The following is a 57,671-nucleotide window of genomic DNA, read 5'->3' on the forward strand; positions in this document are numbered from 1 at the left end:
GAGCCGTAGCCGACGCGAGAAAGCCGTCGGCCTGGCCAAGTTCGCCTGGGATCGCGATATCAGTAGCGCAGAGTTGCTCGAGATGCCCGACGATCGACTGCGCAAACTCGCACGTGCGGCCGGCGCCAATCCGCCGAGCACGCGGGAGACCTGGACCATCGCGGCCGGACTGCTCGACGAGAAAGCTGTGTGGGCAGCCGCTAACCCTGACCGTCCCGAAGCTCGGCGTGAGCATCCGGACGAGAAGATCATGTGGGTGAAGAAGCCGATCGAGCCCTGGCTGTGACAGCCGAGTTCAGCACAGCTGTGACAGCCGAATTGAGCGCAGTTGTGACAGCCGAATTGAGCGGAGCTGTGAAGCGGTGATCGGGCAGGTTGATGAGGTGGTCGTCGACTGCTCGTCTCCTATCGCACTGGCGAAATTCTGGGCCGGAATCCTCGGCGGACAACCAGTGGAGCGAAACACCGCGTGGGCGTTTGTCGACCCTCCAGGATGGACCCGCCTCGCGTTCCAGCGCGTACCGGAATCCAAGCTGACGAAGAATCGTCTACACATCGACGTCAGCGTGGATGACGTCGTCGCTGCAACCGAGGCCGCCGAGCGCCTCGGCGCAACTCGGGTCGGTACTGTCCAGCAGGACCCGGCCGGTACCTTTCAGGTGCTGCTGGATCCAGAGGGAAACGAGTGGTGCGTCGTCCGAAGTATCGGAAGGTGATTCACACTCCCGCTACGGTTTCGCGAGCCCAACGGTAGTCGGCCTTCCCACTGGGTGAGCGGAGGATCCTGGGTACCAGCACGATCGACCGGGGGATCTTGTACCCGGCGACGTGGGTGCGGCAGTGCTCCGACAATGATTCCGTCGCAACATCTTCGAACCCCGGCCGAACCTGCACGACAGCGGCGACCTTCTCACCGAATCGTGCGTCGGGCGCGCCCGCTACCAAGGCGTCGAAAACTGCCGGGTGAGTTTTGAGTGCCTGCTCCACTTCTTCGGGGTAGACCTTCTCTCCGCCGGAGTTGATGCACATCGAACCGCGCCCGAGCAGCACGATGGTTCCGTCGACTTCCATCGTGCCCATGTCCCCGAGTACCGCCAGCCGCACCCCGTCGACGACAGGAAAAGTTGCAGCAGTCTTGGCGGGGTCGTCGAAGTAGGCCACGGGGACATGGCCGGCCCTGGCGATGAACCCGGTTGTGCCCGAGCCTGGTTCGATGCGACGAAATTCGTCGTCGACAAGAATCATGTTGGGGTTGGATCGAATTCGCTTTGAACCGTCCTCACCGAATTCGACGACGCCGTCGTTGCCGGATTCCGAAGCACCGAAGGCATCCTTGATCACCAGTCCCGGTAATCGGGTTGTCAGTTCTGCCTTCAGGTTCGGGGAGAACAATGCGCCACCCGACCCGATCAGTTTGAGAGTCGAAAGGTCGTAGCGCCCTTCGCTTGCAGCGATGGCGTCGGCGATCGGCCGAGCAATCGCGTCGCCGACGACCGTGATTCCGGTGATCTTCTCGGCCTCGACCAGTCGCAACACTTCCATCGGATCGAAGCTGCGGGTCAGCACTCGGGGCGCTCCCATGAGGAAAGCCGTGAGCAGCGAATAGATCGCGGCTCCATGCATGAGCGGCGGGATGAGTAGCAGCACAGTCGGATTGATGTTCGCCACCGCCGCATCCACAACCTCTTCGAGACTCCGACGCGGCGGCCCGCTGAGGTTCGCTCCGGACAGCGCGGCGAAGAAGAAGTCCTCGTGCCGCCACACCACGCCCTTGGGCATTCCGGTTGTACCGCCGGTGTAGATGATGAAATGGTCGTCGTTGCTTCGCGGGCCGAAGTCGCGGGTATCAGTCTGCGCGGCAAGGGCGTTCTCATAGTCGTCGCCGACGATCAGCACGTGGGATATCTCCGGACACTGCGGAACCACGGCCAATGCCGTCGGCGCGAATTCCTCTTCGACGAGTAGTGCCACCATTTGAGAGTTGATGTAGATGTACAGGAGTTCTGCATCGGTATAGCGGAAGTTGACGTTGATCGGCACCGCTCTGATCTTCAAGCAAGCCAGGAGCGCTTCGACGTACTCGACGCAGTTACGCATGTGAATACCGACGTGCTGCCCCGGCTCGACGCCGACGGACTGCAGATGATGTGCGAGTCGGTTCGATCGCAGTTCGAGTTCGGCGTAGCTCAACCGCGAATCTTCCAGCATCAAGGGAACCCGATCGGGGATCGCATCGGCAACGGCCTCGAACAGATCGGCAATGTTCAGGGTCATCGAAATCCTCACTACACGCGTCTTCGCTTACCAGTAAAGGTCTTTCGCGAAGCTAACACGTTGGTCGCACCCTGTAGTCCGAATTGCGTAGCGGTCCCGCTGAGCGAGATCTGACGCGCTGCTCACCTGGCATCAACGGTGCGGATACCTCTCTGACCAAGCCCGATAGCCGGAAGGTAGGGTAGCCTAATGCATTCACGCACCACTCTCCGGAGCCGCACGTCGGTCCGGGTCGCCATGCTTGCCCTGGCGACTGTTTTTGCCGCTACGGCCTGCGGTTCTTCCGACGCCGGCGGCAACGCAAACGGCAACACCGATGTCGCAACCGGCGGCAAGCTGTTCAGCACCGCCGACACGGAAACCGCGAAGCTCGGCAGCGATGCTGCGCCCGGCGAGTTCCCACGCACCATCACCCATGCTCTGGGCGAGACCACCCTCGAGGCCAAGCCGACCCGCGTCGTCGTCCTCGACAGTGGCGAACTCGACGAGGTCCTCTCGCTCGGGATCACCCCGGTCGGCATCGCCAGCCCGGAAAGTGCCGCCGGTCAGCCGTCGTACCTGGCTGACAAATTGGTCGGCGTCCCCGATGTCGGCACGACCAACAACCTCAACCTCGAGGCGATCACCGCACTGCAGCCCGACCTGATCCTCGGCAGCAAGTTGCGCCAGGACAAGCTTTACCCGCAGCTCGCGGCAATCGCGCCGACGGTCTTCAGCATCCGCCCCGGCTTCCCGTGGAAGGAGAACTTCCTCCTTGCCGGTGACGCACTCGGCGAGGAGACCAAGGCCGAGCAGGTTCTCAACGACTACCAGACGCACGCGGATCAGGTCCGTGAGTCGATCGACGGTTCGCCGACCATCTCGCTGGTTCGCTTCATGTCCGGGAAGCTGCGCCTGTACGGCAACCTGTCGTTCATCGGCGTCATCTTGAAGGATGTCGGCCTGCCACGCCCGGCGATCCAGGACATCAACGAGTTGGCCGTCGAGGTCAGCCCGGAAACGATCACCGAGGCAGAGGGTGACCGAATCTTCTACTCCAGCTACGGAAATCCCGCAGACACCGGTCAGACCACCGTTGTTGCCGGCCCGCTGTGGGCAAGCATGGACGCAGTCAAGGAAGGCCGCGCCACCGAGGTGAGTGACGAGACCTGGTTCCTGGGCCTCGGCCCGACAGGCGCAGGCCTGGTTCTCGACGACCTGCAGGCCAAGCTCGGCAAGTAGCCGTCACCGACACAAAAAGCCGCCCGACTCTCCGGAGTCGGGCGGCTTTTTTGTTCAGCGGTTGTCTTGCTCGAGGTGTTCGTTCATCGTCGAGTGCAGGTCGACGAGAAATTCCTCGAATCGACTGAGCAGTTCGGGCGGGTATTTCTCCATCATGGCGTCGAGTCGCACGGCAAGTGGGCCGAAGAACTCGTCCGCGAGGTCCTGCACATGCGCACTGCTGTGCAGCGTGACCACGCGACGGTCTGCATTCTCACGGGTCCGGACGATATGTCCCGCCTTCTCCAGGCGGTTGAGCAACGCGGTGGTTGCGCCCGACGTCAGCGAGATCCGCTCTCCGAGGCGGGCGGGCGAGAGCGGCGCCCCCTTCTCCTCGGCAGCGGTGATTTCCATCAAGGCAGTCGCGTCGGTGGAATGCAGGCCGAGCCACGACGCGAATCGATGACTGAATTCGGTGAACGTCCCACCGTACGCGCGGAATTCGTCCATCAGCCGCTCCCGCTCCACGGAGATGTCGCGCGGTGCTTCCACCCCGTGATCCCACCTTTCCTGTGCCAGACGGCGGCCGGTCGAGCCCAGCGCGCACGTTGACAACTTACCGCCTCAAATATACCTTCACTGTAAAGTTACTTCACAATGGAGGTTTATTCGTGAACATCTCACCCACCACTCGCAAGTGGTTGGGCCTGATCGCCATCGCACTCGGCGTGGCACTGATCGTCGTCGACACCACTATCGTCAACGTCATAGTTCCCTCGATCATCGAAGATCTCGGGATCAACTCCGTTCAGGCTCAATGGATCCAAGAGTCCTACGCAATCGTGTTCGCGGCGCTCCTGCTATTGGTCGGCAGAGTTGCGGACCTGGTCGGCGCCCGTCGCATCTTCATCGCCGGTGTCGTCGTGTTCGGCGCAACGAGCCTACTGGCCGGACTGGCACCGAACGGCGGCCTGCTCATCCTGGCGCGATTCCTGCAGGGCGCCGGCGCGGCCATGATCCTGCCCACCTCACTGTCACTTCTGAACGCGATGTTCACCGGCAAAGCCCGCGGCCAGGCCTTCGCAGTCTGGGGTTCCACCATCGGTGCAGCCTCCGCTCTCGGCCCATTGCTCGGCGGCTGGCTTGCCGAACATGCCTCATGGCGTTGGGCATTCGGCATCAATATTCCGCTTGCTGCGCTCATTCTGATCGGCGCAGTGCTGTTCATCGCGCCCTCACCCCGCACCGCTGGACGCATCGACGCCACCGGAGCGGCACTGTCCATCGCCGGCCTGGGCCTGCTCGCCTTCGGCCTCGTCGAGGGACGTACGTATGGGTGGCTGACGACGAAGGAACCCTTCGATCTGTTCGGCCTGTCATGGTCCAGCGGACCGTCGCCGGTTCTGGTGGCATTGGTTCTCGCCGTTCTGTCGCTCGGTGCGTTCGCCTACCGCCAAACCATGCTCACCCGCAGCGACGATCCGTCGCGGGCGCTGATGGACGTACGGCTGTTCTCCATCTCGTCGTTCCGCAACGGCAACATCGCGACGCTGATCATCGGACTCGGTGAGTTCGGAATCGTTGCGGTGCTTCCTCTCTGGCTTCAGTTCACGCTCGGGTACAGCGCACTCCAGGCAGGGCTCGCGCTGGTTCCCATTGCCATCGGCAGCTTCGTCGCCAGTGGTGCGAGCTTCGGAATGGCGTCGAAGGTCTCGCCGTTGGGCTTGGTCCGTATCGGTTTGGCCCTCGAAGCGCTCGGTCTCGCCGGTCTCGGATTCATCGCGGCGACAGACAGCCCCTGGTGGACTATCGCCGCAGTGCTCTTCTTCTACGGCATCGGTGTCGGTTTTGCGACTGCGCAGGTGACCAACGTCGTGCTCGAGGAGATTCCCGAGCAGAGCGCCGGTCAAGGCTCCGGCATTCAGAGTGCGTTCCGCCAACTCGGATCCGCACTGGGCATCGCTGTCCTCACCACGGTGTTCTTCAGCACTCTCAATTCCACGCTGAACAACGACCTCACCGAATCCGGTGTCGACCAAGCTCAGGCTGATCAGTTGACGCGTGCTGTCACCGACAGCGCGGGCGCCGCCATCGACTCGCTGGCCGGGTCACCGAGCACCGCTTTCGTCGCCGACGCTGCACAGTCTGCAATGACTCACGGGATCACACTCGGCGGATACCTTGCGGCCGGATTTGTCGTGGTCGGCCTGATCGCCACCGCGCTCATCCCGAACAAGCCTGCCCCGTCGACCGAGGAGGAAACAAAGGCAGCAGCCGACGCCTGACGGCCGGATCGGTGCAGTACGGTGCCGGTATGCGATTGCCCTGGTCACGGTCAGCACAGTCACGTCGGTCAGCACGGTCACGTCAGCCTGCAACGGTGCTCAGCGCGGCCGACATCGTGGCCGTCCGTGAGCAAGCACGCGAATTGGTAGTCCCCGGTTTCGCGACGTTCGACGAAATCTGCGAAGCCGCCCGAGACTGTGTCGAGGGCGGTTTCGAGAACGATGAACTCGGCAGACAGATCGACGCAGTAGTGCGTGAGGTCTGGGACCAAAGGCTCGGGGAGCAGACCCAGTGGACGGGTCCCGGCGACTTCGAGCGCGTATCCGCCGCCTTCGCAGAACTCGAGCGCAACGGCATCGTGGCCCGCATGAACTTCACCTGCTGCATGCAGTGCGGCACTACCGAAATCGACGACGAACGCACGCCGTCCGAACCGGACGAGAACGGGTATCCCTTTGCTCAGTGGGCGTACACGTTCTTCCACATGCAAGATGCGGAGCGTCTCGGCGACGAGCCGTCCGATCTCTACTTGTCCTACAGTGCGTTTCGTCCGGCCCACGATCTCGATCCCGCGCTGGTCTCCGCCGCGTTCGGCGGCGACGAAACCGCCAAGGCACAGATGATCGCGCACACCGATCAGACCGTCGGGCGCCAGGTAGCCGACGCACTCCGAGCCCAGGGACTGAGCGTCGACTGGAACGGTGACAACAATCAGCGCATCCGCATCTCCGACGTGCGCTGGCGCAAACCACTACCGCAGTAGGAGATTCAGCTGGGCGGCAAGACGCGGTCGATGAACGTATTGCTGAAGACGCGGTGCGGGTCGTGTTCGTCCAGAGTGGCGAGAGCGAAGTCCCAGTTCCCGTCGCCACCGGCACGGAAGGTGGCAGGCACTGTGCTGGTGAGGAATTCGTCGTCCTGGTACGCAGCTTGATCGGTGAATGCCCATCCCTTGGACCACTCCGGACGGAAAGTCGCGTAATCGCCGGAGTAGTTCGCGACCATCCACCGTTCCATCTCGCGAAGGAACGCGGGCAATCCCGCGGTGCCGGGAATCGAGACCACGTTCATCCAGATCGCCGTATCCCAGTCCTGACGATCCGCCCGGGGCCGCACCGCTGACAGATCCGGCACGCCGGCGCTGTCGACAAGGACTTCGCCACTGTCATCGACACCACAGAGACGCACTTCGAACGGCATGTTGACGGGATACTGCCCCCGCGACGCGTAGTGCGTCATTCGCTCGTTCAACCAACTCGTCATCTCGTGGACGACTCGGCCGATGTTGGACCGCTTGGTGATCACCGCGCCGCCGCCCGCTACTACGCGCAACGTCGTGTGCCGCAGGTAGAACAGAACATCTTTTGACCAGCCCCACAGATCGTCGGTGTCGGTCAGCGCCAATCCTGCTGCTACAGCTCCGAACTGAGAGGCGCCGAACAGCGGTGTCGCAGCTTGAAGGCCCTGCGCCACCATCCCCAACGGGGTGGTGACTTCTTCGGGAATCGCGTCGGAGAAGAAGTAGTTGTACGGCCCGCTCACCTCTCGGGACTCCGGTGGTTTGACCGGGGTCGGCGTCCAGACCTTGAGCCACGGTGTTTGCGTGAACGGGAACCAGATCGCCTCCACCCGTCCGGATTTCTCGACAAAACTCTCGTAGGTACGCCCTGGCGAACCGGGAGCAGCAAAGAGTTCTTGCCACGGAATGTCGGTGAAACTCTGGCACCGCAGCCGATAATTCTCCCCGGCTTGCAGCGTCACGGAGGTGACGAAGGTTCGGCCCAGGTGAGTCAGGAAAGCCGTGATCTCGTCATCTGATCGGTGAAAAGTCTTCAGCCCGTATCGATTGCGGCCTTCGTCCCACGCCACCACCGTGATCTCGGTGATCAGATTGCTCAGCGAACCATACGATTGACCAGGGGTGATCGTCTCCCCCACCGCCGGATAGGTTGCCCCGTGAGCGCCGATCGCCAGCGCGCCGGCGATGGACAGCTCACCGATCGCCGGAGCGTTGGCCCAGCCGAGCCCCTCGCGCTCGAGCGCTGTCAGAATCGCTTCGATACTGGCGCCGGCGCCCGCCGTGACTGTTGCGGGCGTGCCGTGCTGCACCACAACCGAATTCAAGTTCGCCATCGTATCGACCAGCAGAACTCGATCCGAAGGCGCGCCGGGCACCACCGTCAACGGACTCCACCCGTGCATCGTTCCCTTCGCACGCACTGTGTACCCGTTGTCGAACGCCCAGTTGGCGAGGGTGACGACGTCGTCGCTGTGACGCGCCGTCGCCGTCCACACACTCTCGAGCATGATTTCTCGCGACCAGTTCGCGTATGCCTGCTGTGACAACGGAATGTCCGACGGAAATCCGGGCGGTGGCGCGATGGTCGATGCCGAGCCCCAGGGAACAGCTCCCGCCGGTGCCCAGGAAATACCCGCGAGAGCAGCTGCGCCGACACTCGCTGCGAGAAATCCGCGCCGGCTCACACCGTTTTCTCTCGAGCTGTGCTCCGCCTTGCGCTCTGCTTGATGCACCACTGCTCACTCCGTCAGCCGACTCGGTTCATGTCAGGGACGAACGTAGAACAAATACGATTACGATGCCAGTGGTTCCGTAATAAAAGATTTAGATGCTCACTGCACCATCGGAGCGAAGACGGCGTAGATCGCTTCCGGGGCGCCGTCGAAAGCACTGATGATCAACCAGGCAGTCAGGACCGTCAGCGCCGGCCCGATCAGAATCTTCTCGAGGTTCCCACCTGCGCGGATGGACAGAAATGACGGCAGCCGTTGTTCCCACCACCGCTTGCCGCCGAGCGGAATCAGGGGCGCGAGAAACGGCACCCCTTCCTTGGTGATCGCATCGCCGAGACAGTGTGTGGCGCAGCCCAGTGCCACTGCAACACCTAGCCCGGTGGATCCGGCCTCACTCGGATACCACTGCCAGGTGAGGGCCGAGAGCACCAACGCAACGGCGGAGACGGCGAGCCACCCCTTCTCCTTGGCCAATTCACCCGCCAATCCTCGGATCGCCAGCCCGAGGCAGAAGAACAGCGTGATGATGATGGCGGGCTTCCCGAACTGAACAACCAGCGCCGAGACCCCGGCCCCAAGACCGGCGGCAAACAGCGCGGTGTGCGTGAGCGTCCGATGCCCACCACGACGCTTGCCGTCCTTCTTGCCTTTGGTGATGCGGTAGAAGGTCACCGAAATTGCGTCGATACCTTTGGCCAGCGCTTTGCTGAGCGGACCGAATGATCGGGAAACCGTCGACTGACCGGTATCGAGGTCGGGAAGCAAGGCGGCTCCCGCGCACACACCGGCAAAGGTCAAGGTTTCAGCGGTGGATGTGGGCCCTCCCCAATCGAGAGGCAACAACTCTGCAACCACCAACCCCACAGCAGCACCGGACATCGCGTGGGTGGGGCCCATGACCATGAAACACAACACCTTTCGAAACGCGCCCCGCATCAGGCCGTACCGGACCCTCTGCAAGACACCACACACATGACGCCGTCGGCGACGGCCCCGGCATGCTCGCCGAGACCGCCCCGAACGTAGCAAGTGCTACCGACAGGGTTGACCAACCTCCGGACCCGGTTGAGTACGGCCGTACCGTTCCAGGTCAAAGCGGTTCATGCGGAGCTTTTTTCGCTCGTCAGCCCGCAGCAACCGCGCATGACAGGGCAACGCCTTCCTCCAGCGGAGCGACGCCTGCCATGTTGAGCACCTCTGCCGGAACACCCTCGATCGCCGGAGCCCATTCGACGGTCGGCAACGCCGGCACCCCTTCACGCGCAATGAATGTCGCGGCGTCGCCAGGGACTTCGATCGTGATTGCGGCTGTGCCCGCCTCCTCGGCGCGCACAACCTTGCCCTCGTCGATGAGCTTCTGCAGCTCCTCGTCGGAAATCGGCGTCGCGGCACCACACGCTACTTCCGGTGCCACACCTGCCTCTGACGGAGCGGTCGCGATCGATCGCACCGCCACCGGCGACCCGTCGGAAATCGGGTTGGAAGCCCAGGCGATTCCCGGCGCCACGGCCATACCGAGGACCGCCACCGACGCCACCACCACACCGGTCCGGCTGGCCCGCTTGCCGTTCACTTTCAATCGCGTCATCGTTGTTCTCCTTGATCGAACGTTCTCGAATTCTCGGCGCGGTCGCATCCGAGAAACCCGAGGTTATGAAGCCAACACTGCAGATCTGTTGTCGGTTTCTTAGGAGTTGATGAGAATGCGGCGGCCCTCGCTCCGAGCGAGGCCCCAGGTCGCAATCCGATGGCACCATGGCTGGAGTGAGTACACGCGAGCGCATCCTGATCGTTGACGACGACGCGAAGGTTCTGAATTCGCTCGAACGTGGACTCCGATTGTCGGGCTTCGACACGGCAACTGCCGTCGACGGACGATCGGCCTTGTCATCGGTGAACAAGCAATGCCCGGCCGCACTCGTTCTCGACGTCAACATGCCCGGCCTCGACGGCGTCGGAGTGGTAACCGCCCTGCGCGCGATCGGCAACGAGGTTCCGATCTGCGTACTCAGCGCCCGAAGTTCCGTGGGTGACCGCATCGCGGGGCTGGAGGCGGGCGCCGACGACTACCTCACCAAGCCCTTCGAATTGGCCGAGCTCGTCGCCAGACTGCGCGCATTGCTACGACGCACGACGCGAGCCACTCCGTCGGTCGACCATCCGATCACGGTGGGACCGCTGACGGTCGATCTCCGTGGCCATCGAGCACACATCGACGGTAGGCGAATCGAACTCACCAAAAGAGAATTCGACCTGTTGTCGGTACTCGCCGAGCATGCCGGTGTCGTACTCAGTCGCGCACAACTCCTGCGACTCGTCTGGGGTTACGACTTCGCTGCCGACACCAATGTCGTCGACGTCTTCGTCACCTACCTACGCAAGAAACTCGAAGTCGACGGGGCGCCCCGCGTGATCCACACGGTGCGCGGAGTGGGCTTCGTCCTGAGGGCCGAACGATGAAGCGGCCGCTGTCACTTCAGACCCGGGTAGCCATCGCGTCGGGCCTGGCCGCCGGAATCGTGATTGCCGCGATCGGAATTGCGTTCGCGGTCTTCCTGCGCGTCAACGGATCCGAACAACTCGAACGCACTCTCGATTCCGTCACCCTGGGCGTCGCAGCGAGTGCGCCGAGCCCCCTGTTCATCGAAACACCAACTGCAACAACAGAACCATTCGTGATCAGCCCTGGATTCAACGCCACGACCGTCAGCGCCTTGGCTACCACCGATGTTCGCAGTCGGGATGTTCTCGTGCCCGGCGACAGCGGCGCCGCATTGGCCGTCAGCATCCCCGAAGATCCACTGACCCAGGCAATCCGTGAACAGCAGTTCCAAGTGGCCGCTGCGGCAGTGGTCGCCATCCTTGCCGCGGCCGGGCTAGGCTGGTTCCTCACAGGCCGAGCCGTCCGGCCCCTACAGCAATTGACCGAGACCACCAGTTCGATCGGCAACAACCTCGACGTCGAAGGACTCTCGCGCCGGGCACCGTCGGTGCGCGGAACGCGCGAAGCCGAAGAACTGTCGGAGGCAATCCACAGCATGCTCAGTCGCATCGAAACCGATAGAAGCCGCACCGAAGAGGCGTTGGAGTCGGCACGCGATTTCGCTCGCGTCTCCGCCCACGAACTACGCACACCTCTCACGTCGATGCGTACCGATCTCGAAGTTCTCGCAACACTGGATCTCACGGAAAGCCAACGCCGCGAACTGTCCAGCGAGTTGTTGGAGGCGCAGCGCCAGATCGAGCGCACCCTGACCGATCTCGAGACGCTCGCCCTGGGTGAAGTGGCCGATCCGGAGGATTGTGCCGACGTCGATCTCGTGGAGGTTGCCGATCGCGCCGTCGCTGACGCCGGCCGTTTGCACCCTCAGGTCGACGTTCGTTTGAAAGCACCGGAAGAACTTTCGGTTCAGGCCTTTCCCGCGGGCATCCGTCTGGTGTTGACCAACGCCGTCACCAACTCCGTTCGGCACGGCAATGCCGACGAAGTCGAGATCACCGTCCGATCAGGGGCTGCCACCGGTTCGGCGACGGTATTCGTCGACGACAACGGCACCGTGATCGCGCCGTCGGAACGCGAAGCGATGTTCGAACGATTTGTTCGTGGTACCGGCACCGGCGACGCCGGAAGCGGTTTGGGGTTGGCCCTCGTCGCGCAGCAGGCGCGACTGCACGGCGGTAGCGCGCGACTCGACGCGAGCCCCCTCGGCGGAACTCGATTGATTTTCTCGATCAACCCAATTCGACGTGCAGAGCCTCGAGCAGTGGCTTGGCTGCCTCGTCGAAGAATCGGTCTTGGGTATCTCCACCGATCTGTACCAGCGCCACATCGGTGAACCCGGCATCGGTGTACGCCTTGACTGCCTCCACGATGACATCGAGATCAGGACCACACGGAATACTTTCCGCCACATCCTCTTTGCGCACGAACTGAGTCGCACCTGCGAAACTCGCCGGTGTGGGTAGTTCGGAGTTCACAGACCACCCTCCACCGAACCACCGGAACTGCTGATGAGCGCGAGCGATCGCCGTGTCGCGATCAGGATCCCACGAGATCGGAATCTGACCGATGGTCCGGCCTGCTGGCGCCAACCCGTACGCCCGGCCGTGAACATGCTTCCACTGGTGCACCAGATCCGAATCCGGTTGCACGGCAATCAGGTCATCGGCCATCGGACCGAAACGCTCGACGGACTTGTCGCCGGACATGGCCAGCGCCAGGGGAACCGGGTTCTCCGGGAGATCCCAGATCCGCGCGGACTGAACGTCGAAGTACTCCCCCTTCCAGCTCACCAGATCTCCGGCAAGCAGTGCACGAATAATGCTCACTGCTTCCTGCAGCATGTCGTGCCGGGTGTCGACGGACGGCCACCCCTCACCGACCACATGCTCGTTCAGGCTCTCGCCACTTCCCAATCCCAGTGTGAAGCGCCCGTCCGCGAGGATCTGGATCGTCGCGACTTTCTGCGCGACCACGGCAGGGTGGTACCTGACGGTCGGACAAGTCACATACGTCATCAACCCGACTCGCTCGGTGGCATGGGCAACTGCTCCCAGCACCGACCAGGCGTAAGGCGCATGCCCCTGCTCGGTCAGCCACGGCGAGTAATGATCACTCATCACTTCGAAGTCGAAGCCGACTTCTTCGGCCCGAACTGCATGGCGGACCAGTTCTTTCGGGCCGGCCTGTTCGGTCATCAAGGTATAGCCGAATCGTGCCATCACTGATCAACTCCCGGTATCTTGGCCTGAAACGAGTTCGGAAATCACACTGCCGTCGAGGTGGTCGAGAAGGTCGCGGGCGTCGTCGTACACCTCCGCCGCACCCGCGCCGTCGAGTTCGTCGGTCGACATGCCGCCGCTGCGCACTCCCACAGCGACAACGCCTGCCGATGTCGCCGCCTTCATGTCCCAGACGGCGTCTCCGACCATGACCGCATCGCCCGCGTCGACACCTGCCTTCGCGAGCGCGATTTCGATCAGGTCCGGATCAGGCTTGGCCTCGTCGACGGATTCCGAAGAGGTCGCGGCGTAGATCATTTCGTCGATGTCGAGCGTCTGGCGCAACAACTCCAGTTCGTCGTCGGGCGCCGAGGTAGCGAGCACGACGTGCAGTCCGAGCGAGTGAACTCGGCGGATCAACTCTCGCGCTCCCGGCAGTACTCGGAGACGGTCAGCCGACTGCCGGTAGTACTTGGTGTGAAGTTCCTTGGCCCGAGGCCCGCACCCGTCGATGTCTTCGCCGAGCAACGTCTCCAGTAGTTGGTCTCCGTCCATGCCGATGCAGCGGTGCACCCGCCACGCGTCAACCGGGCGACCCACCTCGAAGAAGGCTCGCGACCACGCTTCTACATGCAGATAGTTGGAATCGACGAGCGTTCCGTCGATGTCGAAGAGAACTGCACCTGTTGCCATGGGAATTGACTGCCCAACACCTCGGTTCGCGAAACTTGTGCCCCGAGCATTCTCCGCTCGAGAAGCGGATCATGGAGAGTGCGGACAGCAGAAGTGCACGTCGAACAGGGGTGTCGTCATGGAGTCAGTGGTTGTGTTCCTTCTCGCATGCTTCGTCTACTGGTTCGCACTGCTGTAGTTGGGCAGACAAAAACGGACCGCTGCCGGGAAGTGATTTCCCTTGCAGCGGTCCGCATTCGGTAAACCTAGGCGATGCTCATGTCAGCGGGTCACTGACCTGCGCGTACACCTTCTTCGACGCGCTTGCCCAAATCTGCGTCGACGTTCTTCCAGTACTCGAAGACACGCAGTAGAACTTCTTCGCTGACGCCGGCAAGGGCGTGGCCGACGATGTTGCTCACCAGGCGCTCACGAGCTGCGTCGTCGAGAACTTCACGGACCAGCGTTCCGGCCTGCGTGAAGTCGCCGTCCTCGGCGTGCTCGATGTATCCGGCGCGCACTGCCTTGCCGTCGAACGACCACAGGCCTTCGTCACCGGCAACAGACGGATCGGCGTGAGGTCCGCCGTACGAGTTGGGTGCGTACACCGGCGTCGACGGGGAATTGAAGCTGTACCGCATGGCGCCCTCCTTGGAGTAGGAGTTCACCTCGTTCTTCGGGGCGTTGACCGGCAGGTCGGCGTAGTTGGTGCCGATGCGGTAACGATGTGCGTCGGCGTAGGAGAAGACGCGGCCCAGAAGCATCTTGTCCGGGCTGAATCCGATGCCGGGCACCACGTTCGACGGCTCGAAGGATGCCTGCTCGATCTGCGCGAAGAAGTTCTCCGGGTTACGGTTCAGCGTCCACTTACCGACCTCGATCAGCGGGTAGTCCTTCTGGGACCAGACCTTGGTGAGGTCGAACGGGTTGAAGCGGTAGCCTTCGGCCTCGTCGACCGGCATGATCTGAACCTTGAGGGTCCAGCTCGGGAAATTACCGGCCTCGATGGCGTTGTACAGATCCGCGCGGTGGTAGTCGGGATCGCTACCGGCGAGGCTGTCTGCTTCTGCCTGTGTCAGGAACTCGATGCCCTGATCGGTCTTGAAGTGGTACTTCACCCAGAAGCGTTCACCCGCAGCGTTGACCCACTGGTAGGTGTGCGATCCGAAGCCGTCCATGTTGCGCCAGGTCTTCGGGATACCGCGGTCACCCATCAACCAGGTCACCTGGTGAGCCGTTTCGGGACGCAGAGTCCAGAAGTCCCACTGCATGTCGTGGTCACGAAGACCGGAGCCTGGCAGTCGCTTCTGCGAACGGATGAAGTCGGGGAACTTGATGGCGTCCTTGATGAAGAACACCGGGGTGTTGTTGCCGACGAGGTCGTAGTTTCCCTCTTCGGTGTAGAACTTCATCGCGAAACCGCGCGGATCGCGCCAGGTGTCCGGGCTGCCCTGCTCACCGGCGACGGTGGAGAAGCGGACGAGCGACTCGGTCTTCTTACCCGGCTGCAGGAACGCGGCCTTCGTGTACTTGCTGACGTCGTGTGTGATGACGAGTTCACCGAAAGCGCCGCCGCCCTTGGCGTGGACGATGCGCTCCGGGACACGCTCGCGGTTGAACTGCGCGAGCTTCTCGATCAGGTAGTGGTCGTGAAGGAGCACCGGCCCCTGAATACCCGCGGTCAGCGATTCGTCATCACTTGCGACCGCGATACCGAAATTGTTGGTGGTGGGCTTGGTCATGGCGAAGCCTCCTAGCGTTGTGGGCTGGGCGTCAGAGGAGCGGGGCTGCATCCGAGCCGAACGCATGGGCTGCATGCGAAGGGGCTGGCTCGGAGGTTCTGGACGCATCAATTCGATTCTGCGAGACCGTGTCCGACGCGGTGTCGGATTCGGCAGAATTCTTCAGGCAATCTTCGCAACGGCCCCAGAACACGACCTCGGCTTCGTCGATTTCGAAGCCGTGATTATCGGAAGGTTCGAGGCAGGGAGCTTGGCCGACAACACAATCGACGTCGACGACCTTGCCGCAGCCGCGACAGACGAGGTGATGGTGGTTGTCACCAGTTCTCGTCTCGAACCGTGCGGGTGAACCCGCCGGCTCGATGCGTCGCAGCAATCCTGCGTTCACGCATGCCTTGAGCACGTCGTAAACGGCCTGTGTGGATACCGATCCGAGCTGCTGCCGCACGAGTGCTGCAACAGAATCGGCGTCTGAATGCGGTTGGGCTGTAACCGCATCCAGCACGGCGAGGCGCGGAGCAGTGATCCTCAACCCGACGGCGCGAAGTTGCGCTCGGGGGTCGAAGTCATGCTCTCCGTCTCGCATGTTTCCCAGTATGCCGCTTTTCTGGAATTAGTCAAGAAAAGGATTGCCTAAGTTGAATCGAGACCGGCGTCACATACCCGGGACGGGAACAAATGCGGGGCGACCACCGTTGAACACCCTGTCGGCGTCCGAACAAGCCCCGGGCCCCACCCCTTTTGTCGCTGCGAGCGACCACCCGCCGAGAGGCGCCTGTGGGACGTCGACACCTAACTTATTTACACAACACGAGCAAGGCCGCCCAATCACCGACTGGGCGGCCTTGCTCGTTCTTTCGCAGGTCACCCCCCCGCTATCGGCGCTTGGCTGCTCCCGTAGTCATTTTTCCGCCCAGAATCACGGCGCCGTGATGAGTGCCCGATGCCAACCAGTTCGGCAGTGTCGGCCCCTCTGCCTCGACGCTCACGCGCGCATATCGGAACGACCCCGTCAGCCTGGCCGACGCGATCGCCAGACCTCCACCGGATTCCGGCTGCGCAAATCCCAACGCCCCGGCAATCGGCAGACGCGGCCCGAGCATCCGCGTGTCCGAACGCACCCGCCATCCGTCGCCGGTTGCAGTGAATTTTTGCTGCACATCTCCGTCGAACTCGGCCAGAACCTTGGGCAATTGCCAGTGGACTCGCCCGCCGTGCACCGACGGTTCCGAATCCACCGCGATGAAAGGGACCGCCATCCGCGGCATAGGCCCGATCCGTTTCCCTGGCGCATGCAAGACCGGACTGGCGAGGATCTCGCGATACGGGCCGACCGGCGAATCGAGGTAGTCCACCATCATGGCCACCGTCACCGGAATCGTTCGATCGTCTGGCCCGAGTTCCCGCGCCGCCGGCGTACTGCGGTGCCACCACAGTGTTGCGCGAACGGAAGCAGGCCACGGCGGCGGATCGCTCACCGGCCAGTCGACGCGGTCACTTGTCGATTCAGGCACGCTCCACATCGGACACCTTCTCAGCTCGAACGGTCAGGGGAAGCCGCAAAGCACCTGGTGCATGCGTCGGCACCACCGGGTTGGACGGCAACGTCGGATCGATACGTACGTATGGTTCGCCGGTCTTCGGGCGGGCGTCTGCGGCACCTTTGTTCGGCCACATCGCGCACGCTCGTTCCGCCTGCGCAGTGATGGTCAGGGAAGGATTCACGCCGAGATTCGCGCTCACCACCGAACCGTCCATGACGTGCAGGCCAGCATGTCCGTAAGCACGGAGATACGGATCCACGACGCCACTCGCCGCGCTGTCACCGATTGCGCAGCCACCCAGAAAGTGCGCCGTCATCGGGATATTCACGATCTCGGCGATGGAACCGCCCGGGTCACCGTCGATCTTCTCGGCGACCTTGCGAATAGCTGTATGGCCCTGCGGAATCCACTGGGGAGGTGGATCACCCGGTCCCGGCCTACTGGTGAGGGAACGCCCGAATCGTTTGGTGTTCTTGGAAAGTTCGAGTGAGTTGTCGTCGGTCTGCATCACCAGCGCGATAACGGTTCGCTCGGACCAGTTCCGTACCGACAAGGACCGGAAGAACGCACCTGGGTGCCGTGCCGCGACCGCCAGAGTCTTCAGCACCCGGGGAGTTCGCCCACCGCCGTCACTCAGGACGGTCTGCAGAAGTCCTATTGCATTGCTGCCCTTGCCGTATCGCACCGGTTCGATGTGCGTGTGATCATCCGGGTGAAAGGATGATGTGATCGCTACGCCCTGCGTGAAGTTCCGTCGACGCGACTTCGACGTTGCGGCCAGTACGGCTTCGGAATTGGTACGTACGACGGTGCCCAGAGTGTCCGACAGGTCAGGCAGGGCACCGGATTCCTTCATACCGAGCAGCAGTCTCGCCGTTCCGTACGTTCCGGCGGCTACCACCACCTGATCGGCGGTGAACCGAACTTCTCGCCGGCGGACGCCGTCCGTTCGCCTCGCGAGCAGGTGATAACCACCGCTTGCGCTCGGCCGAAGGTCGGTGACGGTCGTGAACGGATGAACCCTGGCGCCCGCTTGCTCGGCGAGATGGAGGTAGTTCTTGACCAGCGTGTTCTTCGCCCCGACTCGGCACCCGGTCATGCATCCCCCGCATTCGGTGCAACCGGTGCGTTCGGGCCCTTTTCCGCCGAAGAACGGGTCCGGCACGGAAACTCCTGCCTCCCCGAAGAAAACACCGACGGGGGTGGACGTGAAGGTCTCCCCCACGCCCATCTCTTCGGCTACGTCTTTCATCACCGCATCGGCCGGAGTGAAGGACGGATTAGTGCGAACACCCAACATCCGTTTGGCCTGGTCGTAGTACGGCGCCAGTTCGTCGTGCCAGTCCGTGATGTGCGCCCACTGACGGTCTTCGAAGAACCGCTTGGGTGGCTGATACAACGTGTTGGCGTAGTTCAACGATCCGCCCCCGACGCCGGCTCCCGCCATCACGAGTACGTCCGGAAGAAGGTGGATACGCTGAACCCCATAACATCCGATCCACGGCGCCCACAGGTACTTTCGCATCTGCCAACTGGTTTCGGGCAACTCGTCGTCGGCAAACCGTCGACCGGCTTCGAGCACCCCGACACGGTAGCCCTTCTCCGTCAGGCGAAGAGCGGCGACACTGCCACCGAATCCCGATCCGATTACCACCACGTCGTAGTGCGTCGTGGTCATGCCTGGACGCTTTCGATCTTGCGAGCGGAGTAGTTCTCACGATCGAAATGCTCCAGCAGCGAACGGAATTTGAATGTGAACGTCGGCCACTGCACCGAGTTGCGCCCCTCCGGATCGATGTACCAACTCGAGCATCCGCCCTTGTTCCACACCGTGTGCTGCAACTCGTGCTGAATTCCCTTGTTGTAGTGCACCTGTACCGACTCGTTGACATCAAGAGCGTCCAGTCGCTCACGTTTCATGGTGTTCAACGCGTCGTTGACGTACTCGGCCTGGGACTCGAGCATGTACACGATCGAACTGTGTCCGAGGTTGGTGTTCGGACCGTACATGAGGAACAGATTCGGAAACCCGCTGACCGCAGTGCCCTTGTACGCATTGGGGCTACCGTTCCAATGCGCGGCCATCGTCTCGCCACGTTTTCCGGTGATCAGATGCGCCACAGGCGGTTCCGTCGGCGTGAACCCCGTGGCGAAGATGATGGTGTCGACCTTGTGCTCAACTCCGTGCCCGTCGACCACCCCGCCCTCGGTGACCGAGACGAGCCCGCTGTCGACCAGGCTCACGTCCGCGCGGTCGAGGGTGCGCAACCAGTCGTTGGACAGAAGCATGCGCTTGCAACCGATCGTGAAATCGGGAGTCAGTTTCCGGCGCAACTCCGGATCTTTCACCTGTCTGCGCAGATGGAGGCGCGCGGCCGCCTCGAAGGCCGGCAGGACCCACGTCGCATGTGACATCGCGGCACCGAGCAACTCGCGAAAACCGTAAACCGCTCCGCGAACAACTTTCTGCGTAGCGGGAATCCGCGAGTAGACGGCCTTCTGCGCCGCAGGCAGGGTGCGATCCATTCGCGGAATCACCCAGGCCGGAGTTCTCTGGAACACGGTGACATGGGCAGCAGGGTCGGCAATTTCGGGAACGAACTGGACTGCCGACGCTCCCGTTCCGATCACTGCTACGCGCTCACCACGCAGGTCGTGTTCGTGGTTCCACGTCGCCGAATGGAAAGTGGTACCGGAGAACTGGTCGAGACCGGGAAAGTCGGGAATCTTTGGAGTCGACAACGCCCCGGTCGCAGCGACCAGCGTCTTGGCCGTCAATGCCCCTCGGGATGTCCGAACACGCCACAGCGCCGCATCCTCGTCCCACACAGCAGCTTCGAGTTCGCAGTTCAGGACTACGCGATCCACGATGCCGGTGCCTGCCGCCACCTTCTTCAGATAGTCGTAGATCTCGGGCTGACGAGCGAAGGTATGACTCCAATCGGCGCTCGGCGCAAAAGAATACGAGTACAGCGCCGTCGGCACGTCACAGGCGCACCCTGGGTAGGTGTTGTCGCGCCAAGTGCCGCCGATGTCAGCTCCGCGCTCGATCAACACGACGTCCGCCGCGCGATTGTCGCGAAGCATTCTGGCTGCCAAGCCCATACCGGCGAATCCGGCACCGACGATCAGCGTTTCGACATGTTCGGGAAGCTTCACTTCTTCTCCACTCGGGATTGCCAGGCCGGCAACAGTCGCGCTCTGAGCGCGTCGTCGGCTTCGGGTGTACGGAAAAGGGCTGAGACTGCAAGACCGCGGACGAGTTCGATGGTGAGTTCGACCGACTCGGAATCGAATCGATCGCCGAACAACTCGGCGCTACCGAACTCGAGTGCCTCACTGACCTTGCGTTCGAGGGGCACCGTCGCCGCATGCAGAACAGGATCGGTTCGCGCCGCGACCCACAATTCGAGGGCGGCGTAGAACAGTGGCCCGGAGAACGCGTCCGCCAGGACCTCGAGACCTCGGCCGCGATCCACTTCAGCGGTGAGGATTTCTTCCAGTCGCTTGTCGACCAGATACTCGACGGCCGCAACGACCAGCGATTCCTTGGTCGGAAAATGATGCAGTTGCGTACCTCGCGAGACGCCTGCGCGGCGGGCGATCTCCTGGGTGCTGGTCCGGGCGTAGCCCAGTTCGACAAGCGATTCGACGGCGGCGTCGAGCAGGCGCCCACGCATCGCGGCAGTTCGTTCGGCCTGCGTACGGCTTACTTTCGCATCGGAAGTGGTCTCGGTCACAAGACAACTGTAGAGCCGAAACGTAAAACAGTCCAGGCTGACTTCAAATCTTGATACGTAACATACCGATCAGTCAGCTCTGCCTGATAACGTCCTCGCATCGAGCGGAGGGAAACAATCGCTATGCCAGAGCAAACTGCATTTCCACACCGCCGTGTCGGACTGGTGGAAGACCACGAGTCGGTGGCTATCGGCTTGTCCGTGATGCTGAAGGACGAGCCGGATATCGAGTTGGTGTGCATCGCGACCACTGTGTCCGAGATGCTCGCTCAGAACGTCAGCTTGGATCTGGCAATTCTCGACCTCCGACTGGCCGACGGTTCATCGCCCAAGAGCAACGTCGAGGAACTGCGGGCCGCGGGGCTCGAGACATTGATCTTCACCGGGGCGGAAAACCCGTTCCTCGTTCGCTCGGCTGCCCGTGCCGGTGTGCTGGGCGTCGTGCGCAAGTCCGAACCGACTGCCGTCGTGATTGATGCAATACGCGCCGCCGCGTCGGGAAGGCAGGTGGTGACGACAGAGTGGGCTGCCGCAATCGACGGGGATCCAGGTCTCGACGAGGTGGGTCTGAGCCCTCGACAACTCGAGGTCCTCGAACTTTACGCATCCGGAGAGAAGGCAGATCGCGTTGCGCGACTCACCGGTTTGGCGCCGCAGACGGTCAACGATTACCTCCAACGCATCAGGCAGAAATATGCGGCTGCCGGACGGCCGGCCCCCACAAAGACAGATCTGTACAAACGCGCGGTCGAGGACGGGGTGTTACCGATTCCGGAACGCAGGAATCTCGGTAGAAATCTGACCTTGACTAACAATGACCTTCAGTAATGAAAAAGTTCGGTAACGATTGATTTCGCTGAGGCTGCCCCTGGGAATATGGGCAGAGGAATTGATGTCTGGGAAAAATGGCCAACTTCGACTTACATTCACCTGGTAAGAAGACGGCGCTGTCGGGGAGTCTGTCATTCCGCTAGACGAAAGAAAGACGAAACTCATGACCGTCACTGTGGAAAACTGCATGACACAAGACCCTGTCGGACCGCACCTTTCGGAGCGCGAAGTCGAGGTTCTCAGGGAATGGCTACTGAGTGATTCGAAGTCACGCGTCGCTCAAAACCTCTACATAAGCGTGGGAACGGTGGGAACCCACCTGTCCCGGATTCGCGAGAAGTATGCCGACGTTGGAAGGAACGCACCGACGAAATGCGAACTACTCGTGCGAGCGATACAAGATCAGATAGTGACGATCGACGAACTCTGATCGACAAAGTTGCTTTCGACAAAACAGCCACTGCTTCTGACGAAATTCTCAGGCTCTTCGGCCGTTTCATCGGCGCAGGCTATGTCTGTTATCTGATATTGCTCGCCCCTGCCATTGCCGAAGCCACTGCGATGTCCGCGTCTTGGTGTTACCCCGCTGGCAGTGGTCGCAACTTTCGGTAGTGGACTGGTATTGGGAGCATCGACGTTTCACGCAGACACCCGGTGGGTGAAACGAGCCGCGAGTGCAAATGCGCTCCTCTACGTCGTGGTCATCCTCCTGTGGTGGCCGGCCTGGAATGGTGAGCACGTCACGGATTTCACCTTGTGGATTTCCAATTTCCCCGGCGTCGCCAGCCTTGCGGCAGCTGCGGCTTGGCGACCGGCCGCTGCCGTCGTGCACCTTTTCGTGGCGGCAACACTCGCACAGTTGACCAATCACATAATCCGGACGAGTCCCACGACGCACCTGCTTGTTCCCGACCTCGCCTTCGCCTGGACATTTTGCGCGGTATTCGTCGCAGCGGCCGTCATGGCCTTGCGCACCGGTCGCGTGCTGGATGCAACTATCGCCACCACTCATGCCGCTGCGGCAGGCGCCGCCGCGGCCGAGGCCAAGTCCGTCGAACGCGAGAGATTCGACGCACTCATCCACGACACCGTGATGTCCACCCTGCTCGCTGCTTCGAGAAACGATGCCGATCCCTCGGTCATCGCTCAGGCACGAAGGACTGTCGAGAGGCTTGACGAACTCCGCTCCGGAACCGATCACGAGACGAGTTTCGACTTCGACGGAATCCTCGCTCAGTTGCGTTCAGCCGCTTCGGAAGTAGACGAAAACATCACGTTCGAGACCGCCCTCTCAGTCGGGTCCGATCCGAGCGGATACGCGCCCGACTCGATTCGTGCGATGGCCGGTGCGATGGCCGAGGCGCTGCGCAACAGCGTCAAGCACGCCGGAAGCAGTGCACGGCGTTCGGTCACGGTCACGGCAACCACCACCCACCTCGAAGTAGTCGTCGCGGACGACGGCGTCGGCTTCGATCCGAGCTCCGTCGAGACGCATCGCCTCGGAATCACTGTCAGCATCCGCGGCAGAATGCGCCAACTCGACGGCGGATCGGCAACCATTCGATCGTCACCCGGCCGCGGCACTTCGGTGACTCTGACCCTGAGCTTGCCCGCAGCGGTGATGACATGACCAGACCGGACGGACGAGATGTCCGCGATCTCCTCGGTATGCACAGCCGTGCTGCTCGATTCATGGCTGCATGCTTCGCGCTCACCTGCGTGATCTCGGTCGCGTACACCTCCTCCGACGTCCGCGCAGTCTGGCCGATGGTCTTGGCAATTATCGTGTGCTCAACTGCGGCTTTTACACTCGTTCTGAGCCGAGGCGACCCGATGCCGCTGGGGCAGAGCGTTCTGGTGTCTCTGACTGGCGCCGTCACGAGTGGCCTTGTGTTGTCAGTGGTTCCAGTGCCCGTCAACGACATGACTCAATTGTGGATGTTCGGGATGTCTACGGCCGTTTTCACCTTCATGTGCGTTCGTGGGCGTACAGCACTCGCGTGGCTCGGGCTTGGGCTCATGGTGTTGGTGACCGCCATCTGGTCCTCCACTACCGGCCAGGGGGCCATGTACGGAGTGTCGTTGACGGTCATCAACGCGGGCCCTGTTCTGATGTCGACCTTCTTCGCGTACACCATCCGTCCTCAAGCCAGGGTTATCTACGAACTTCGGGAGCAGTCCACCCAACGAATTGCCTCCGCATCCGCTAGCGCTGCGATTCTCGAGGAACGCGACGCGCAACTCGACAGGCTCGATCTACTTGCGCGCCCACTCCTCGAACGGGTCGCTTCCGGGATTCCGCTGACAACCGCCGAGCGGCAAGAATGCGAACTCCTCGAGGCGCAACTCCGAGATTCGCTGAGGGCGCCTGGCTTACAACAGACAGATGTCATCGATGCTGTGCATGCCACTCGAAACCGCGGCGTCGAGGTAGTCCTGCTCGACGACCACGGAATGGATGGTGCTGACCCCGCCGTGCGCGACCGAATCCACGCGAGCATCGTCCGGGAACTCACCGCGATCACGCGAGGCAAAGTGACCATTCGGATCCTTCCACCTCGGCGCACCGCAATGGCCACGATGCTGGTCGACACTGAAGACGTTCGACGAATCGAGTTCGATCACAACGGAATGCAGCTGTTACGGCAGGGAGATCAGAGGGAACTCGGCGCCTCGTCCATGTCCGTCGATCCGACTACAGACAGCGCCGTCTATCCCGAATAGCTTTCGAGGAGAGTGAGATTCACCGCGTCGATCACCAGGAGAAATGAAAGATCTTCGAACTGCGTCCAGCACATGTTGCACGCGCCCTTGCCGCACTGTGTGCCCTTCCGATTCTGTGGACCTTCGCAGTCGAGGGAATCACCACGACAACGGAATACGACTACAGCACGGGCGAAGTATCCTCATCGAGCGACCTGGGCTCTCAGATCGGAAGCGTAGCGATCTGGCTCGTCCTCGCGATCGCATGTGCCGCCGGTGCATGGTATCTGGAGAAACAGCGCATCGGTTGGCCGCCGGCGGCACACGAGCAGCTGGTCAAACTGCAGCTGGCATCACCCAACCGAGAAGAGTAAAGGTCCCTATCGCTTCCGATCGCCGGCGCGGAGAAGATTACTGGGAACCGTATGGCCCACTATCTCCTCTGCAACGGCAGCGGCACGAATGCTCGCATCCAGGTCGATACCTGTCGCAATGCCCATGTCTTCGAGCATGTAGACCAGTTCCTCAGTCGCGATATTGCCACTGGCACCAGGAGCAAACGGGCAACCGCCCAGGCCACCGGTGGACGCATCCAGGTTTCGAACTCCGTGCTGCACAGCCGCCAACGCACTGGCAAGACCAGCGCCACGCGTGTTGTGGAAGTGCACACCCAAGCCGAAGTCACCCACTCTTTCGCCGACAGCGTCGATCAACCGTCCGACGCGTCCCGGTGTGGCAGTGCCGATGGTATCCGCGATCGAGAACTGATCAGCGCCGAACTCTTTGGCCTGCTCCGCAATCCGCAGAACACGGTCCGGATCGGTTGGACCGTCGAACGGACAGTCCCAGGCCGTGGCCACGATGACCTCCACCCGTCCACCAGCCTCGTGGACGATCCGGACGACCTCTCCGATACGTTCGGTCGCTTGCTCCGTCGTCGACCGAGTATTGGCCTCGCTGTGGCTATTCGATGCCGACACCACATATTCGACGGTTTGCATTCCTGCAGCAACGGCCCGTTTCGCTCCACCGATTCCGGCGACCAATGCCGAGAACTCGATGCCTGGCCACTGGTGCAACTCTGCGGCCAACAACTCCGCGTCGGCCAGTGCCGGCACCGCACGCGGTGACACGAACGACGTCGCCTCGATGCGCGAAACACCTGTCGCAGCCAGAGCTTCGACAAGACGAAGTTTCTCCGCCAGCGAGACCGGGTCTTCGATCTGCAACCCATCCCGTGGCCCGACTTCACGAATGCTGACCGCGGGAACACCTGCTTCAGGTACCGACACGTCAGATCACGCCCTTCTTCTTCAGTTCTGTCTGCTCGTCGCCCGAGAGTCCGAGGAGCCCACCCCAGACCGAAGCGTTGTCGTACCCCGGCGACGCTGCTCCCGCGTTGCGAACGGATCCGGGTGTCTCACTGAATGTAGGCACGACGCCCAGGCCGAGGACGTTTTCCCCGATCCGCTCGTCGTAGTGGTCGACGAGCATCCCCCGTTCGATCAGCTGCGGATCCTTGACCACATCTTCAACCGTATTGATCGGCCCGGCAACAACTCCCACTTCGGTGAGGCGTTCCACGAGACTGGTGGGATCTTGGAGCGCAACCCAGGCGCTGATCAATTCGTCGAGCTCGTCCTGATGTTTGCCACGCGCAACATGATTGGAGAATCGGTCGTCTTGCGCTAGTTCCGGTCGACCCATGATGGTGCACAGACGCACGAAGAGCGTGTCCTGATTGGCCGCGATCACCACCCAGTTTCCTTCAGAGGTCTGGTAGATGTTGGACGGTGCGATACCCTCCAACCTCGTTCCCGAGGGCTGCCGGATGATCCCGCCCCGATCGTAGTCCGGGATCGTGGATTCCTGCACCGCCAGACAGGATTCCGTGAGGGCAACGTCGACCACCTGACCACGGCCGGTCCGCTCTCGTGAGAGCAACGCCGCCAGCACTCCCTGAACGGCGAACATCCCGCCGAGAGAATCTCCGAGCGAAAGGGCAATACGCGGAGGCGCCTGCCCTGGATAACCGTTCAGATGCCGAAATCCGCTGACCGCTTCGGCAACCGAGGCGTAGCCGGCGCTCTTGGCTTGCGGTCCGGTCTGCCCGTAGCCGGATACCCTGGCCAACACCAACTTCGGATTGCGCGCGCTGAGCACGTCGAATCCCAGACCCCACTTCTCGAGGGTGCCCGGCCGGAAGTTCTCGACCACCACGTCGGCATGTTCGATCAGATTCAGAAACAGGTCTCGGCCCGCGTCGACGCGAAGGTCCAACGTCACACACCGCTTGTTGCGGGCGTGAACCGTCCAGAAGAATCGATGACCGTCCTGCTCTGCCTGACCCCAGGTACGAAGCGGGTCTGGACGGTCCGGTGATTCGATCTTGATCACGTCGGCTCCCATGTCGCCGAGCAATTTCCCGGCGAAGGGCCCGGCGATCAAGGTTCCGAGTTCAATCACCCGATATCCGTCCAGGGGCCCGGTGGGCGCACCTTCCGACACAGCTGCCTCCTCTGGGAACTTTTCTCCCTTTGAAGGCTACGTCACCACCCGGTATCGCAACATCATGTCGTGGTCTTCGTGATCGAGCATGTGGCAGTGCCAGACGTACCCCTGCAAGTCCCCCATGCCAGCTTCTCCGTGCGCCGAGTGATCTGCCATGGAACCTCTCGCGAAAGTTGCATCCGGATCGAAGCCCAACTCGTCGGCCGTCGGAAAGCGCACGATCACGCGGGTGATCGAGTTGGCATCCACGATGACCGTGTCCTTCTCCCCCGTTTCCCACACTTCGGGAGGCCGCAGCGAAGAGGTCACGAATTCCTCCGCCGACGGCGTCCACCGGACCCCCAAGTCAGGCACCGGATACCGCTGCATCAGTGCTGCAGTGTCGAGGCTCTGGCGTCCCACAACGCGGAACGCCACCAGGTGCAGATGAATCGGATGTGGTTCCGTGGTGATGTTGATCAGATTCCATTGCTCGACGGCTCCCTGACGTGGCAGTTCGATATCCGAATCGGTGAACCTCAAATTGTTGAGCGACATAGTGATCGACGGGTAATCCGACGGACGCGACAGCTGCATGATCGTGAGATTTCGCACCACATCCGGGGACGCCGGTTCGGCGGCAACGGAATTCAGCTGCTGCGGGATCGAGCCGGTGAATCCCTTTGCGCTGCCCACGTCGAACCGACAGAACACCGGCATCACCTGCGTGCCGCGTTGAGCCACCGCAAGCGGTACCGGTTCGTCGTTGCGCAATTCCACCGTCGTGCCCGGCTCGAGCATACTGAAGTCGACAAGCAGATCAGCGCGCTCACCCGGACTCAACCGAATGTGATCCGTCGGCGCCGGAGCGGCCAGTAAACCGCCTTCGGACCCGATCACCCAGAACCGCATACGATTTGCGAAATGCAGATTCCACACCGAATAGGTTGCGGCGTTGAGCAGTCGCAATCGATACAGGCCGCGGGCAACCTCCACTTTCGGCCATACGACGCCGTTCACCACGCCAACGTCACCGGGGGTCGCCGGATCCCATGAACCTTGCGGAGTGAGCCACGTGGAACGGACACTCTGCTGACCGTCGGAAGTGAATACCTTGTCCTGCAGAATCATCGGAAGTTCGAACTCACCGGTCGGCAGGCCGAGAGAATTCCCGGCGGCGCCCGTGTCAACGTCGTCACGGAGAAAATACATCCCGACCAATCCGGCGTAGACGTTGAGGCGCGTCATTCCCATGGCGTGATCGTGGTACCAGAGATTGCCGGCGGCACGACCATTCGTGTATTCGTGGACCAAACCTTCGCCCGGACGCTGGATCAACTCCGGATGTCCGTCGAACTGTGGTGCAGTAACTCCTCCGTGCAGGTGAAGCGAGGTGGGGACCTGTGTGCGGTCGAGGTCGCTGACGCCGTGCAGACCCGGATCGACATCCGCGGCAAGCGGATACGCAGAAATGTCATTGGCATATCGGACTGTGACGAGCTGATCGACGTGAGCTTCGATGGTGGGGCCCAGATAATCCATTCCGCCGTAACCCAGCGACGGCGACGGCGGTAGGTCCGGGTGGAAACGGTGCATCGACGAAGCCGCGCGAAGCTCCAGGTTTCCACCCGAAATGCCCGGCAGGACAGGAAGGGTCTCCCGAAACGGTTCCAGCCGGGGTGACGGAAGTTGGAATGGGCGTAGCGGATCGATGTCAGGGGGTCGAGCTGTCGCTGATCCAGCGGACAATGCACTCAGGCCGGCCAGCAAGCCAAGCCCTTGAACAAACGATCGTCGACGGATCTTGTGTGACTCGTCCACTCACGGCCCCCTCACGCTGACGGCATCCGGAGCGGGTTACCCGTGTGCTCGCACGGTCAAACACCGACCATCTTCTCCAACCAAGGTTTGAGGATGGGTAGAACATGAGCCGGTTGCATTGCCTGCGTGTGATCCAGACCGACGAGTACCTCGATATCCCACCCTGCCGACCGAGCGGCGTCGAGGTCGAGATCGGCCGGCGCGACCCGTACCCCACCCCATCGGTCACCGTATTCGATGACGTCCTCTGAACCGACGAAACACATTCGCGGACAAAGGATGCGCCCTTGAATCGTTCGATCGTCGAATTCACCAAGTGCGCGGTACAGCGTCACGAACTGCCGGGTCTGCGCTCCGGTCAACGCGATGTCGATGGAGTTCCAATCGAACTCGCCTGATGATGCCGTGGGCTGTGATGTGCGCTGGGGCGGTTCACTCGTCATGCGGTGTGTAGCTTCGGTAACCTGGAGCATCGCCTTGTACGGCCCATCCACCGGCGGGAAACCACCCATGACGAGTGCGGTCAGACGATCGGTGCGCAGCGCCAACTGCAATCCGCACAGAGCCAGCCAGGAGTATCCGTAGTAGGCGAACTGGTCGATCCCAGCCGAATTCGCCACAGCCAGAATGTCGGACGTGATGTTGTCGGGAGTGAGCGTGTCCGGAGCGGGCGACGCCATCCGGTGCCCTTCGTAGTCGAAGGCAACCACAGTGAAGTTCGACGCCAACCCTTCCATGAACGTTCGACCGAGCGAGGGGTCAACGCCCCAGGCGCGCAGTTCGTCAGCCTTGATGCCGGTAGCCGAAATCGGATTCACGGGCATCAGCACGGCGGGGCCATGTCCGAGAACCTCGACATCGATAGTTGTCCCGTCGTGAAGTCTTGCCTCAACCATGCCCACTCCCAAATCTTTACACTGTAAAGTAATTCACAATAGCGCGACTCCACGAAAGCGACAAGATGAATAAACAGGCAGGCCGACGCGATATCTCACGCACGATTTCACTTCTGTGGCGTCAGCCCGAGGCGCCTTCCGGCCGCCGAGGACCGAGGCCCGCGCTGTCCACGGACTCAGTCGTTGACGCCGCGATCGAAGTCGCCGACGCCAACCCCACGACACCGTTGTCGATGCGCATGATCGGCGACCACCTCGGCCGCAGTGCGATGTCGTTGTACACCTACATACCGGGAAAGGACGAACTACTGGACCTGATGTACGACCGGGTTCATGCCGAGCTACCGCCGATCGCAGACACCGGCGACTGGCGCATGGCACTGTCCGACTGGGCCGCCGCACTCTTCGCCCTACATACACGCCATCCGTGGACATTGGATGTCTCGTTGGCGCGCCCCGTCCTGGGTCCGCACGAGCAGGCAGGACTCGAATCACTCCTGTCCATTCTCTACTCCACGGGTCTCGACGCCCCGATCATCCGCAGATCGGTGAGCATGATTTTCCATTTCATCCGGGGGTCCGCGCGGACCCTAGCTGAGATCCGGAGCGCCTCGACCATCGGAGATTCCGAATTTCATTGGTGGGCAGAGTCTTCTGCTGCACTGGCCGATGCTGCACCGGATTTCGCGGACAACTTCCCCCACACGATGCAGTTGGGTCGGGAGGCCCCACCGGTACCGGGCGGCGACTTCTATCTCGAACGAGAAACCGAAGAGTCATTTACTCAGGGCCTACAGATCCTCCTTGACGGGATCGAATCGAGGATTCGAAAACACTCTTGACTCGAACGCATGTTCGAGTATTCTTGTGTGTAGGGGATCGGGGGATTCAATGAGTGTCTTGTTGTCGGATGTGGTGTCTGGTTCTGCGGTGGGGTTGCGCGGACGCCTGTGGCGGTTGCCTGCTTCTGAGTTGCGTGCTGCTGCGGTGTCGGCGAGCGCGGAGATTCTTCGTCTCGAGGCTGTTCGGGTGGCGGTGGTCGACGAACTCTCAATGCGCCCGGATGATCAGGTGATTGCCAGCCGCGGAGTGGGGTCCTGGTTGGCGGCGAACACGATGCTGCAGATCCGGGACGGGAAGAAGATCGCCGCCCTCGGTGCGGCGCTGCGGCCGTTTCCCGCGGTGGCTGCTCGGTTCGATGTCGGGGACTGCTCGTTCGAGCATGCCGTGTTGATCGTGGCGTTCTGCGAATCACCACCGAAGGGGATGCCGGAGGAAGCGCTACCGAAGTGCATCGATTTGTTGTTGGCTGCTGCGTCGGGCGTGGAGTCGACGACCACGAAAGTCCGGAGTGTTATCGCGACCTTGGAGCGAATCTTCGAATCCGATGAGATTCCACCCGCCGAAGACATCGACCGCAACGAGTTGCGGATCGCATCGACACTGAACGGTCGAGTGGTGGTGCGCGGTGATTTCGATGCTCTCACCGGTGAAATGCTGCTATCGGCCCTGTCGAATCTGACGATGCCCACCCCGGCACCCGATGGAACCCCGGATTCCCGGTCGGCGGCGAAGCGGACCGCGGACGGGTTCACCGAACTGATCCGCCGCTATCTGGACTGCGCCAAAACCGGCACCGACGGTGGTCAGCGGCCGCACGTGAACGTGCACATCAACGCCCGCGATCTCGCGGAGCACCGTGACTGCGCCGCAACACCCGCTGCTCCTGGTGACGGAGTGGCTGTGTCGGATCTCGATGTCGGGCACATGCCCTGGCTCGGACCACTATCCGTATCGCAGACCAGACTCCTCGGTTGTGATTGTTTCCTGTCCACGGTGCTGCTCGACGGTCACGGCGCGCCGTTGGATGCGAAACCCGGGAAACGGTTGGTGTCCGCCGAGCAGCGAGTGGCGCTGATCGCGAGAGACAAAGGCTGCGCCTTCCCCGGCTGCACGTGTGTTCCCGCGTGGACCGATGCGCACCATATTCGGCACTGGGCCAACGGTGGCCCCACGGTGATGAACAACCTTGTCCTGCTGTGCCGTTCACATCACCGGCTGATGCACCGCAAAACCGGATTCGTCGGGAAATGGGAAATCCGCATCGGCGCCGACAACAAACCCTGGTTCATCCCACCACCCTCGATCGACCCCGGGCAGCACCCGCGGCCGGCGAACACCACATTCAAAACCTGAGGTAGTACTCCTCAGGCACAACAGAACACGTGCCAGCAGCGCATCGAGCAGATCTCGATGCGGTGCCGAAAGCCGTGAATTCCGTCAGACCGCCTGCGGAACTTTGGTGGCGCGTGGGAATCGCTCCCGAATCTCCGCTGGGGTGACAACTCTCGGGTCGAGGGGTTGCTCGTCACGCAGGTGGCGCTCCAACACCTTGCCAGTCATCGGCGCGATGACCTTCAGAGCAGTGGTCATGTTCTTCGGTGAACTGCCGACCCGGACCGCAGTTCGCACCGCGGGCGCAATTGCCCTGTCCAACAAAGCGGGTTGATCGAAGCCGCCCATGGTTCGCATCCAGCCCGGCAATGTTGCAATAGTGGCCGGCGCGACCAATCGGCTGAACGCCGCGAACTTCGTCTTCCCCTGCGCCCTTGGCGTTCTCAACAAGTAGTGCATCGCCCGGTTGGCACGCTCGGAGGTACACAATCTGGGCCTGACTTCAGCGAAGTACTCCCGTACCTCGTCTCGCGAGCGCGGAACGTCGGACGCTTTGCATGTCTGCAGTTCGGCAGCGATCACGCATTCTTCCCAGTACCGCTGCTCTTCGACGGCGGAGAGTGGGCCCGGCCCGTACATCTCGTAGCACTTGAGCACCGAATGCCAACCGGTCACGTGGATCCACAGTTGTGACGCCGGATTGTTTGCACTGTAACGAGTTCCGGTGATCGGTTCGATACCCGTGGCCTGAGCGTGAACCGTCATGAGATGGTCGGACAACGCCAGTGCCGTCCGCCCGTCGGCAGTGGCGACGGTCAGGAAGTACGCCAAGGTTCGGTCGAGTCGCCCGGCGGGATCGCTGTAGATCCCGCTCATATCTGCCACCGCGGCAGCAAGGAAGGGGTCGAAGTGCTCGAGCACCACTGACCGCTGGAAACCGATCAATGCTGTCGGAGCCGCCCAGATCTTCCAACTGGGTGATCCTGGGCCGAAGAAGCCGTAATCCTCACGCGGTCGATTCATCGTCAGTTCAGACATTTCATTCCTCCCCGTTCGTTGACCCTGCACAGTTCATTTCGTAGGCACCAGACAAGGCGACTACTTGCTGCCAGACGTACTCGAATCGCTCGGCCGCGAACGCGGGGCGCCGAATAGATGCGAGAGCCAACCGCTGCTGATCTTCACTGGCGCTGGGTTTTCCGTACAACTCCACCGCTGCAGCACTGAAGTCGCGGACCAGGACGTCGAAGATCTGATCCAGCACCCCATCGCTCCGCTGCCCCTCGTCCAATCCCAAGATCTCGGCTTGTTCGAGGATCAACTGGCCGTAGACGACGAGGGTGAAGAGTTCGGTGATCGCCAGGCCGAAGTCCAAGTCGACCTGCTGCGCCGCATCCGGTGCAGCTTCGGCAAGGAGGGTCACGAGAGCTTCGGCCTGCTCCACGAACAGTGCGACGTTGGGAACATCCGCAAACTTCGCGTACACCGCTCGCCAGTCGTCGAATCGAACCTTGGACAACCCCCGTGCCGGGCCCTGACGGAACAGGAACTCGTCGTCGGCTGCGTCGTTACGCGTCGGAATCGCCGGAAATGACTCGGGGGCAAAGAGGTACGCCGGCATGAACTTGGCGATCAGGGCGAGATTGACGGCGACGGTCCCCTCGAGCTTGGGCAGCCCGTCGACATCCATCTTGGCCACCGCGAGGTAGCTGTCCTTCTCGAAGCCCTTTGCCGCAGCGATGTCGGAGAGCAGTCCGATCACCTTCTGTGCCTCGGTTGTCACCTTCATCTTGGTGACAGGATTGAACAAGAGGTAGCGGCGGTCCTCGGGCGATGCGGTGCGGAAGTAGTCCACCGCACGATCCGAGAAGAGCCTCATCGCCAGCAGGCGCGCGTACGCGTCGACGAATTCACGTCGTACGTGTGGGAACGCCGTGACGGGATTGCCGAACAGGATTCGATTGTGCGCGTGGGTAATCGTCTCGTACAAGGCATGAGTCGACATACCGATTCCGCCGAAACACAGGTTGAATTTTCCGATGTTCACGGTGTTGAGTGCGGCACTGAATGCTGCCTCGCCGGTATGCAGGATATCCTCTGCCGCAACGGGATAGTCGGCGAGTGAGAACTCCGCTACGTACATCTGGGCCGGAACGATGTTCTTCACCACGGTAAATGCCGGATGGTCCGAGTCGGCGCAGAAGAAGACGTACTGATCGGCGCCCTCCACTCCGTCGACGCGACCGAAGACAGAGACCGTGTTGGCGCAGTTGCCATTTCCGATGTAGTACTTCGAACCGCTGGCCAGGTACCCGCCGCTGCCGTTCGGCGTCAAGACCATGTCGGTGGAGTAGACGTCGGCGCCGTGCTCTTTCTCGGACAATCCGAATGCCGCAACGCCTCCGGAAGCCAAAGCGGAAGCTGCTCGCGCCCTTGCAGTCTCGTTGTCGCTCTGCCACACCGGCCCCAGGCCGAGAATGGTCACCTGCCACGGGTACCAGTAGTTGAGTCCATAGAAGCCGAGGATCTCGGACAGCGCGGCGATACGGCTGGTATCCCAGCGCTTGTCGGAGTCACCGCCGCTGTCGCGGGCGGGGGTCAGGAAAGTCGCGAACAGGCCTTCCTTTGCCGCGAAGTCGAGGAAGTCGGAGTAAAACGTCTTGTCGTGATAGTCGGCCAGAAGTCGATTCTTTCCACGCGCCTCGAACCAGTCGACGGTCGCGCCCAGCAGTCTCCGCGTGGTCGCGTCGAATTCCGGCCGATCGTAAGTGGAGGGATGGAGCAACAGATCATTCGGCACCAAAGAGGTCGACGCTGTCATCGCGGTTGTTCTCCTAGAGATCTCGGCAGAGGCGCCTCGCTGACCGCCCCTTCGAATACAACGCCACCGTAACAATTGATGACGACGAATACAACGGTTGCGTATGATTCACGAAGAATTGGCAGGCAGATTAGGGTGGGAGCGGAGGTGAGGCACACGATGACCAGGTCACAAGCTGACGCAACGGATACACCGCGACGCAAATACGCCCCTCGCATGGCGCCCGAGCAACGACGCGAACAGTTGCTCGACGCAGCATTCGAGGTCACCGGCCGCGTAGGCCTGCACAACCTCAGCATGGAATCCGTCGCTGCCGAAGCCGGCGTCGGCAAGCCCGTCCTCTACACGATTTTCGATACCAGGACCGATCTCGTCGCTGCACTCCTGCGCCGCGAGCACGAGCGAGCCATCGCTCAGGTGCTCGAAACCATGCCGACGGATCTGAGCGAACTCGGCCCAGCGGCGTCATACACCGGAACCGTTGGCGCCTTCGTCGACGCCGTACTGGAGAACCCGACGCGCTGGCGCCTGATTCTGACGTCTGTCGAGAACGCCCCCAGCGAGTATCACGGCTTGCTGAAGCTCTCTCGCGGAGCTGTCTTCGCCCGCGCCGAAGAACTGGCGCGTGCCGGGATTGCCCTCGAACCGAAGCTCGAAGGCCTTGATCCGGTTCTCCTCGCACACACCATGATGTCGTTTGCCGAAATGCTCGGACGACTGGCCGTCAGCGACCCCGAAACCTATACCCGAGAACGCCTTTCCAGCTTTGCTGTTGCGCTCGCTCAGTCGGTCGGGCGTTAGCAGACCACTGAAACCTGTCGGTCGGATCTGCTTCAATACACGCATGACATCACCATCGATCGAACCGCTACAGCTTTTCGAAACGTCTCCGGGCAACTGGTCACTGATGCTCACCGACCAGCACTTCGGCAAGGTAGCAGCGGTATTCGAGCAGGTAGAGGGTTTCGAAGGCTCCGGTTACGACTGGGCGTCGGTGGCCCATGCGGTGGTAGGCCGCGATGCACCGCATCTGGAGGGCCGCTTCGGCACCGATCCCGAAGCCGGCATGTTTGTTGCGTACGGCAGCGACAACGAAGCTCTTGGTGAACTCGGAGTGCTTCTCGCCAAAGCGTATTCGGATGCCGAGTACCTCGGCGGCCTGGTCGCCATTTCCGAACTCGACTAGAGCTCCTGCTGAACGACACCGGCCCCACACCTAGGTGCGGGGCCGGTACCGAACGAAAGATCTAGCCGACCAACAGCTCGGCAATCTGAATCGTGTTGAGAGCGGCGCCCTTACGGAGGTTGTCACCCGAAACGAAGAGCGCGAGTCCGCGTCCCTCCGGGACACCCGGATCCTGACGGATACGACCGACCAGCGACGCGTTGCCGCCGGCAGCGGCCAGCGGCGTCGGAACCTCGACCAACTCCACTCCGGGAGCGTCGGCGAGGATTTCCTTCGCACGAGCGACCGAGAGCGGGTTCGCGAACTCTGCGTTGATCGCGAGCGAGTGTCCGGTCACGACGGGAACGCGCACGCAGGTGCCCGAAACCAGCAGATCAGGAAGTCCGAGGATCTTGCGGCTCTCGTTACGGAGCTTCTGATCCTCGTCGGTCTCGCCGCTTCCGTCGTCGACCAGCGAACCTGCCAGCGGCAGGACGTTGAACGCGATGGGGGCGACGTAGTTGTTCGGGGCCGGGAAGTCGACGGCGCTGCCGTCGTGAACCAGCTTCTCGGCGTCACCGACAACGGCGCGCACCTGGCCGAGGAGTTCCTCGACGCCGGCGATGCCGCTACCGGACACAGCCTGGTAGCTGGAGACGATCAGACGCTGCAGACCGGCTTCGTCGTGCAGAACCTTGAGCACCGGCATCGCTGCCATGGTGGTGCAGTTGGGGTTCGCGATGATGCCCTTGACCAGGTTCTTCGTGTCCTGCGGGTTGACCTCGCTGACCACGAGGGGAACCTCGGGATCCTTGCGCCATGCGGAAGAGTTGTCGACAACCGTCGCACCGGCCGCGGCAAAGCGCGGGGCCTGCGCACGAGACAGCGTCGCACCGGCGGAGAAGAGGGCGATGTCGATGCCCTTCAGATCCTCGTCGGACGTTGCTTCGGCATCCTCGACAACGATCTCTTCGCCGCGGAACGTCAGCTTCTTACCGGCGGAGCGTGCCGATGCAAAGAACCGCACCTTGTCCGCGGGGAAGTTACGTTCTTCGAGCAGAGTGCGCATGACGATGCCGACCTGACCGGTCGCACCGACAACAGCGATTGTTGTCATCAGAAATTACCGTCCTGTTCCTGCGTGTACTACGGCTTCTTCGTCGCCGCCGAGACCGAAAGCGGCGTGGATAACGCGCACGGCGTCGTCGAGTTCGGTGTCCTTGACCAGCACGGAGATGCGGATCTCGGAGGTCGAGATGAGATCGATGTTGATGTCGGCCTTGGCCAGTGCCTCACAGAACGTGGCCGTGACGCCCGGGTGGCTCCGCATTCCGGCGCCGACCAGGGAAACCTTGCCGATGTGGTCGTCGAACAAGATCTGTGTGAAGCCGATGTCTTCCTGACGCTTGGTCAGGATCTCGACGGCGCGGGGGCCGTCGGCGGTCGGCAGCGTGAAGGTGATGTCCGTCTTGTTGGTCTCCACCTTGGAGATGTTCTGCAGCACCATGTCGATGTTGATCTCGGCATCGGAGACAGCGCGGAACACCTTGGCAGCATGTCCCGGTGTGTCCGGCAATCCGACAACGGTGATCTTGGCTTCGCCGCGATCGTGCGCGACTCCGGTGATCAGGGCCTCTTCCACAGGAATGTCCTCCATCGATCCGGACACGATTGTTCCGGGCTTGGTGGTGTATGACGAACGGACGTGCACGGGCACGTTGTAACGACGGGCGTACTCGACGCACCGGAGCATGAGCACCTTGGCACCACACGCTGCGAGTTCGAGCATTTCCTCGAAGGAAACCGTCTCGAGGCGGTGAGCGTCGGGGACGATGCGCGGGTCGGCGGAGAAAACGCCGTCGACGTCGGTGTAGATCTCGCAGACGTCAGCGTTGAGTGCAGCTGCCAACGCCACGGCGGTGGTGTCGGAGCCACCGCGTCCGAGCGTCGTGATGTCCTTGCTGTCCTGGCTGACGCCTTGGAATCCGGCGACCAGAACGATCGAGCCTTCGTCGAGGGCGGTGCGAACACGGCCCGGCGTGACGTCGATGATCTTGGCGTTTCCGTGGCTGCCGGTCGTGATGACTCCGGCTTGTGAGCCCGAAAACGAACGAGCTTCGGCGCCGAGGGAGTGAATTGCCATCGCTACCAAGGAGTTGGAGATGCGCTCACCCGAGGTCAGCAGCATGTCCATTTCACGGGCCGGCGGGGAAGGGCACACCTGCTGAGCCAGGTCGAGCAGCTCATCGGTGGTATCGCCCATCGCTGACACCACGACGACGACATCATTGCCGGCCTTCTTGGTCTCGACGATCCGTTCAGCGACTCGTCGGATGCGCTCGGCGGTTGCCACCGAGGATCCGCCGTACTTCTGGACGACGAGAGCCACGCGTTTCTACCTCCAGGTCGAAATTGTTTACAGATACCAGAGGTCGAGCTTACCGAGGTGGTCCTGGGACTTCCCGATGCGTACTGCTGTTCGCCTCAGATCCGCGCGGGATCAGTTGCGAGATCCGCGCTCGCATCAACGTCGCAGAACGCGAACCACCGGCAACGTAACCGACCACCGCGACGGCAACTCCGCAGGCGAGAAGCACGCGGATACTGCTGACCAGGGAAACTGCCAGCGCGTCGTACACCGCCACAGCCGCCTCGGACGACGGTATGTCTGAATTCTGTAAATAGACCCGACGCACGACGGCCAGCGCCACCAGCAGGGCGATCATCGCCACCGCCGTCGCCAGCCCGACCAGGGACAGCGCGCGCATTCGCCCCGGTGCAACTGCGACGGCCGTAATCGCGCAGGCCACCGACGCCCACGGCAACCAGGCTGCTGCTCGGTCGAGAGTGTTCGAGAAATCCTGGGCCCGCACCAACTCGTCGGATTGCAGGATCTCGAACTGCGGATCGAGCGCCGGGAGGCGATCGATCACGGTGAATCCGCGATCGCGCAGGTTCGTCCTCAGTTCCGTCATGACCGGTTCGAGGGAGACGGTGACCGTTCCGCTTTCGTCGGCCCGAACTATGCCGTCGGCGGCTCGGCCGGTCACCATCGCGGCAAGTTGCGCGTGCGCTCGACGGTTGGCCGCGGTCCAGAGCGTCGCAAACTGGTCGCTCGAGACCAACGACTGAGCGGCCTCACGAACAAGTCTCTCGGCCTGTCTCGTCACCACCTGCGGAAACCCGTCCAACCGCTGCGTCAATTCCTCGGTCAGCCGATCAACGACCGCCGATTGGACAGCGGGGTCGGCAGCCAGCGGGGCAACGGACTCGACATAGCTGTCGGTGTCGTTCACCTGGGTGTGGACGAACAGCGCGAGCACCGAGCCGGCAAAACCGAGACCAGCGAGAACGATCAGTAGTGAACAGACGATCCAGCGGATCGAGCGCATCACGTGTGCTTGGCGCGCGCCGGTCGAATCTTCGCGGTGATGTGGTGAATGCGGTGATCGTCAGCGGGTATCCGGAAGGTCTCGGTAACCCGAACGGTCATCAGGTTGCGCCCGAACAACCCGGCGTCAAGGAGGTAGTCAGCCGTCAGGTCGTCCCCGTCGACCGTCCACTCCACCTCACGAATGTCGCGGATCACGCGATACTGAGGACCTCCGGAAAGGCTGCGCCGCAAATGATTCCCCGAAAATCCGGTCTTCAACCCGACCTCGTGACGTACCGCGTCCGGAGCCAGCGGTACGGAACTGCCATCGTGACTACGGAGCGCGTCGAGGTACGTGCTCGCCACGGCGATTCGGGGATCCATGGACGACAGTCCACCATTTTCGAGGCCGAAACGGCAGCACAATTCGGCGACAAATTGGACATGAGGGCGAACCCCACCGATTTCTCGCGAAATCCAGGAGTAGAGTGCTGTGCATGCAGCGCGCACTCCTTCTTGGTTGCCGCGACGGGGTCTGATCCAGACTGGCCTCCCGCCGCGGGGTTTTTGTGCGCCGGTCGACCAAGCCTTCCGGACTCATGGTCTTGACCAACAGGTCATCAGGCCAGGTCCACAATCCTGGAGATCACACCAATGTCCCCCGCTGACGCATTCACCACCGGCACTCGCACCATTACCCCGCCCACGAAGCCGGCACCTTCCGACCAGCCTGCGTGGAACACGCAGAAAAACTCGTCGATGCCGACGTTCCGCTACCGCCCGTTCGCCGAAGAGGTCGAGACGGTCACGCTGCCCGACCGCACCTGGCCGGACAAGATCATCGACCGAGCACCCCAGTGGTGTGCCGTTGACCTGCGCGACGGCAACCAGGCGCTGATCGATCCGATGAGCCCGGCGCGCAAGCGTCGTATGTTCGATCTCCTGGTCCGTATGGGCTACAAGGAGATCGAGGTCGGATTCCCGTCCGCGAGCCAGACCGACTTCGACTTCGTTCGCGAAATCATCGAAGACGGCGCGATCCCGTCCGACGTCACCATCCAGGTGCTGACGCAGTCGCGTCCTGAACTGATCAAGCGCACATTCGAGGCGTGCGAAGGTGCCGAGAACGCGATCGTGCACTTCTACAACTCCACCTCGATCCTGCAGCGCCGCGTCGTGTTCCGCGCCGACAAGGACACGATCAAGAAGATCGCCACCGACGCCGCCGAACTGGTCCTGGCCGAGTCGAAGAAGTACCCGGACACCAACTGGCGCTGGGAATACTCGCCCGAGTCCTACACCGGCACCGAGCTCGAGTACGCCAAGGAAGTATGTGACGCCGTCACCGAAACCCTGGGTGCGACGCCTGCCAACCCGGTCATCCTGAACCTGCCCGCCACCGTCGAGATGGCGACACCCAACGTGTACGCCGACTCCATCGAGTGGATGCACCGCAACCTGGCCCGCCGCGATTCGGTCATCCTGTCGCTGCACCCCCACAACGACCGCGGCACCGGCGTCGCTGCAGCCGAGCTGGGCTACCAGGCCGGCGCGGACCGCATCGAAGGCTGCCTGTTCGGCAACGGCGAGCGCACCGGCAACGTCTGCCTGGTCACCCTCGCACTGAACATGTTCACGCGCGGCGTCGACCCGCAGATCGATTTCTCGAACATCGACGAGATCCGTCGCACGGTCGAGTACTGCAACCAACTGCCCGTCCACGAGCGTCATCCGTACGGCGGCGACCTGGTCTACACCGCGTTCTCCGGCAGCCACCAGGACGCGATCAACAAGGGCCTCGACGCCATGAAGGTCGACGCCGACAACCAGGACTCGGACGTCGACGACATTCTCTGGCAGGTCCCCTACCTGCCGATCGACCCCAAGGACGTCGGCCGCAGCTACGAGGCCGTCATCCGCGTGAACTCGCAGTCCGGCAAGGGCGGCGTCGCGTACATCATGAAGGCCGATCACGGTCTGGTGCTGCCGCGTCGTCTGCAGGTCGAGTTCTCGCAGTCGGTCCAGAAGATCACCGACGGCGAAGGCGGCGAGGTCTCGCCGAAGGAAATGTGGGACGTCTTCCACGAGGAGTACCTCGCCCCCGTCACCCCGCTCGAGCGCATGAAGCAGAAGGTCACCGCCTCCGAGGAGGACGGCGGCACCGACGCCATCACCGCCATCGTCAAGGTGAACGGCAAGGAGCAGGAGATCTCGGGAACCGGTAACGGCCCGCTCGCTGCCTTCGTCGACGCGCTGGGAAGCATCAACTTCGACGTTCGTGTCCTCGACTACTCCGAGCACGCAATGTCCGCCGGCGACGACGCCCAAGCCGCGGCCTACGTCGAGTGCGCAGTGACTGGCCCGGACGGTCAGAGCACCGTCGTCTGGGGTGTGGGTATCGCCACGTCGATCACGACGGCGTCGCTGCGCGCCGTGGTTTCGGCAGTGAACCGCGCGAGCTGACACTCACGCAATACGAACCCGACTCTTGAACAAACCCTGGTCTCACCCGATTTTCGGGTGAGACCAGGGTTGTTTTCACGGCACAGAAGTTCTTCGGTCCGTGTTTTCGCTTCGGCATGACATAGGTCCCGAAAGAGTCGCTTAGCGAAGTTAACAAACAGGATTCACCCATCGAGGATGATGCAGCCGACCCCGGCACGTGAGATAGTCACCTCAGACAAATCCGACTTGTGAAATGGGGCTCGACAATGGATTCCTTTTGGGACTTCCTCTGGCTGATCATCATCAGCTTCGCGTTCATCGCGTACCTGATCCTGCTCTTCTCGATCATCACCGACCTATTCCGTGATCACAAGACTTCCGGCTGGGTAAAGGCAATCTGGATCGTCTTCCTGTTCTTCATTCCGCTGCTCACCTCGCTCGTCTATCTGATCGTCCGAAGCGACGGAATGGCCCAGCGCTCCATGGAGGCTGCTCAGCAGGTCAAGAATGCACAGGACAGCTACATCCGTGAGGTTGCCGGAAAGTCCCCGGCCGAGTCCATCGCAGATGCAAAGGCGCTTCTCGACGCCGGCACCATCAGCGAAGAAGAATTCGCAGCGCTCAAGGCCAAGGCCCTCGCCTGATTCAGGCCCTCACTAATCAGTGAGGATTGCACTACCGAAACGGGAGCGACACTAATCGTGTCGCTCCCGTTTTGTATTCATTCACCATCCGCCGTTCATGCACCGACAGCCGTTCATTCACCGACCGCCCGGGCGACGTCGCGAAAAGCGTCGAGAACCACTCCGATAGCCGGGCTGCGGTCGATGTGTAATCGAGTTGCCAATTCATAAACGCGAGCAGCGCGCACGCCTGCCACCGGTTTCCTCGATACTCCAGGATGTGTGATCGCGTAACGCGGCATCAAAGCCACACCGTGGCCCGCCGCCACCAACTCTTCGATAACTCGGAAATCGTTTATCCGATGAGCGACTCGAGGTTGGACCCCGGTGACGGATGCAACGGACAACAGAACGTCGTCGACCGGAAACCCGCCGCGCACGCTGATCCAGTTCTCGTCGGCCAATTGTTCCAACCGAACCGAATTCTGCTCGGCGAGTGGATGATCAGGCCGCAGCACCAGGTCGATCGGTTCACGCATCAGCGGTTGCACGCTGACCCGGGGAAACGAGGTCTCGGCGCCGCGTTCGTCACGGTGAGTGAGGATCACGTCGTGATCGGCCAACAGTCCAGGGACGGCCGACGCCGGTTTGTCGACGTCGTGTGCGTCGATGTCCACGTCCGAGTTCTTCAGCGCCGTCAGGACGCCGGGCAGCAGGAGAGCTGCTCCGGAGGGAAAGAACGCGACTCGCACCTTGCCGCGCGGCGAGCCTCGGTACGACGCCATCTCGTCCGCTGCCCGGTCGAGCGCCGCCACCACGTCGTCGGCGCGGAGCACCAGCGCTCGACCAGCGTCGGTGAGGCGCAGCGTGCGCCCGTCCGGTTCGAGGAGCGAGACCCCCGCCTCTCGGCCGAGGATCTTGAGTTGTTGCGAGACGGCGGACGGTGTCATCGAGAGAGCGAGAGCAGTAGCGCCGACGGTTCTTCGGTCGGCGAGCTCACGGAGGATCCGCAAGCGCGTGGCATCAATACGGTGACGAATATCCATGTAGCAAAACTACATGGATAGTGCATCTATATTCGCTTGTTCTGATGCTTCGTACGGCTCACGATTAACGTCATGACTCCCCGCGATCGTCTCCTCGGCCTGACCGTGATCGTCTTGTGGGGTCTGAACTTCCTGGCCATTCGCGTCGGCCTGGATCATTTCCCGCCGTTCTTCTTCGCGGCGCTGCGGTTCCTGATCATCGCGATTCCGGTGGTCATCTTCGTGCCGCGTCCGCAGGTACCGCTCCGTTGGTTGCTGCTCTACGGATTCGGTTTCGGATTCGGCCAGTTCGTCTTCCTCTTCTGGGCGATGCATTCGGGGATGCCGACGGGTCTCGCATCACTGGTCCTGCAGTCGTCCGCGCCGTTCACCGTCGTCCTCGGCGCGTTCCTACTCCGCGAGAAGCTCAGCGTCTGGCAGGTCTCCGGGATCGCCGTCGCCGTAGCCGGTATGTCGTTGATCGGCTGGGACCGTTCACACCACGCGGCACTGCTGCCCGTGATCCTCACGCTCCTCGGCGGCCTGTCCTGGGCGTTCGGCAATCTCGGCAGCCGCTTGGCCGCGGCGAACACCGTCGGCGAGCCCGCACCGATGCGCTTGATGCTGTGGATGTGCGTCATCCCGCCGTTGCCGATGCTCGCCCTGTCAGCGGTGGTCGAAGGCCCCACCGCCGGATGGCACGCGCTCGGCACCGCGTTCAGTGCCGACGCCTGGCCGTCACTGGTCGGGCTGGCCTACATCATTCTGCTCGGCACCATCGCCGGATCCGGGCTCTGGACGATGCTCATGGGCCGCTATCCCGCCGGCATGGTGGCGCCGCTCTCCTTGCTGGTACCGGTAGTGGGAATCGGCGCATCTTGGCTGTTCCTGCACGAGGATCCGAGCCCGTTGTCCCTGGTCGGGGCAGTCATCGTGATCGCCGGAGCGAGTGCCGCACAGATGAGGCGCAAGCCCGCGAACACTGTTTTCTCGGACACACCTGCAGCCTCACCACCGGCGCGACTCGGCGTCTGACGATGCCCTGTGCCAAACTCGGGCCGTGGGAACTGGACTATCGATCACAGCGCGCGGAAAGCTCGCCATGCGAGCTGCCGCAGCAGCATCTTGGGCATCGCAGAAGGCCGGTCGCGGCAAGGGTTCGATGATCGGCGGGTTGATCGCCCTCAAGATCGACCCGACGCTCATGACTCAGCTCGGACGCGGCAAGCGCACCGTCGTGGTCACGGGCACCAACGGCAAGTCGACGACCACACGTATGACCGCCGCAGCACTCGCGACACTCGGTGACGTCGCCACGCAGGCCGACGGCGCCAACATGGATGCCGGGATCGTGGCCGCTCTGGCCGCGCGTACGGACGCAACGCTGGCAGCACTCGAGGTCGACGAACTGCACGTCCCCCACGTAGCCGACGCCGTGAACCCGGAAGTGATCGTGCTGCTCAATCTCAGCCGCGATCAGCTCGACCGGGTCGGCGAGATCAACATGATCGAGCGGAAGCTCCGCGCGTGCGTCAATGCGCATCCGAACGCGGTGATCGTCGCCAACTGCGATGACGTACTGGTCACCTCCGTGGCATACGACGCCGCCAACGTCGTGTGGGTTGCTGCCGGCGGCGGCTGGGCCGGCGATTCCGTCAGCTGCCCGCGCACCGGTGAACCCATCGTGTGGGAGGGAAAGCACTGGCGCAGTACCGGTTCCGACTTCGCGCGGCCCGAGCCGACCTGGTGGCTCGACGACGACAATCTCTACGGCCCCGACGGCCTGAAGATTCCGATGACGTTGACTCTCCCCGGAAAAGCCAACCGCGGTAACGCCGCTCAGGCCGTAGCTGCTGCGGCTGCTTTGGGCGCAGATCCGGTCGGGGCAGTTGCCGCCGCGTCGACGGTCCAGGAAGTCGCCGGCCGCTACAGCACCGTCGAGGTCGGACCGCACTCCGTCCACATGCTGCTCGCGAAGAATCCCGCCGGTTGGCAGGAAGCGCTGTCGATGATCGATCCCACGGTGGACGGACTGGTGATCGCGGTGAACGGTCAGGTGCCGGACGGCGAGGACCTCTCCTGGCTGTGGGACGTGAAGTTCGAGCACTTCGAAGGCGTCAAGGTAGTGGCCGCCGGCGAACGCGGAACCGATCTCGCCGTTCGCCTCACGTACGCAGGCGTCGAGCACACCCTCGATCCGGATCCGTTGCGCGCCATCGCTTCCTGCCCTCCCGGACGCGTGGAGGTACTGGCGAACTACACAGCCTTCCGTGATCTCAACACCGCCATCGCGAAGGAGTCTCGCAATGTCTGACTCGACAATTCGCATCGGACTGGTTCTCCCCGACGTCATGGGCACCTACGGCGACGGCGGCAATGCCCTGATCCTGCGTCAGCGTCTGCGGATGCGCGGGTACGACGCCGAAATCGTGGACATCACCTTGAGCGATCCGGTCCCCGACTCGCTCGACGTGTACACATTGGGTGGCGCCGAGGATTCCGCTCAGCGACTCGCAACGCGCCATCTCGCGAAATACCCTGGCCTGCAACGCGCCGCCGAGCGCGGCGCACCGGTTCTGGCGATCTGCGCTGCCATTCAGGTGCTCGGCAACTGGTACGAAACCTCCAGCGGCGAACGCGTCGACGGTGTCTCGATGCTCGACGTCACGACCTCTCCGCAGGAGAAGCGTTCCATCGGCGAGGTCATCACGAAGCCCTTGATCGACGGGCTCACCGCGCCTCTCTCAGGTTTCGAGAATCACCGCGGCGGAACAACTCTGGGTAGCTCAGCCTCTGGATTCGCACGTGTCACCCATGGTGTCGGAAACGGCGTCGGTGACGGATTCGAAGGCGTCGTACAGGGTTCGGTGATCGGGACGTACATGCACGGACCCGCCTTGGCCCGGAATCCGGAACTCGCGGACCTCCTGCTCATGCGGGCCTTGGGTGTGAACGAACTCGAACCCCTGCATCTGCCCGAGGTCGACAAGCTTCGCAAGGAACGACTCGCGATTCGCTGACCCGGATCAGACAGTTTCGGATTTCCCCTCGGTCAGAACCAGTTCCACGGCCAACAGCGCGGCGCAGGCCAGTCCCGCAACCAGTTCGGGCACCGCGGTGTAGGTACCACCGAGCACGACGACGATCGCGACCGAGAACGGCATGAGGGTGCGTACCGAGGAGTCATGTAGTCGAATGTGGATGAACCACAGGGCGGCAAGGATGACCGCGACCGGAACGGTGACGGCAGCACCCGTCACCAACGCGCTGCCGTCACCGTGATGAGTCCAGAAGTCGACGCGCGAGGCCAACCCCGCACCGATGGCGGCAGCGGCGGCGAAGATGAAGTAGTGACCGAACCCCCAGACGAAGGGTGAGACGTTGTCACCGCCGATCACTTCGCCTGCATTGCGTTGGAAGTAGAGCCACCACAGGCTGAAGACAATCAGAATGCCGCCGATCACGACGTAGGTGACCTGCGCTGCCGGATGCTCACCGTCGACCGCGTCCTGAATCGCGATGGTGGTCGAGAGGATCGTCTCGCCCAGAACGATGATGAAGAACAACGAGTACCGCTCCGCGATGTGATGCGGGTGCCACGGCGTCATGCCCGGCTTCTCCGACCAGATCGGTACCGCGAATTCGCACAGAACCAACACCAGGAACGTCGGGACGTAAATGGCGGATGGAACGAAGTAGAAACCGATCCAACCGATCTGGACCAACACGATTCCGAGAGCGTATCGACGAGCCGTGAGCGCATGTTCGGGGTCGTTCCGCGACACCCTGAGCCATTGGATGACCAGGGCTATTCGCATGATGACGTAGCCGACGATGATGAGCAGGGCGTCGTCGTTGAAGAAGCGGACGATGCCGGCTGCAAGGACCAGCGATCCGAGGATCTGGAAGATGGTCAGTAGCCGGGCGATTCCGTCGTCGTTGTCGTACGCCGAGGTGAACCACGTGAAGTTCAGCCACGTCCACCAGATCGCGAAGAATGCCATCGCGAAGTGCCCGACGCCCGAAGCCGCGTGCCCTTCGCTGATCGCGTGGTGCAGACCGGTGGCCGCTTGAGCGACCGCCACGACGAAGCAGAGGTCGGTGAGCAGCTCGAGCGGCGTCGCCACCCGATGCGGCTCGTGCGGATCCCGCGGAACCAACGGCCGGATGAACGAACTGGTGCGATTCACGAAGGGCAGAGTAGCGCGATGATTGCCGACGCGCTGCCCGTGACTGCAACCTGTCGTCTCAGATATTCACGCCGACGCCCCGATCTGGGCTCGGATTTCCAACTGATCGGCGAGTTCGGCGCCTATCGCCCCCGCGCTCCCCAAGGTGAAGGCGATCTGCCGTCCCCACAGGAAATAGCGGTGAATCGGGTAGTCGACGTCCGCGCCGATTCCGCCGTGCAGGTGCTGGGTCGCGTGCACCACACGCAGGCCGCCGCGCGACGCCCACCATTTGGCGACCAGCGCCGCTGCTTCCGCTTCACTCTCGACTCCGCTGTCCATCAGCCAGGCAGCGCGGTGCGTGGTCAACCTTGTGCTCTCGGTGTCGAGGTACGCGTCGGCGGCCCGGACGGCAACTGCCTGGTTGGTCGAGAGTGGACGACCGAATTGCACTCGCTCGGAGGTGTATTTCGCCGTCATCCCCAGCGCTTCATCGCAGACGCCGGTAGCCAGGGCCGCAAGAGCCACCCGTGCACGCCGCAACGTCCAGTCTCGAACCACCGCGCCGTCTGCGGGAAGTGCGTCAGCTGCAGTAACCGCAACCCCGTCGAACTGCACAGCGCTGTTGCTCTCGCGGTTCGTCACCGCAAGCGGTGTACGCACCAGCGCGTCCCGGTCCGTGGGCACGATCATGACGCTGACACTGCCGTCCGGCATCGTCACCGGAACGACCAGCGCGGCCGCGAACTCCGCGGCAGGCACGGAGTCGACGTGGCCTGACAGAACCCAACCGTCAGGCGCCGGTTCGGCGCGAACCGCCGTCTCGGCGTTGTAGCCGGTGTCGAATGCGCCGGTGACGATCACCGAGCCGTCGAGCAGTCCCGGAAGCCACGACGCTTTCTGCTCCGTGCTGCCGAACTCGGAAATCGGCAGCGCCGCCGTGGAAATCACCGACCAGAGCGGCACCTGGGCGACCCGGCGGCCCTGTTGTTCGAGCACCGCAGCCAGGCCGAGCATTCCGAGTCCTGCTCCCCCGACCTCTTCCGGCAGAGCGATTCCCAGAACGTCGGAGTCGGCGAGGAGCTTCCACAGTTCGGCGTCGAAACCGCTGGTGCTCTCCACTTCCCGCAGTCGGTCCACTCCGGACTTCGCCGAGAAGATCGATTCACTCAGATCCCGCACGGCGGACAAGTTGTCGTCGAATTCGAATTCCATGTCAGCTCTTTTCGTTCTGTGCAGCGGGCCGGCGACGCGCAGCAAGCGCCATGCCCAGGCATTTTGCGGCGACAATTTCACGCATCACTTCGTTGGTACCACCACCGAAGGTGTTGTTCTGGGCGCGCCGACCCAGGTTCTCGACCCGCCCTTCCAGTACCGCTCCGGGTGTACCGGGGCGCAGTAAGCCTTTGGCACCCAGCACTTCCTGCAGCATGCCGTACGCACTGACGACGGCTTCGGTACCGAAGATCTTGGCCGCGGCCGAATCCCCGCCGCCCAAGGTGTTGGCGGCGACGTCCGCCACCAGTCGCAGGTTCATCAGGTCGGCGGCGCTGAGCAGCGCGTAGACTTCCGCCAATTTCTCACGTACCCAGCCGATGTCGTAGACGTGGCCGTCACCGGCGGGTTCTGTCTTTGCCCACTCGACCACCTCGGCGAAGAGCTCGTTGGCGATGCCACCGCGTGCTGCCAGGGCAACACGTTCGTGGTTGAGCTGGTTGGTGATGAGCTTCCACCCCTGATTGAGCTCACCGACGACATTGCTGATCGGCACCCGAACATCTTCGTAATAGGTTGCCGAAGTGCTGATTCCGCCCACGGTGTGAATTTCGGTGACCGAGAACCCCGGCGAATTGGTCGGTACCAGGACCACGGAAATGCCCTGATGCGTCGGCGCGTCAGGATCGGTGCGAACGGCAAGCCAGACCCAGTCGGCAAACACACCGGCGCTGGTGAAGATCTTGTTGCCGTTGATGACAAGCTCGTCGCCCTCGATGCGGGCGCGCGTTTCGAGTGCCGCGAGATCGGTGCCCGCATTGGGTTCGGTGTAGCCGATGGCAAAGATCAATTCACCCGCCAGGATCGGACGCAGGAAGAAGTCCTTCTGAGCTTGCGTCCCGTGCTTGATCAGAGCGGGTCCGACGGTGTTCAGCGTGACCAGTGACAGCGGCGCATTCGCGCGAATCACTTCGTCGTAGAACACATACAGAGCTTCGGGGTTCTCACCCCGACCGCCGAATTCCTCCGGCCACCCCAAGCCCAGCCAACCGTCTTTACCCATCCGGCGCAGGATGCGATCGAAGACGGGGCCGCCTTCGGTCTGATCCACGAGAGCACGGCGGTCTTCGTCGTTGATGATCTCTGCGAAGTATGCGCGCAATTCCTTGCGCAGAGTCTTCGACTCCTCCGACAAATCCAAGTACATGGTGAAGCTCCTAAGATCTACGAACGCGGCAGGCCGAGTACGCGCTGCGCGATGACGTTGAGTTGGATTTCGACGGTTCCGCCGCCGAACAGAATCGAGGGAAGTCCGATGTGGTCTATCGCGTAATTCGCCGCCGGGTCGACAACTGCGGCGCGCGGTCCGAGCAGTCGCAACAGGTCCCGCGAGCCCTCGCGCTGCGCCAGGGCGTTGTACACCTTCGACACGCTGATCTCGGCGCCCGGTTCCTGACCCGCCAGTCGCGCCGACACTCCGCGCAGATTCATCGCGGACAGTGCCAACTCACGAGAGATACTGCGGCCGAGGCCTTCCACTGCATCTTCGCGGGGGCAGTCGTGGCTCGCGTCGGCAATCACCTGACGGAACAACCGACTCGAACCGTGGTGCAGCGTGCTGCCCATGCTCAAGCGTTCGTTGGACAGCGTTGTCGCAGCAAGTTTCCACCCTTGCCCAGATTCGGCCACCAGGCAGTCGTCCGGGACGAAGACGTCGTCGAGGAATACCTCGTTGAATTCCGACTTGCCGGTGGCTTGCTTCAGCGGACGTACGTCGACGCCCTTCGAGGTCATGTCGACCAGGAAGTACGACAGCCCACGATGTTTCGGAGCGTCCGCGTCGGAACGCGCCAGGCATACTCCCCAATCTGCCTCGTGCGCACCCGAGTTCCACACTTTCTGACCTGACAGGACCCAGCCACCGTCGACCTTGCGGGCTTTCGTGCTCAGACCGGCCAGGTCTGATCCCGCGCCCGGCTCACTGAACAGCTGGCACCAGATGATGTCGGCGCGCAGCGAAGGCTCGACGAACCTGTCCTGCTGCTCGGCGTTGCCGTGTTCGAGAATCGTGGGCAGCACCCATTCCCCGATCACCGTGGACGGTTGAGCCCAACCTCGCATCGCGAATTCATGTGCGATGACGGCCTGTTCCCTCGGTCCCGCTCCCAGCCCGTACGGCGCCCGATAATGCGGGGCAACCAGTTTGGCGTCGGCAAATCGGGCGCGTCGAGCGCTCCCCTTGGCCGGCGCCCAACTGGCGCTGGTGGTTCCGTCGTCGGGCAGCAGCGCAACCTCGTCCAGAACCCTACGAACCTGCTCTCGTAACTCCGACAGCATTTCCGGGTCGACAAAGGAGAAATCCCGTTCCGAAGCGGCAGACCGGTCTCCCAACGTGTGTGCCCACTTCACCTCGGAACCCGCCACTGCCGCGATACTGATCGCCCGGCGCCAGTACAGATGCGCGTCATGCTCCCAGGTGAATCCGATTCCGCCGAGCAAAGTTACACATTCGAGGGCGTTCTCGATGCCGACGGGCAAAGCGGCCAACGCAGCTTGAGCCGAGACAAGTTTCTGCTGATCCTCGTCGTGCTCTTCGGATCGAGCGGCGTCCCACGCTGCGGCACAGGCAATCTCGGAGCGAACCAACATCATGGCCGCCTTGTGCTGAACTGCCTGGAAGCTTCCGACCGGACGGCCGAACTGCTGCCGGGACTTCACATAGTCGACTGCGGTCCGTAGCGCCCACCCGGCGATACCGCTCGCCTCCGCAGCCAACACCGTGTTGACGATCAGTTCGACTCGGTGCGCCTGGAGGCCGTCGACGATCAGCCCAGCCTCGACCTGGTGATCGGTCAACGTCAGTGTTCCGATCGACCGTGTCAGATCCACCCCGTCTTCGATCACCACCGCAGCGGAAGCCGACGGTTCGAGCCGGAACCACAACTCTCCGTCTTCGCTGTTCGCCCGCACGAGAACGACATCAGCTCCGGGCAGACCCAGAGCTGGGTCGGCAGAACCGCTCACTGTCCACCCAGCGTCGCTGCGAGCCGCGCGCAATCTCGTTCCGGTGCAGACTGCTCCGGTTGCACCGGCGGCCAATTCGGTCAGCATTGTTTCCGCAGCCGGGCCCGCAGCTGTTGCGAGAATGCCGCTCGCGATGACCGTCGGAACGTACGGTCCCGGATAGAGCGCATCACCCAATTGCTCGACTACCACTGCAAGTTCGGCAAGACCGGCCCCGTCACCGCCGTACTGCTCCGGCAGGTGCACTGCGTGCAGGCCCTGACGGACCAACCCATCCCACGAGTCCGGCCGATCACCGGCGGCGTACCTCTTGACGTTGCTCCGCGTATCGGCGATTCCACCGAAGCGGTTCGCGAATGCGGCTACCGCTTCCGCCAGGTCACGGTGATCTTCGAGCAGGGGTAGTGCCATGGCAGGTTCCTCAATCTTCGGTTCTTGTCAGATGCGTTCGAGAATCAGGCAGGTGGTTGCGGCGGACGCGCAGATCGCGATCAGTGCGACGGACTTGTTCCGGCGTTCCAGTTCGTCGATGACATTGGCCAACAGTCTGATTCCGGTTGCACCGGCCGGGTGACCGAGCGCAATGGCGCCACCGTTGACGTTCAGCAATTCGGGATCGACGCCGTAAACCTGCGCGAACGACATCGGTACCGAAGCAAATGCCTCGTTGACCTCGAACAGATCGATGTCGTCGATTGTCAGCCCGGTGCGTCCGAGCACGATGTTTGCCGCGTCGACGGGACCGTCGAGCATGAACTCGGTGTCCCCGCCGATGACGCACTGCGCCAGAATCTTTGCGCGCGGCCGCACGCCGAGGGCCTTGGCTCGATCCTCTGACATCAGCAGAGCGGCACTCGCACCGTCCGAGACCTGCGAAGACGTTCCAGCGGTGTGCAATCCGCCCTCTTGAACGGTGCGCAGCTTCGCGAGCCCTTCGAGACTCGATTCGCGCAGACCCTGATCCCGATGAACCGGAACGTCAGAGCCCGTAGCGACCACATCGATGATGTGCGAGTCGAAGCGTCCTGCCTCCCACGCCGCCGCCGCCCGCTGCTGCGAGCGCAGCCCGAAGGCGTCGAGATCCTCGCGGCTGAAACCGCGTTTGACAGCAATCCGATCGGCCGCGGTGTACTGGTCGACGGTATCGAGTGACCACGACTCCGGACGCGGCGTTCCCAGGCCGGTACCCACCTTGTACGTCAACGGAGCTCGGGACATCAACTCGACACCGCACGCCACACCCACGTCGACTGCACCGATAGCAATTTGGCCGGCAATCAACTGCACCGATTGCTGCGCTGTGCCGCACTGCGCGTCGATCGTGGTGCAACCCGCTTTCAACGGAAGGCCTGCATGCATCCAGGACGTACGCACGATGTTTCCGAACTGCTCACCGAGAGGCGTCACACAGCCGCCGATGACCTGGTCGACCGCGTCAGGATCCACGCCCACCCGATCCAGCACGCCTCTCTGCGCATAACCCAACAGTTCCGCCGCGTGGACTCCGGACAGCCAACCCTCACGCTTGCCAAACGGCGTTCGTGCTGCGTCCACGATGACGGGCTTCATGCCAACTCCTCGGTTCGTAGTGCCGTTCCGTCCAGACCGCGTACGGTCAGGGACCACTCGTCGATCAGGTCCAAGCTGACGCACGAGCGTGCGGTGAACTCGGTGTCGCAATCACACAGCGCTGTGACCGCTTCCACCATTTCTTCCATAGATTCGACCTGATCCGGCCGGATAGTCTCACCGACCAGGACTCTGGCGCCCTCACTGAGCACCGCTGCCCGCGGTTGAACCGTGTTGACGCGAACCCCCTGTCCGTAAAGTTCCACGCCCATGCCGTTGCTCATCCTGTTGAGCGCTGCTTTGGAGGCGCCGTACACGGTCATGGCAGTTCCCGGTTCGACCCACGTGAACGGCGGGCCATGCCACAGTTTGACGGTGCCACTGGACACGTTCACGATCCAGCCGTATCCGTTTGCCACCATCCCCGGCACCACGGCTTGCATCAGATCGAGCGGTGCATGGACATTTGCCTCGAACATCAAACGTCGCCGCCGCAGTGGGTAATCCGACAGCGGCTGATAGATCGCCGCTGCCGCGTTGTTCACCAGGATGTCGATCGTCCCGCCAAGCTTCTCGATCGCCAGCGGCACCACCGTGTCGCGCTGCTGCTCGTCCGTCAGATCTGCGACAACTATCTCGACTTTGTTTCCGTACTTGGCAATTCGAGCCGCAGTCTCTTCGAGACTGCCCGGCAGGGTTGCATGCGTGCCGAGCGTCCGAGCCACGAGGGCGACGTCGGCACCCTCGGCTGCCAGTCGCTCTGCGACGCCCGCACCGATTCCGCGACTGGAACCGGTGACAAGCGCTCGGCGGCCGTCAAAGCGCCTCGTCATGCTATTTGAACTTCGAGGCGAAGCGATTGATGCTCTCCGCGATCCGTGCAACTTCGTCTTCACGCAGGCCGTGACTCATGCCGAGTGTCATTCCTCGGGCGAAAACCGCGTCGGCTTCCGGCAGTCCTTCGGCCGGCTGGCGGAACTCGATGTTGTTCATCATCGGGTGACGAGTGACGTTGCCGCTCCACACAGTTCGTGTGTCGATACCGTCGGCCTCGATGGCTTCCTGCAGGTCGCTGCGCGTGAAGGGGGCGTTCTCGTTGATCATCACCGGGTAACACAGCCACGCCGTATCGAGACCGTCGAGTTCTACCGGCGTCGTGAAGAATTCAGGATGGGCGCCGTATGCCGCCGTGAAGGCCGCAAACGTTGCCTTACGCGTCTTGTAGTTCTCTTCCAGCTTGTCGAGCTGCACGACGCCGTAGGCTGCGCCGAGTTCGGAGGGCTCGAAGTTCCATGACATGAGCTCGAAGATGAAGTCGTTGTCGTAGTCGACGCCGTCGAGTTCTTCACGGAAGACTCGGCCGGATTTGGTGCTACCGAACAGGTTCGGCTCGCTGCGACGGCCCCAGCGGCGAAGCAGCAAAGCCTTGTCGCGGCTGGCTTCATCGTCGACGCACACCATTCCACCGGTTCCCGCGCACGTGATGATGTGTGCCATCGAGAAACTGGTGACGACGATGTCCGCGCGAGACCCGGTGGGAGTACCGCGGAGCGTGGCGCCGATCGCGTCACACGAATCCTCGATCACCTTGAGTCCATGGCGATCAGCGATATCACGAATGACGTCCCAGTCCGGGCAGTTGCCGGCGAGGTTCGGCATCAGGATGGCACCGGTCTTTTCGGTGACCATTGCCTCGATCTTGGTGACGTCGACGTTGAACGTGTTGGGTTCCACGTCCACGAACACCGGCACCAGACCGGCACGCACGATCGGTGCGATATCGGTGGAGAACGTCAACGGCGACGTGATGATCTCGCTTCCCGCAGGCAGTCCGAGCAGCTCGACTGCCAAGTACAAACCCGAGGATCCCGAGTTGCACATGACGCCGAACTTCTTGCCTGCCAAGGCCGCGATACGTTCTTCCATCTCGAAGACGTTCTTGCCGATGCGCAATCCTTGATGCCCGCTGCGCAAGACGTCGACAACCGCCTGTATTTCTTCCTCGCCGTGTGTAGCCCTGGCGTAGGTGATCCGCTCACTCATCTTGTTCCTGCTTTCTCGAATAGGCGGCAGATTCAGCGATCTGCCGAGAGGACGAGCGCACTGTGCGGGACGGGAGAGCCGCCGGTCACGAGCACGTTGTCCAAAGTTTTGGTGGGTTGGTTGGTGGAGGTACCGCGGATCAGGCGAACACCTTCGGCAATACCGTTGACGCCGTGGATGTATCCCTCACCGAGTTGACCGCCGTGGGTGTTGATCGGCAGGCGACCGTCCAGCTCGAGATTGCCGTCGGCGATGAATTCTTTTGCCTCACCCCGACCGCAGAATCCGTACTCCTCGAGTTGAAGCAGAACCATCGGAGTGAAGGCGTCGTAGAGAATTGCGGCATCGATGTCGTCCGGGCCGATACCGGCCTGGTCCCACAGTTGGCGCGCCACGAGTTCGACTTCCGGCATGCTGTCGATGTCTTCGCGGTAGTAGCTGCTCATCGAAATCTGTTGTGGACCTACACCTTGCGCAGCACCGCTGATGATCGCTGGTTTGTGCGGCAGGTCGCGGGCGCGCTCCGCGCTGACGATGACCAGCGCCTGTCCACCGTCACTTTCCTGGCAGCAGTCGAGCAGACGGATGGGGTCGGCGATCATGCGCGAGTTCTGATGATCCTCGATAGTGATCGGGCGTTCGTAGAACCAGGCCTTCGGGTTGTTCGCGGCATGCTTGCGTGAGAGAACCGAGATCTGACCGAAGTCGGCGCTGGTTGCCCCGTACTTGTGCATGTAGAGCTTGGCGAGGAAGGCTTCCTGCTGCGCCGGGGTCAGAAGCCCGTACGGGTTGATCCAGTTCCGATACTCCTGGTCCGTCGACGCGTTGTACGCAAAGGGTGGTGGCCCGGCGCCGAATCGGTGACCTGATCTTTCGTTGAAGGCACGGTAGACGACCACGACGTCGGCGACACCACTGGAGACGGCAAGCGCGGCTTGTTGAACCGGTGCGCAGGCGCCGCCGCCGCCGTGTGGAATACGACTGAAGAACGTCAGTTCCGGGATCCCGAGAGCGCGTGCGACCGCAATCTCGGGATTGTTCTCCATGGTGAACAGTGCAAATCCGTTCACCTCTTCTGCCTCGATGTGAGCGTCGTCGAGCGCGGCGATCACGGATTCGCACGCCAACTGCCATTCACTGCGACCGGAGTTCTTGGAGAACTCGGTGGCGCCGATCCCGGCGATGGCGGCTTGCCTCGAAAATCCTCGTGTCATGCGATTACCCTTTCCGCCGGTTCGAGGGTCACGTCGGCTGTCACGTGCGTTCCGCGAGCGTTCTTGCCGAGAACCGTCACGGTGAGCGTCCGGCCGTCGGTGTCGATCACTTTGCCGGTGAACGTCATGGTGTCTCCGGGAAAGTTCGGAACACCAAGCCGTAGTGATATTTTGACGATTCGCGATCCCGGGCCTGACCAGTCGGTGATGTAGCGGTCGATGAGCCCGTTGGTGGTGTTGATGCTCATGAAGATGTCGGGAGTTCCGCGATCCTGCGCCTTGCCCGGATCGTGATGCACGTCCTCGAAATCCTGAGAAGCGATCGCCGTGGCGACGATGAGCGTTCGGTCCAACGGCAGTTCGAGGCTGGGAAGGGCCGAACCTACCTCGTAATCAAAAAGATTCGTCATTGCGCAGATCCCCGTCGCCTCAGTTGCGGCAGCATCTCCCCGTGGGCGTGCTCGGAGAACGCCACTTCGAGTTCCATACCGAATTCGAGTTCCTCGTGATCGATGCCCGCGATGTCGGCAACCAGACGCGTCCCTTCTTCGAGATCGACGAGTCCGACGGCGAGCGGGTACTCGAAGGCAGGATCCTTCGGGTGATGAATGACCGTGAAGCTGTGCAACGTGCATCGCCGCGTGGATTCGACTGTGTCCCAACTGAACGAGCGGCATTCCGGGCAGGCGGGCGCTGGCGGGTGGCGCAGTGTCTTGCAATCCGCACACCGTTGGATCTCGAGGCGACCCTCTTTGGCCGCGGAGAAGAAGAAATCGTTGTCGTCGGTGACGGTGAGTCTCGGCACCGCGGTGTGGCGGGAGCCAGTCTCGCTCATGCGATTACCTCCTGGGCTTCGGGCTTGGTATCTGTCTGGGTATCTGGTTTGAATCTGAGCAGTCGAAAGCGCTCTTCGACCAGCGTCTTTCCGTCCTGGTCCACGTACTTCTTGAACAGAGTGATGAAGCACCCGTGACCGAGAGCCGTCTGTTTGAACGGTGAGATCGCTTCGATGGTGAAATATGCGGTGACGTGGTCTCCGGGACTCAACTCCGCGAAATACTCCTGCTCGACGTTGGTCGCGACTACGGACGTGTAGCCGGCCTCGTCCAACAGCCCGAGTAGTCGTGAATAGGCGAAATCCTCGGAGGCTCCGTCGGCGCGAAGTTGTTGGACCTGCCGATAGCGGCGGTAGCCCGCCATCACCCAGGTCGAGATCATGGCGGGTGGGCAGACGACGTCTCGACGGCCAGTGCTGCGAGCAGCTTCGGCGTCGACGTAGATCGAGTTGCGGTCGTCGTGTGCCTCGACCCAGTTGCGGATCATCGCCTCGTTGACGGCGTAGCGGGCGACGCGGGGT

General features: G+C 62.2%; 54 protein-coding genes and 1 pseudogene (2 of these 55 only partly in view). 20 read left to right on the forward strand and 35 right to left on the reverse strand.

Annotation, left to right across the window (positions count from 1 at the left end):
• Positions 1–286, forward strand: the 3' portion of a protein-coding gene (locus CPI83_RS26605; protein ID WP_019746603.1) for a hypothetical protein. The gene continues 38 nt to the left of window position 1, outside the view; only the last 286 of its 324 coding nucleotides appear in the window; its start codon lies beyond the left edge, outside the window; it ends in the stop codon at positions 284–286.
• A gap of 76 nt (positions 287–362) precedes the next feature.
• The gene (locus CPI83_RS26610; protein ID WP_029254326.1) at positions 363–716 is read left to right on the forward strand and encodes a VOC family protein; all 354 of its coding nucleotides are present in this window, start codon (positions 363–365) and stop codon (positions 714–716) included.
• A gap of 1 nt (position 717) precedes the next feature.
• On the opposite strand, the gene CPI83_RS26615 is transcribed toward CPI83_RS26610, so the two are convergent.
• On the reverse strand, positions 718–2,274 hold the full coding sequence (locus CPI83_RS26615; RefSeq protein ID WP_097387964.1) for an acyl-CoA synthetase: 1,557 nt from the start codon (positions 2,272–2,274) through the stop codon (positions 718–720).
• 189 nt (positions 2,275–2,463) lie between these two features.
• Here CPI83_RS26615 and CPI83_RS26620 point away from each other — a divergent pair, with 189 nt between their 5' ends.
• Positions 2,464–3,495 (forward strand): iron-siderophore ABC transporter substrate-binding protein, encoded by a 1,032-nt coding sequence (locus CPI83_RS26620; RefSeq protein WP_029254324.1) that lies wholly within the window; start codon positions 2,464–2,466, stop codon positions 3,493–3,495.
• A gap of 54 nt (positions 3,496–3,549) precedes the next feature.
• Here CPI83_RS26620 and CPI83_RS26625 read toward each other — a convergent pair whose 3' ends face one another.
• Positions 3,550–4,026, reverse strand: a complete 477-nt coding sequence (locus tag CPI83_RS26625) for a helix-turn-helix domain-containing protein (RefSeq protein ID WP_020905958.1) — start codon at positions 4,024–4,026, stop codon at positions 3,550–3,552.
• Between the two features lie 119 nt (positions 4,027–4,145).
• On the opposite strand from CPI83_RS26625, the gene CPI83_RS26630 reads away from it, so the two are divergent.
• A complete protein-coding gene (locus CPI83_RS26630; RefSeq protein WP_029254323.1) occupies positions 4,146–5,759 on the forward strand; it encodes a DHA2 family efflux MFS transporter permease subunit in 1,614 nt (537 codons plus the stop codon).
• Positions 5,760–5,854: 95 nt separating this feature from the next.
• Entirely contained in the window at positions 5,855–6,523 is a 669-nt protein-coding gene (locus CPI83_RS26635) for a hypothetical protein (protein WP_041814577.1), read from the forward strand.
• A gap of 5 nt (positions 6,524–6,528) precedes the next feature.
• Here the strand turns inward: CPI83_RS26635 and CPI83_RS26640 are convergent, their stop codons facing one another.
• The 3 genes from CPI83_RS26640 to CPI83_RS26650 form a co-directional block, all read right to left on the reverse strand.
• Positions 6,529–8,295: a cholesterol oxidase substrate-binding domain-containing protein gene (locus CPI83_RS26640; RefSeq protein ID WP_097387965.1), complete on the reverse strand. Its 1,767-nt coding sequence runs from the start codon at positions 8,293–8,295 to the stop codon at positions 6,529–6,531.
• 96 nt (positions 8,296–8,391) lie between these two features.
• A complete protein-coding gene (locus CPI83_RS26645) occupies positions 8,392–9,195 on the reverse strand; it encodes a metal-dependent hydrolase (protein WP_007732353.1) in 804 nt (267 codons plus the stop codon).
• Between the two features lie 220 nt (positions 9,196–9,415).
• Positions 9,416–9,880, reverse strand: a complete 465-nt coding sequence (locus CPI83_RS26650) for a hypothetical protein (RefSeq protein WP_019746594.1) — start codon at positions 9,878–9,880, stop codon at positions 9,416–9,418.
• A gap of 167 nt (positions 9,881–10,047) precedes the next feature.
• On the opposite strand from CPI83_RS26650, the gene CPI83_RS26655 reads away from it, so the two are divergent.
• Positions 10,048–10,752 carry a response regulator transcription factor gene (locus CPI83_RS26655; RefSeq protein WP_003943475.1) on the forward strand — a complete coding sequence of 235 codons (705 nt, stop codon included), beginning with the start codon at positions 10,048–10,050 and terminating at the stop codon, positions 10,750–10,752.
• Complete coding sequence (locus CPI83_RS26660; RefSeq protein WP_097387966.1) at positions 10,749–12,128, forward strand: HAMP domain-containing sensor histidine kinase; 1,380 nt, start codon at positions 10,749–10,751, stop codon at positions 12,126–12,128. Before CPI83_RS26655 ends, CPI83_RS26660 begins: the two co-directional genes overlap by 4 nt.
• Here the strand turns inward: CPI83_RS26660 and CPI83_RS26665 are convergent.
• The 8 genes from CPI83_RS26665 to CPI83_RS26700 all read right to left on the reverse strand — a co-directional run bounded on the left by CPI83_RS26665 (position 12,025) and on the right by CPI83_RS26700 (position 20,652).
• On the reverse strand, positions 12,025–13,014 hold the full coding sequence (locus tag CPI83_RS26665; RefSeq protein ID WP_097388258.1) for an LLM class F420-dependent oxidoreductase: 990 nt from the start codon (positions 13,012–13,014) through the stop codon (positions 12,025–12,027). The two genes, CPI83_RS26660 and CPI83_RS26665, sit on opposite strands and share 104 nt — an antisense overlap.
• A gap of 6 nt (positions 13,015–13,020) precedes the next feature.
• Positions 13,021–13,707: an HAD family hydrolase gene (locus tag CPI83_RS26670; protein WP_030535692.1), complete on the reverse strand. Its 687-nt coding sequence runs from the start codon at positions 13,705–13,707 to the stop codon at positions 13,021–13,023.
• Between the two features lie 269 nt (positions 13,708–13,976).
• Entirely contained in the window at positions 13,977–15,428 is a 1,452-nt protein-coding gene (locus CPI83_RS26675) for a catalase (RefSeq protein ID WP_019746589.1), read from the reverse strand.
• A gap of 31 nt (positions 15,429–15,459) precedes the next feature.
• The gene (locus CPI83_RS26680; RefSeq protein ID WP_019746588.1) at positions 15,460–16,014 is read right to left on the reverse strand and encodes a Fur family transcriptional regulator; all 555 of its coding nucleotides are present in this window, start codon (positions 16,012–16,014) and stop codon (positions 15,460–15,462) included.
• 289 nt (positions 16,015–16,303) lie between these two features.
• Positions 16,304–16,951 carry a hypothetical protein gene (locus CPI83_RS26685; protein ID WP_097387967.1) on the reverse strand — a complete coding sequence of 216 codons (648 nt, stop codon included), beginning with the start codon at positions 16,949–16,951 and terminating at the stop codon, positions 16,304–16,306.
• Positions 16,935–18,650 carry a GMC family oxidoreductase gene (locus CPI83_RS26690; RefSeq protein ID WP_097387968.1) on the reverse strand — a complete coding sequence of 572 codons (1,716 nt, stop codon included), beginning with the start codon at positions 18,648–18,650 and terminating at the stop codon, positions 16,935–16,937. Before CPI83_RS26690 ends, CPI83_RS26685 begins: the two co-directional genes overlap by 17 nt.
• Entirely contained in the window at positions 18,647–20,131 is a 1,485-nt protein-coding gene (locus tag CPI83_RS26695; protein ID WP_097387969.1) for an NAD(P)/FAD-dependent oxidoreductase, read from the reverse strand. The genes CPI83_RS26690 and CPI83_RS26695 overlap by 4 nt, the downstream gene beginning before the upstream one ends.
• A complete protein-coding gene (locus tag CPI83_RS26700) occupies positions 20,128–20,652 on the reverse strand; it encodes a TetR/AcrR family transcriptional regulator (protein ID WP_020968240.1) in 525 nt (174 codons plus the stop codon). The genes CPI83_RS26695 and CPI83_RS26700 overlap by 4 nt, the downstream gene beginning before the upstream one ends.
• Positions 20,653–20,835: 183 nt before the next feature.
• Here CPI83_RS26700 and CPI83_RS26705 point away from each other — a divergent pair, with 183 nt between their 5' ends.
• The 4 genes and pseudogenes from CPI83_RS26705 (at position 20,836) to CPI83_RS26720 (ending at position 24,267) form a co-directional block, all read left to right on the forward strand.
• Complete coding sequence (locus CPI83_RS26705) at positions 20,836–21,540, forward strand: response regulator transcription factor (protein WP_019746583.1); 705 nt, start codon at positions 20,836–20,838, stop codon at positions 21,538–21,540.
• Positions 21,541–21,751: 211 nt separating this feature from the next.
• Positions 21,752–21,973 (forward strand): annotated as a pseudogene (locus CPI83_RS26710) (helix-turn-helix transcriptional regulator); the annotation flags it as partial.
• Between the two features lie 162 nt (positions 21,974–22,135).
• Positions 22,136–23,173, forward strand: coding sequence for an ATP-binding protein (locus CPI83_RS26715; protein ID WP_232816813.1), 1,038 nt, complete (start codon positions 22,136–22,138; stop codon positions 23,171–23,173).
• Positions 23,170–24,267, forward strand: a complete 1,098-nt coding sequence (locus tag CPI83_RS26720) for a hypothetical protein (RefSeq protein WP_021334222.1) — start codon at positions 23,170–23,172, stop codon at positions 24,265–24,267. The genes CPI83_RS26715 and CPI83_RS26720 overlap by 4 nt, the downstream gene beginning before the upstream one ends.
• Before the next feature lie 359 nt (positions 24,268–24,626).
• Here the strand turns inward: CPI83_RS26720 and CPI83_RS26730 are convergent, their stop codons facing one another.
• Genes CPI83_RS26730 through CPI83_RS26745 form a run of 4 tightly spaced genes read right to left on the reverse strand, consistent with a single transcriptional unit; the run spans position 24,627 to position 29,453 of the window.
• A complete protein-coding gene (locus CPI83_RS26730) occupies positions 24,627–25,538 on the reverse strand; it encodes a hydroxymethylglutaryl-CoA lyase (protein ID WP_069147138.1) in 912 nt (303 codons plus the stop codon).
• A 1-nt stretch (position 25,539) separates the two neighbouring features.
• Complete coding sequence (locus CPI83_RS26735; RefSeq protein WP_097387970.1) at positions 25,540–26,754, reverse strand: CoA transferase; 1,215 nt, start codon at positions 26,752–26,754, stop codon at positions 25,540–25,542.
• Between the two features lie 36 nt (positions 26,755–26,790).
• Positions 26,791–28,557, reverse strand: a complete 1,767-nt coding sequence (locus tag CPI83_RS26740) for a multicopper oxidase domain-containing protein (RefSeq protein WP_069147137.1) — start codon at positions 28,555–28,557, stop codon at positions 26,791–26,793.
• Positions 28,558–28,613: 56 nt separating this feature from the next.
• The gene (locus CPI83_RS26745; RefSeq protein ID WP_097387971.1) at positions 28,614–29,453 is read right to left on the reverse strand and encodes an alpha/beta hydrolase; all 840 of its coding nucleotides are present in this window, start codon (positions 29,451–29,453) and stop codon (positions 28,614–28,616) included.
• A gap of 65 nt (positions 29,454–29,518) precedes the next feature.
• On the opposite strand from CPI83_RS26745, the gene CPI83_RS26750 reads away from it, so the two are divergent.
• Both CPI83_RS26750 and CPI83_RS26755 read left to right on the forward strand, forming a co-directional pair.
• Positions 29,519–30,295, forward strand: coding sequence for a TetR/AcrR family transcriptional regulator C-terminal domain-containing protein (locus CPI83_RS26750; RefSeq protein WP_097387972.1), 777 nt, complete (start codon positions 29,519–29,521; stop codon positions 30,293–30,295).
• Positions 30,296–30,344: 49 nt separating this feature from the next.
• Complete coding sequence (locus CPI83_RS26755; protein ID WP_097387973.1) at positions 30,345–31,649, forward strand: HNH endonuclease signature motif containing protein; 1,305 nt, start codon at positions 30,345–30,347, stop codon at positions 31,647–31,649.
• Between the two features lie 84 nt (positions 31,650–31,733).
• Here CPI83_RS26755 and CPI83_RS26760 read toward each other — a convergent pair whose 3' ends face one another.
• On the reverse strand, positions 31,734–32,666 hold the full coding sequence (locus CPI83_RS26760; RefSeq protein ID WP_019746572.1) for an oxygenase MpaB family protein: 933 nt from the start codon (positions 32,664–32,666) through the stop codon (positions 31,734–31,736).
• A gap of 1 nt (position 32,667) precedes the next feature.
• Entirely contained in the window at positions 32,668–34,449 is a 1,782-nt protein-coding gene (locus tag CPI83_RS26765) for an acyl-CoA dehydrogenase (protein ID WP_198586324.1), read from the reverse strand.
• A 159-nt stretch (positions 34,450–34,608) separates the two neighbouring features.
• Here CPI83_RS26765 and CPI83_RS26770 point away from each other — a divergent pair, with 159 nt between their 5' ends.
• Positions 34,609–35,250: a TetR/AcrR family transcriptional regulator gene (locus CPI83_RS26770; protein WP_020905924.1), complete on the forward strand. Its 642-nt coding sequence runs from the start codon at positions 34,609–34,611 to the stop codon at positions 35,248–35,250.
• A 43-nt stretch (positions 35,251–35,293) separates the two neighbouring features.
• On the forward strand, positions 35,294–35,635 hold the full coding sequence (locus tag CPI83_RS26775) for an Imm51 family immunity protein (protein WP_021332919.1): 342 nt from the start codon (positions 35,294–35,296) through the stop codon (positions 35,633–35,635).
• Between the two features lie 61 nt (positions 35,636–35,696).
• Here CPI83_RS26775 and CPI83_RS26780 read toward each other — a convergent pair whose 3' ends face one another.
• From CPI83_RS26780 to CPI83_RS26795, 4 genes are read right to left on the reverse strand one after another with little or no spacing between them, the layout of a single operon-like run.
• Positions 35,697–36,731, reverse strand: coding sequence for an aspartate-semialdehyde dehydrogenase (locus CPI83_RS26780; RefSeq protein ID WP_019746568.1), 1,035 nt, complete (start codon positions 36,729–36,731; stop codon positions 35,697–35,699).
• 6 nt (positions 36,732–36,737) lie between these two features.
• A complete protein-coding gene (locus CPI83_RS26785; protein WP_019746567.1) occupies positions 36,738–38,003 on the reverse strand; it encodes an aspartate kinase in 1,266 nt (421 codons plus the stop codon).
• Between the two features lie 49 nt (positions 38,004–38,052).
• Positions 38,053–39,006 carry a hypothetical protein gene (locus CPI83_RS26790; RefSeq protein WP_097387974.1) on the reverse strand — a complete coding sequence of 318 codons (954 nt, stop codon included), beginning with the start codon at positions 39,004–39,006 and terminating at the stop codon, positions 38,053–38,055.
• Positions 39,006–39,371, reverse strand: coding sequence for a hypothetical protein (locus tag CPI83_RS26795; protein WP_003943492.1), 366 nt, complete (start codon positions 39,369–39,371; stop codon positions 39,006–39,008). Before CPI83_RS26795 ends, CPI83_RS26790 begins: the two co-directional genes overlap by 1 nt.
• 270 nt (positions 39,372–39,641) lie before the next feature.
• Here CPI83_RS26795 and leuA point away from each other — a divergent pair, with 270 nt between their 5' ends.
• Together leuA and CPI83_RS26805 are read left to right on the forward strand one after the other, a co-directional pair.
• Entirely contained in the window at positions 39,642–41,450 is a 1,809-nt protein-coding gene (leuA, locus tag CPI83_RS26800; protein WP_019746565.1) for a 2-isopropylmalate synthase, read from the forward strand.
• A 248-nt stretch (positions 41,451–41,698) separates the two neighbouring features.
• Complete coding sequence (locus CPI83_RS26805) at positions 41,699–42,076, forward strand: PLDc N-terminal domain-containing protein (protein ID WP_020968226.1); 378 nt, start codon at positions 41,699–41,701, stop codon at positions 42,074–42,076.
• A gap of 113 nt (positions 42,077–42,189) precedes the next feature.
• On the opposite strand, the gene CPI83_RS26810 is transcribed toward CPI83_RS26805, so the two are convergent.
• Positions 42,190–43,083 (reverse strand): LysR family transcriptional regulator, encoded by an 894-nt coding sequence (locus CPI83_RS26810; RefSeq protein ID WP_042950452.1) that lies wholly within the window; start codon positions 43,081–43,083, stop codon positions 42,190–42,192.
• Between the two features lie 90 nt (positions 43,084–43,173).
• Between CPI83_RS26810 and CPI83_RS26815 the strand changes: the two genes are divergently transcribed.
• The 3 genes from CPI83_RS26815 to CPI83_RS26825 are packed head-to-tail and all read left to right on the forward strand — an operon-like array spanning position 43,174 to position 46,100.
• Positions 43,174–44,115, forward strand: a complete 942-nt coding sequence (locus CPI83_RS26815; RefSeq protein ID WP_097387975.1) for an EamA family transporter — start codon at positions 43,174–43,176, stop codon at positions 44,113–44,115.
• Between the two features lie 25 nt (positions 44,116–44,140).
• Positions 44,141–45,394 carry a MurT ligase domain-containing protein gene (locus CPI83_RS26820; protein WP_097387976.1) on the forward strand — a complete coding sequence of 418 codons (1,254 nt, stop codon included), beginning with the start codon at positions 44,141–44,143 and terminating at the stop codon, positions 45,392–45,394.
• Entirely contained in the window at positions 45,387–46,100 is a 714-nt protein-coding gene (locus CPI83_RS26825) for a glutamine amidotransferase (RefSeq protein ID WP_019746560.1), read from the forward strand. Before CPI83_RS26820 ends, CPI83_RS26825 begins: the two co-directional genes overlap by 8 nt.
• Before the next feature lie 6 nt (positions 46,101–46,106).
• Here the strand turns inward: CPI83_RS26825 and CPI83_RS26830 are convergent, their stop codons facing one another.
• The 11 genes from CPI83_RS26830 to CPI83_RS26880 form a co-directional block, all read right to left on the reverse strand.
• Complete coding sequence (locus tag CPI83_RS26830) at positions 46,107–47,270, reverse strand: low temperature requirement protein A (protein ID WP_020905917.1); 1,164 nt, start codon at positions 47,268–47,270, stop codon at positions 46,107–46,109.
• Between the two features lie 66 nt (positions 47,271–47,336).
• A complete protein-coding gene (locus tag CPI83_RS26835) occupies positions 47,337–48,464 on the reverse strand; it encodes an acyl-CoA dehydrogenase family protein (protein WP_097387977.1) in 1,128 nt (375 codons plus the stop codon).
• Between the two features lies 1 nt (position 48,465).
• The gene (locus tag CPI83_RS26840; RefSeq protein WP_020905915.1) at positions 48,466–49,671 is read right to left on the reverse strand and encodes an acyl-CoA dehydrogenase family protein; all 1,206 of its coding nucleotides are present in this window, start codon (positions 49,669–49,671) and stop codon (positions 48,466–48,468) included.
• A 17-nt stretch (positions 49,672–49,688) separates the two neighbouring features.
• Positions 49,689–51,899, reverse strand: a complete 2,211-nt coding sequence (locus tag CPI83_RS26845; protein ID WP_097387978.1) for an acyl-CoA dehydrogenase — start codon at positions 51,897–51,899, stop codon at positions 49,689–49,691.
• 27 nt (positions 51,900–51,926) lie between these two features.
• On the reverse strand, positions 51,927–53,057 hold the full coding sequence (locus CPI83_RS26850) for a steroid 3-ketoacyl-CoA thiolase (protein ID WP_097387979.1): 1,131 nt from the start codon (positions 53,055–53,057) through the stop codon (positions 51,927–51,929).
• Positions 53,054–53,890 (reverse strand): SDR family NAD(P)-dependent oxidoreductase, encoded by an 837-nt coding sequence (locus CPI83_RS26855; RefSeq protein ID WP_097387980.1) that lies wholly within the window; start codon positions 53,888–53,890, stop codon positions 53,054–53,056. Before CPI83_RS26855 ends, CPI83_RS26850 begins: the two co-directional genes overlap by 4 nt.
• A 1-nt stretch (position 53,891) precedes the next feature.
• The gene (locus tag CPI83_RS26860) at positions 53,892–55,100 is read right to left on the reverse strand and encodes a DegT/DnrJ/EryC1/StrS aminotransferase family protein (RefSeq protein WP_003943793.1); all 1,209 of its coding nucleotides are present in this window, start codon (positions 55,098–55,100) and stop codon (positions 53,892–53,894) included.
• Between the two features lie 32 nt (positions 55,101–55,132).
• On the reverse strand, positions 55,133–56,314 hold the full coding sequence (locus CPI83_RS26865) for a lipid-transfer protein (protein ID WP_046377817.1): 1,182 nt from the start codon (positions 56,312–56,314) through the stop codon (positions 55,133–55,135).
• Positions 56,311–56,724, reverse strand: a complete 414-nt coding sequence (locus CPI83_RS26870; protein WP_069147123.1) for a MaoC family dehydratase — start codon at positions 56,722–56,724, stop codon at positions 56,311–56,313. The genes CPI83_RS26865 and CPI83_RS26870 overlap by 4 nt, the downstream gene beginning before the upstream one ends.
• Positions 56,721–57,149: an OB-fold domain-containing protein gene (locus CPI83_RS26875; protein ID WP_003943933.1), complete on the reverse strand. Its 429-nt coding sequence runs from the start codon at positions 57,147–57,149 to the stop codon at positions 56,721–56,723. The genes CPI83_RS26870 and CPI83_RS26875 overlap by 4 nt, the downstream gene beginning before the upstream one ends.
• Positions 57,146–57,671, reverse strand: partial view of a MaoC family dehydratase N-terminal domain-containing protein gene (locus CPI83_RS26880; protein ID WP_003943815.1) — the 3' portion only. 53 nt of this gene lie beyond the right edge of the window; the window shows 526 of its 579 coding nt (coding positions 54–579); its start codon lies off the right edge, out of view; its stop codon occupies positions 57,146–57,148. The genes CPI83_RS26875 and CPI83_RS26880 overlap by 4 nt, the downstream gene beginning before the upstream one ends.

This window comes from Rhodococcus sp. H-CA8f (assembly GCF_002501585.1).
GTDB lineage: Bacteria > Actinomycetota > Actinomycetes > Mycobacteriales > Mycobacteriaceae > Rhodococcus_F > Rhodococcus_F erythropolis.

Excerpts from the sequence above, each read along its gene's own strand:
- CPI83_RS26615 (WP_097387964.1), bottom strand. The coding sequence starts at position 2,274 with ATGACCCTGAACATTGCCGATCTGTTCGAGGCCGTTGCCGATGCGATC.
- CPI83_RS26620 (WP_029254324.1), top strand. The coding sequence starts at position 2,464 with ATGCATTCACGCACCACTCTCCGGAGCCGCACGTCGGTCCGGGTCGCC.
- CPI83_RS26645 (WP_007732353.1), bottom strand. The coding sequence starts at position 9,195 with ATGGTCATGGGCCCCACCCACGCGATGTCCGGTGCTGCTGTGGGGTTG.
- CPI83_RS26650 (WP_019746594.1), bottom strand. The coding sequence starts at position 9,880 with ATGACGCGATTGAAAGTGAACGGCAAGCGGGCCAGCCGGACCGGTGTG.
- CPI83_RS26655 (WP_003943475.1), top strand. The coding sequence starts at position 10,048 with ATGGCTGGAGTGAGTACACGCGAGCGCATCCTGATCGTTGACGACGAC.
- CPI83_RS26660 (WP_097387966.1), top strand. The coding sequence starts at position 10,749 with ATGAAGCGGCCGCTGTCACTTCAGACCCGGGTAGCCATCGCGTCGGGC.
- CPI83_RS26665 (WP_097388258.1), bottom strand. The coding sequence starts at position 13,014 with ATGGCACGATTCGGCTATACCTTGATGACCGAACAGGCCGGCCCGAAA.
- CPI83_RS26670 (WP_030535692.1), bottom strand. The coding sequence starts at position 13,707 with ATGGCAACAGGTGCAGTTCTCTTCGACATCGACGGAACGCTCGTCGAT.
- CPI83_RS26675 (WP_019746589.1), bottom strand. The coding sequence starts at position 15,428 with ATGACCAAGCCCACCACCAACAATTTCGGTATCGCGGTCGCAAGTGAT.
- CPI83_RS26680 (WP_019746588.1), bottom strand. The coding sequence starts at position 16,014 with ATGCGAGACGGAGAGCATGACTTCGACCCCCGAGCGCAACTTCGCGCC.
- CPI83_RS26685 (WP_097387967.1), bottom strand. The coding sequence starts at position 16,951 with ATGTGGAGCGTGCCTGAATCGACAAGTGACCGCGTCGACTGGCCGGTG.
- CPI83_RS26690 (WP_097387968.1), bottom strand. The coding sequence starts at position 18,650 with ATGACCACGACGCACTACGACGTGGTGGTAATCGGATCGGGATTCGGT.
- CPI83_RS26700 (WP_020968240.1), bottom strand. The coding sequence starts at position 20,652 with ATGCGTGGGCGCCTGCTCGACGCCGCCGTCGAATCGCTTGTCGAACTG.
- CPI83_RS26705 (WP_019746583.1), top strand. The coding sequence starts at position 20,836 with ATGCCAGAGCAAACTGCATTTCCACACCGCCGTGTCGGACTGGTGGAA.
- CPI83_RS26720 (WP_021334222.1), top strand. The coding sequence starts at position 23,170 with ATGACCAGACCGGACGGACGAGATGTCCGCGATCTCCTCGGTATGCAC.
- CPI83_RS26745 (WP_097387971.1), bottom strand. The coding sequence starts at position 29,453 with ATGGTTGAGGCAAGACTTCACGACGGGACAACTATCGATGTCGAGGTT.
- CPI83_RS26750 (WP_097387972.1), top strand. The coding sequence starts at position 29,519 with ATGAATAAACAGGCAGGCCGACGCGATATCTCACGCACGATTTCACTT.
- CPI83_RS26755 (WP_097387973.1), top strand. The coding sequence starts at position 30,345 with ATGAGTGTCTTGTTGTCGGATGTGGTGTCTGGTTCTGCGGTGGGGTTG.
- CPI83_RS26760 (WP_019746572.1), bottom strand. The coding sequence starts at position 32,666 with ATGTCTGAACTGACGATGAATCGACCGCGTGAGGATTACGGCTTCTTC.
- CPI83_RS26765 (WP_198586324.1), bottom strand. The coding sequence starts at position 34,449 with ATGACAGCGTCGACCTCTTTGGTGCCGAATGATCTGTTGCTCCATCCC.
- CPI83_RS26770 (WP_020905924.1), top strand. The coding sequence starts at position 34,609 with ATGACCAGGTCACAAGCTGACGCAACGGATACACCGCGACGCAAATAC.
- CPI83_RS26775 (WP_021332919.1), top strand. The coding sequence starts at position 35,294 with ATGACATCACCATCGATCGAACCGCTACAGCTTTTCGAAACGTCTCCG.
- CPI83_RS26780 (WP_019746568.1), bottom strand. The coding sequence starts at position 36,731 with ATGACAACAATCGCTGTTGTCGGTGCGACCGGTCAGGTCGGCATCGTC.
- CPI83_RS26790 (WP_097387974.1), bottom strand. The coding sequence starts at position 39,006 with ATGCGCTCGATCCGCTGGATCGTCTGTTCACTACTGATCGTTCTCGCT.
- CPI83_RS26795 (WP_003943492.1), bottom strand. The coding sequence starts at position 39,371 with ATGGATCCCCGAATCGCCGTGGCGAGCACGTACCTCGACGCGCTCCGT.
- leuA (WP_019746565.1), top strand. The coding sequence starts at position 39,642 with ATGTCCCCCGCTGACGCATTCACCACCGGCACTCGCACCATTACCCCG.
- CPI83_RS26805 (WP_020968226.1), top strand. The coding sequence starts at position 41,699 with ATGGATTCCTTTTGGGACTTCCTCTGGCTGATCATCATCAGCTTCGCG.
- CPI83_RS26815 (WP_097387975.1), top strand. The coding sequence starts at position 43,174 with ATGACTCCCCGCGATCGTCTCCTCGGCCTGACCGTGATCGTCTTGTGG.
- CPI83_RS26825 (WP_019746560.1), top strand. The coding sequence starts at position 45,387 with ATGTCTGACTCGACAATTCGCATCGGACTGGTTCTCCCCGACGTCATG.
- CPI83_RS26835 (WP_097387977.1), bottom strand. The coding sequence starts at position 48,464 with ATGGAATTCGAATTCGACGACAACTTGTCCGCCGTGCGGGATCTGAGT.
- CPI83_RS26840 (WP_020905915.1), bottom strand. The coding sequence starts at position 49,671 with ATGTACTTGGATTTGTCGGAGGAGTCGAAGACTCTGCGCAAGGAATTG.
- CPI83_RS26845 (WP_097387978.1), bottom strand. The coding sequence starts at position 51,899 with ATGGCACTACCCCTGCTCGAAGATCACCGTGACCTGGCGGAAGCGGTA.
- CPI83_RS26850 (WP_097387979.1), bottom strand. The coding sequence starts at position 53,057 with ATGAAGCCCGTCATCGTGGACGCAGCACGAACGCCGTTTGGCAAGCGT.
- CPI83_RS26855 (WP_097387980.1), bottom strand. The coding sequence starts at position 53,890 with ATGACGAGGCGCTTTGACGGCCGCCGAGCGCTTGTCACCGGTTCCAGT.
- CPI83_RS26860 (WP_003943793.1), bottom strand. The coding sequence starts at position 55,100 with ATGAGTGAGCGGATCACCTACGCCAGGGCTACACACGGCGAGGAAGAA.
- CPI83_RS26865 (WP_046377817.1), bottom strand. The coding sequence starts at position 56,314 with ATGACACGAGGATTTTCGAGGCAAGCCGCCATCGCCGGGATCGGCGCC.
- CPI83_RS26870 (WP_069147123.1), bottom strand. The coding sequence starts at position 56,724 with ATGACGAATCTTTTTGATTACGAGGTAGGTTCGGCCCTTCCCAGCCTC.
- CPI83_RS26875 (WP_003943933.1), bottom strand. The coding sequence starts at position 57,149 with ATGAGCGAGACTGGCTCCCGCCACACCGCGGTGCCGAGACTCACCGTC.